Source organism: Chryseobacterium sp. BIGb0232, assembly GCF_024810195.1.
Lineage (GTDB): Bacteria > Bacteroidota > Bacteroidia > Flavobacteriales > Weeksellaceae > Chryseobacterium > Chryseobacterium pennae.
Genome location: NZ_JANUEH010000019.1, coordinates 1 through 41,342 on the forward strand (window position 1 = coordinate 1; position 41,342 = coordinate 41,342).

Below are 41,342 nucleotides of genomic sequence, written 5' to 3' on the forward strand. Positions count from 1 at the left end.
TTTTTCAAGATTTTAAGGGTGCGTAGCTCAGCTGGATAGAGCATCTGCCTTCTAAGCAGACGGTCAAAGGTTCGAATCCTTTCGCGCTCACAAAACCTCATCATTTTTATGGTGAGGTTTTTTGTTTTTAATCTAATTATTCTATGTGAGAAATACCTGAAAACTTCCATTACTTATTCAGATATTTTCCAAACCAAGACCTTTTACAAAATACCAATCCACATGGAAAATAGTTGTGATACCAATCAAATTGTTTTAATTTTGTATTCTCTATTCAAATTCAATGAAAAATTTCAAGTTCATTATCGCAAGCAGTATTTTTGCTTTGACTCTATCGTGTAAAACAGCAGCTCCGGTTTCACAGGCTTCTGTTCAGAATGTTTCTTATCAGAATCTTGGGCGTGACGGAAAAATATATGCTGCGTTTTATCAGCAACGGTCTGCAGAATATGAAGCACTTTGCCTGCAGGCATACAATATTGCAAAACTCCGTTTGGATGAAGCTTTAGCACAAAAATCAGGGAAACCTTTAGCTATTGTTTCGGATATTGATGAGACGTTTTTAGATAATTCCTATTATGCCGTTGAGCGTGCAAAAATGGGAAAAGATTATGATCAGAAAACATGGGAAGAATGGACTGCCAAAGGGATAGCAACACCCCTTACGGGTTCTCAGGAATTCTATCAGTATGCTGCCGGTAAAGGTGTACAGGTGTTTTATGTTACCAATCGTATAGAGCAGGAACGTGCCGGAACATTAAAAAACCTTAAGAAATACAATTTTCCTGTTCAAAGTGACAACAATCTTATTCTCCGGTCTAAGGAAAGCAGTAAGGAAAACAGACGGTTGGATATTGCTAAAAATTATAATATTGTTTTGCTACTGGGTGATAATCTTGCCGATTTCTCCAGTCTATTTGATAAAAAGTCTGAAACGGAGCGATCTGCTGCTGTAAAAAATTCAGCCAATGATTTTGGAAAAAAATTTATTATTATTCCTAACGTGGGATATGGAGACTGGGAGTCTTCATTTTATAATTACAAATACGACAATACCAATCAGAAAAAGGATTCAATGATGTATAATGCTGTAAAGGCTAATCCTTAATAATGAATATAAATAGACTGATAAAATATTTATAGTATCCGATTTTAAAAATCCTCACATTTTTTATATTGTGAGGATTTTTATTTACAGAAAGTATCTTACATTAAATACATCTATATTTACAACAAAATCCACGTATCTGAAGATTAAGGCAACCCCATTTTATTGAAATGAGCAAATTAAATCCACATAAGACTGCTTTTGTATTTGGCATTACTTCTATCCTCAGCTTGGGGATATTTATTATATCCTATTTTGGAATTTTTAAAAGTATTGATTTTCTGGTGGGAATACTCTGCTTTCTGATATCCTTTGTTTCGTCTATAATAGCCGTTATTCTACACAGACGTAACCCGCTCTGGTGGATTACTCTTTTTATGAGCTTAAGCATTTCCATTATTCTTCTCTGGCAATTATGCAATATTGATCTTCCTCTTTAGCTGATCCTTCTCTAAGAATTAAGGTTACGCTTCACAACATGAAAATTCCGTTTCACTGGCTGATTTCGCAGGATCAGTTTAACTTTTCTACTGACAGATCACAATTCCTACTATTTTTACATAGGTAAGCTTTTACCAGGAAGCCGTTATAAAGTTAGTTTCAATTATTATTTAAAGAAACATTGATTAAGCATCAATAAAAATCTTTTTTGTGCAAATATTCCTTGTAGCCATTTATGGCTCAACTATACACTTAATCATGTTTGGGTAGGGCTGGTAGTTTCCAGCCCTATTTTGTTTTTTACCACTATAGCAAAACAAAGTCTTTACATGGGCGTAAAGACTCTTTATCTTTAAAACTTAAATTCATCTATCCCAGGATCATTCAGCAAGGCCTTTGTACAGACTTCATGATTTCTTTTTGCTCCCTGTACCCTCCATATCGCTGTGTACTTTTCTCCACTCCTTACCTGCTTTCCTCTGATTGATTTTAAACCGTTTTCCTTAAAAATATTTTCATATTTCTCCATGATTCCGTCTTCGTAGGTAAGCGTAATCTGATAAATATACCGGGTGCTAATCCTATCAATAACATCCTGAACATATTTAAACATGATAAGTAATAAAAATACAACCAGAGAACCAATGGTAGCCTCCTGGTAATATCCTGCTCCAATGGTCATTCCCAGAGCAGCACAGATCCATATCGTAACAGCCGTGGTAAGACCGGAAACGCGGTTATCTTCTTTAAAGATCACACCAGCTCCTACAAAACCTATTCCGGTGATAATATTAGCTGCAATACGGTCCGGACTGCCTGATCCTCCTAAGTTCTGAGAAAGCATAGTAAAAATACAGGACCCGAGAGTTACTAATATCATGGTCCGAAGCCCTGCTGACTTCAATTGATATTCTCTTTCAATACCGATTATACCTCCTACAATTACAGAGAACAGAATGGGTAGGATATCATCAAGTAAATTCATTGCTCAGTTTTTTCTATGGTTAAATGTATTTGATTTTTTTCAAATGGGAAAGTTCTGTTTTTAAACAAAAAAAAACCGCTGTACAATACAACGGTTTCATTTATTTTAAACAAAAGATTATTTAAGCCTGTAAGAACTTCCGTTCCAAAGATAAGTTTTGGAAGATCGTTTTTTATGCTCTCTATCCTTTTCATCTACCTCCATATCTTCTGCTTTAAGGATAAATGCATTAGGAATTCCTCCTTTATCATTAGGGAAAACATATTCTTCACTATGATAATAGGCCCCTGCATCCCCTACATTCATCAACTGTGGAAGCGCTATTAATTTTTTATCTTTTAAAAGAACATATTGATCATAAGTTGCTATTCCACATGCTTCACCAGAAACCATTGCTTTTAAAGTAAACTCTACCTCCTGCAGCTTGTGATTGCTTTCAATACTAAAGGACGCCGTACTCAGTTCCTCTCCTTTTCCGGTATCAAAATATACTTCATCAATCAGAGTATTTCCTTCCATCATTTTGATTCCTGCTATATTCTGCTTATCAATTTCGTTAAATGGCCTGGTTTTCTTATCTATTGTTTTAGACAACCCGAAAAGAAAGTCATATCCATTTTTATTACGATAACCCACGCAAAGATTGCCTCCCCAAACATACCCCTCGGAAGTGGTATCTCCTTTCTGATATGAAACTTTATACCAATTAGCTCTTCTTTCTCCCAACTGTAAAACCGGAACAGCCTCTTCTTTTTTAAGGATCATTACCTGTTGATTAGTCTGCAGCGAATCTATTATCTGAGCAGTAGTTCCAGGCTCTTTCCTTACTCTGGTCCAGTCTGTAAAGACCTTCTGGCTTTTATTTTCTGTAAAGTTAAAAACACCATCCGCATATACTTCATTTTCCTGTGCTGTAAAAAACTGCAGCAGCAGTAAAAATAAAGCTGTCAATAAGGTTTTCATATTTGTATTTCGTTTTTTTAATTATTTTTCAAGCAGTAGGCTAACCCATTCTTCTCTCTGCAACTGCTTCTTCAGGGTAAGACCACTTTCTCTGCATACTTCCAGAATATCATCTACATCAAAGAAGCAAAGTCCTGAAAGCAATAATTTTCCACCTTCATTCAGGACAGAAACATATGTTGGAATATCTGAGATCAGAATATTTCTGTTGATATTGGCTAAAATGATATCGAAATTTTCATTTCCTAAGTTATCTGCTGTTCCCTGCTCAATGTCTAGTTCAACACTATTTCTTGCTGCATTTTCTTTTGAGTTTTCTACAGACCATTCATCGATATCAATTGCTTTGGTATCTCCTGCTCCTTGTTGCTTGGCATAGATTGCTAATACAGACGTTCCACATCCCATATCCAGGACTTTCTTACCCTTAAAATCTATATCCATCATCTGCTGAATCATCAGGTGTGTGGTAGGGTGATGGCCTGTTCCGAATGACATCTTAGGCTGAATGATAATTTCATGCATTCCCGGTACAGATTCATGGAATTCTGCTCTGATCAATACTTTATCATCAATGTTGATGGGTGAAAAGTTCTTTTCCCACTCTTCATTCCAGTTGATGTTCGGCATTTCTTCAAAAGAATATTCGATTTTTACATTTTCATTGTCAAAGATCGGAAGTGCTTTAAGCTGATCTTCATTAAACAAATCAGTCTGGATATATCCTAAGATTCCGTGAATTTCTTCTGTAAAGCTGTCAAAACCTATTTCAATAAGCTCTGCCATTAATATCTCATTCCAGGGCTGCAGTGGAGAAATCCTGAAGTTGAATTCTAAATAATTTTGCATGTGAATAATTTGCTGCAAAAATACTAATGTTATTACGGTTAAAAAAATGGAAAGGGTAAGTTTTAAATAAAGCTGACAGATTTTGGGTTTTATTCTCTGCCATAAAGCTTTCTTCTATTGAATTTTTATCTCTCACAGATTGTACGGATCATGCAGATCACAATGAACATATTGTATTTTAAGTTTTGGCTAAAGCCGTTGGAATTTGATATTATGAAGAAAGCGGGCTAAAGCCCGCTTCTATTGAATTTCTTTGTGTAAAATTTAAAATTAATTGGATCTAGTTCTTCTATGACAATTTCAAACTTTAAATCCTGAACTTTAAACTTCTTATGGATTTGTAGAGAAAATAGAACCATTAGCGATTAACGCTCTTCTGTTCATTTTCAGGATATCTCTTACCCATTCTGCGAAATCTTCAGGCTGTAATACTTTGTCCGGATTTCCGTCTGTAAGTCCACCCTGGATACTCATATCAGAAGCAATAGTGCTTGGTGTAAGAGTAATCACACGAATATTTTGTTTTCTCCATTCTGCCATCATCGACTGAGATAAAGAAACTACTGCTGCTTTTGAAGCGGCATATGCTGACATGTTCGGACCACCTTTTAATCCTGCAGTAGAAGCAACGTTTACAATATCTCCTTCTCCTTTAGCTTTCATAAATGGATGAACGGCTTTAGCTGCATAGTACACTCCAAATAAATTGGTTTTAATCACCTGCTCCCAAGTTTCAGATGGCATATCTTCAATCGTTCCGAAGTCTCCGATTCCTGCATTGTTTACAAGGATATCTACTCCGTCCAGTTTTTCAGCCAAAGCTTCAATTCCTGTTTTTACTGCCGCTTCATCGTCAATAGAGAATATTGCATATGCAGAATTTACTCCTAGTTTCTGGATTTCATCAACTGTATTTTTAAGATTTTCTTCATTTCTTCCTGTAATGGCAACGTTCACTCCTTCATTTGCCAAAGCTAATGCTACAGCTTTCCCTAATCCTCTTCCACCACCTGTTACGATGGCATTTTTTCCGTTTATATTCATAGTAGTAATACTTTTATGACACAAAGTTACAAAAGAACATTTTTATGGAATGGAAAGAAAGGATATTTAATAGTTTTTTAATGGTTTTTAAATAATCACCAAAGGCACAAAAGATTTAACCACTTAAGCACATAGAAGTTATTGTGCATGCTGTTGATAAGAATACTTAAGTTTTATAAAATCATAGATTTTATCTTATTTGAACTTTTACCCAAACTTAGATAAATCTTTATTATTCTAAAACAGCAAAATAATCTTTTGTGACTTTTGTGGTTTAAACTCTTCAATTTCAGCAAAAAATAAAACCGGCTCATAAAGAACCGGCCTCAAAATCTAAAAAAGTATAGTAAAAAATGAAAAGCTTAAGGAATCTGGATGGCGTTCTGAACTTCAAATTCTTCTGAAGCGGAGAACTCATTTCCATACATATCTACAGCTCTAACCTCAACTTTATGTTTTCCTAAGGATAGTTTTTTAGGAAAATCTGCTTCCCAGATATGTTTTGACATTTCAGGGTTGGAAGGTCTTCTTCCTGGCAAAATTTTCTCGGCAGTATCCCATTTGAAAACGGAAAGAGCAAAGTTTGGGTCTATGGTTTCATCATACTCCATTTCTTCCCATTTGCTGTTGTCTATCCTATACTCTACTTTGTCTTTTTTGCTTCCCATAAAGAAGTTGGCTAACACTTTTGCAGAGGTTTTTGATGGAAATGGAATTACTTTCGGCACATATAATTTGATCTGATAATCATCCGGTTTTCCGGCGGTCTTATATTTTACTTTGTATTGATTATCAGTAAAGCTGATAAATGAATATCCTTTTGCAGTTCCGTCTCTCATGGTAGAGGTCGGAAGTCCGGCATCATCTGCCGTTCCGGAATACCAGTCTCCACAAGTAGTTCCTACGTTATACTCATGCAGTTCTTTTGTTCCGTTCCAGCCTGCTTTTTTACCATAGAAAATCTGCTGCTGGATGTGAGTATGTGCTGATAAAAGCAATACATTCTGGAAAGGGCTCAGGAAATCAAATAATTTCTGACGGTCTGCATTTCTGAAACTGTCCTCATTGTGATGCTCCAAAGGAATATGAAAAGAAACTACAATAAGTTTGTTTTTGTCAACCAGTTTCAGGTCATTTTCAATAAATTGAAGCTGATCTTCACGAAATCCACCCCAATATCCTTTTCCGTCTCTTGGATCCGGATACAGAATATCATCCAGGATAATGAAGTGTACATTTCCGAAATTGAAAGAATAGTTTGCAGGTCCGAAATTGGATTCAAAGGTTTCGTCTGAAAGTTTATCTTCTTTGGCATCATAGTTCATGTCATGATTTCCCATTACATTATACCAGGGTAATCCCACTTCCTTCATCACATCAGCATAAGGTTTCTGAAGGCTTAGGTTATCGCCTACCAAATCACCCAAACTGATTCCTAAAACTGCATTTTTTTTGGTATTTTTCACTTCGTTTACAATTCCTCTTTTAAAGTAATCCAATTCTTTTTCTGTATAAGGCTGAGGATCACCAAAAACCAGAATATCAAAATTTTTGTTTTCATTCTGTTTATAAAGTGGGAAATTTAATTCTTTGGGAAGTTCTCCGGTTGGGGCAACTCCTTTATATTTAAAATCTTCCGGAGATCCTTTCATTTTATGGTGGTAGTAAAACTGAGGAAGGTTATTGCTATTTAAAGCAGTTTGATATCCTGACGGTTTGATCACAAAAATAGTATGGTCATCCTGGATCGGAAGACTGTAGCGTCCGTTTTTATCGGTTAATACTACCTGTACCCCATTGGAAACGGCTACTCCTTCTACTCCTTTTTCGCGGTTTTCTTTCTTCTGGTTTTTATTAAGGTCTTCAAATACATATCCTGAAACAGAAGACTGAGAAAATACCATTGCTGAAACCAGCATACATGGCATTAAAAGTTTTTTATTGATATTCATTTTTTCTTTATTTAAATTATTTACTCCACCATACTTTTACATTGATATTATCACCACCCATCTGCTGCACTGCGGCCTGATAATTTTCTGAATTTAAAACTCTTGAGTTTGGCGGATACATCAATCTTTGAGGAAGCTTTCCTTCATTCAAAAGCCCACCGTTATCAGGAAGTGTCGGAAAACCTGTTCTTCTTTTTTCAAACCATTGCTGCTGGTCTACAAAAAAGAGTGCTATGTATTTCTGAAGCATTATTTTTTCCATTCCCCCTGTTCCATATGCGACCACCGGATTATCGAAATAGTTTGCAGGAACTACAGCTCCCCACTGTTCAACAGAAGCTTTTACACCATTTTCATAATAGGTCTTTGCATTCCCCTGGATAATCCCTTTAAAAGCAAGCTCTGCAAGGGTAAACTGAAGTTCTGCATACGGATATACAAAGATTTTCAGAGGGGCTTTTGCAAGGTTCTGGTTAAAATTGGACGGCTGAACATTAAACACTGTTCCGAAAGCATATCCTGAAGGGGCTCCAAAGTATCCGATATTATTCCCTTTTAAGTCTTTTGCCTGAGTAAAAAACATAGGACCACGGGGATCATTGTTAGCCTTCAGGGCATCTAAAAAGAATTCTGAAACAGCTCTTCCCGTTGTAAAATCCTGATATCTTGCAATAGGTGGCATCAAAGGATTAATTCCTGTAATATCTACCTTTACTCCATCAGCATTGCTTTGAAAAACAGGATAGACAGTAGGATTATTTATAATTTCCTGTATCCTTTCTTTAACGTTTATTTCTCCATCTTTGTTCAGTATTCTTATCAGAAGTCTGAGAGAAAGTGAATTACAGAATTTTTTCCAACTGACAATTCCGTTGACATCTGTATCTGCTTTGAAAAATAAATCTCCTCCGGTAAGGGTTTTGCTAGTGAAGAGAGAGTTTGCAGCTTTTAAGTCATTCAATAACTGGATGTAAATATCTTTCTGTTTATCAAATTTTGGTTTTGAGATGGCATCATCCAGTCGTGAAGCTTCAGAAAAAGGAACATCGCCGTAGGTATCGGTAAGGTTGGAATAGATCCATGCATTTAATACCATTGAGATTGCCATATAGTTTTTATCGCCTTCAGCAGTTGCTGCTTTTTTAAGATCATCAACCTGTTTCAGCCATCTGTAAGAATTATTCCAGAAACCATTTCCTGTATTTTCTGTCACGTAATAACGACTCAATGAGTTTCCTTCGTTTGGAAAATCCAGAGAAACCTGCATAATATCAAAGGTAAAGTCATTGGCTCTGTTGTATCCCACTGCAGCCATATTGTACTGGATAGGAACCAACAAAGCACTGGTCACAGGTTCATTAATTCTGCTTGCATCTTTATTGATCTCATCAAGACTTCTGTCACATGAAACGGTACTGCTTATGAGAGCAAGAAATGAAGATATATAGATTAACTTTTTCATTTTTTTAATTTTAAAATTTAACATTTAACTGAATCCCTACAGTTCTTGCCTGAGGTAACTGTCCCATTTCAACTCCAGGCACGATGGTAGAATCATCCAATGTAGCTGCTTCCGGATCGAATAGTGGGAACTTGGTCCACATCCAAAGGTTTCTCCCGTATAATGCTAGCGTAATATCTGTAACTTTTAAAGGTTCAATGATTGATTTCGGAAAAGAGTAAGAGATTCTGGCATCTCTCAGCTTAATGAATGAGGTATCAAATGAATTGGTTTCCACATTCGCTCTTCTGTAATAATCTCCATAATAACTGGAAACAGAAATTCCCTTTGTATTAGGTGAAAAAGTACCATCAGGATTCTGAACCACTCCCTGTCCTACGATCAAGCCACCTGGATTGTCTCTTCCTGCGAGAGTATGGGTGAGTTTTCCCTGCTCAGACATTTTATGATGAGAATGTGAGTAGGCCATTCCTTTATATTGCCCGTCAAAAGAGAAACTTAGAGTAATGTTCTTATATCTGAATTCATTCTGAAGACCTGCTCTCCATTTTGGATATGCATTTCCAATTTTATTGATGTCAGTTGATTTCATGGTCAGCCCGTCTTTATCATAGATGACCTGCCCATCTGGTGAGTACACTAATCCTGCTCCATACATATCTCCAAGCGAACCTCCCACTACAGCATTATAAAACACTACACTTCCTACGCTTGCCATGGTATAAGGTTTCCCCTGGAATTCTTCGGGAAGGGAAAGAATTTCATTTCTGTTCATAGACCAGTTAGCACTCACGTTCCATGAGAAATTTTTATTCTTGACCGGATAGGCATTCAATGTCATTTCAAGTCCTCTGTTTCTCAGCTCACCGGAGTTGATGATCCTTTTATTATATCCAGTTTCATACAGCATCGGAATAATAATAGACTGATCTTTTGAATTGTTCTGGTATGCCGTAAAATTGAATGTCAATCTGTTTTTCAGGACTGTAAAATCCATCCCGGCTTCAATATTGGTGATCATTTCCGGTTTAAGATTTGGATTCTGGAATAATAAAGGAGATTCTACTGATCCTACAAATGAACTGTTTTCATAGTACTTATCAAGCATATAAGTGTAGGTATCATTTCCTACTTTGGACCATGACAACCTCAGCTTCCAGAAGTTCAGATTATCTGATTTTATTTTGAAGATATCTGATAATACAAAAGATGATGATACGGATGGGTAGAAATAAGACCTGTTTTGACTGGGCAAAGTACTGCTCCAGTCATTTCTTGCTGTCACATCCAGAAATATTAGATCCTTATAGTTAAAGTTAGCCAATGCATATACACTGTTTACCTGCTTGTCATTAGGTCTTGGCAGTTTATATTCTACCTGTATACCGTTAGAAAGCTGATAAAGTCCTACTTTATTCAGTCCGTTGGCTCTGTAATCGTTCATGGTATATTCATGATATCTGATGTTTCCTCCTGCAGAAGCAGTCATTCCAATGTTTCCGAATTTATTTTTATAGGTGAACAAGACATCGTTATTCAGGTCCATGTATCTTATATATTGCTCTCTATAGAAGCCTTTCAGGTAATTGGCGGAACTCCAGGGTCTTCTTTGGGTACGCAGTTCATTGTTCCATTCCAAACCGGTTTTATAAACCACATCAAGGTTCTTGGCCAGCTGGTAACTGATATTAATATTTCCTGTAATTGTTTTCTTATTGGTTCCGTTAAGGTTTTCATAAGCAATCAGATAAGGGTTATCGATATAGGAACTAAAAGGATGAACCTGTTCAATCTGTTCCTGACCTTTTTTCCAGATAGGTCTGTACCATGCAAGATCTACGTTCGGATTCTGGAAGATCATGAAGTAAGAGATAGACTGGTTGTTGTACCCTGTTGCCGGGAGATTGTCACTTTTTGTCTGGCTGAAGTTAATCTTAGTTCCTATTTTCAGCCTGCTGCTAAGCTTATGATCTAAAGATAATGCCGCACTGAACCTGTCGAAGCCTGTATTGGGCATCATCCATTCATTTTTAAGATAGGTAAGTGAGGTTCTGAAAGCTGTGGTTTCGTTGGAATGCTCTACAGCCAAGCTGTTGGAATAATTGGAACCTACCTGCCAGAAATCCTTGATATTATTGGTATAAGGTTTCCAAAGCTGTCTTTCCTTACCTTGTGTTTCTATATCCGGATCATACTGAAAATAGTATTGGCCGGCAAACTTTGGTCCGAATGCACTGCTGGTAGAGCCGGTATTGATCCCATCAACGGAATTTCCGTAAGAATAGTAATAATTTCCGTTTTTATCTTTCTGTTGGGTTCCCTGCCCATATTCATACTGATAATCCGGCCATTTCAGAACGGTATCATAATTTGTATAGGAGTTAAAGCTTATCTGAACTTTTCCTTTTTTACTCTTCCCGGATTTTGTAGTGATCATGATGGCTCCCCTGGAACCTCTGGAACCATATAATGCCGCTGCACTAGGACCTTTCAGGATAGAGATGGATTCAATATCATCCGGGTTGATACTATTGAAACTGTCTCCGTAATCGATAGGTAAATCACCACCTGAACCTGCTCCATACGCGGATGTTCCGGTTCCGGTTTTATTACCACTCAAAGGAACCCCGTCTACAACAATCAGAGCATCGTTGTTTCCCATATTCATTGAAATATCGCCGCGAAGTGTGATACGGGTTGTACCTAATGGTCCAGCTCCGGCAGTCTGAATCTTTAATCCGGCTACTTTACCTTCCAAAGCCTGTGCCCAGTTATTGTTATGGGTTCTTAAAATTTCTTCAGATTTAACAGTCTGGGTAGAATATCCCAAAGACTTGTCATGTCTTTTGATTCCCAAAGCAGTCACTACTACTTCATCAAGTCCTTTAACAGTATCTTTTTTTGCTTTCTGCTGAGCTGTCAGACTGGCACTGAATAACCCTAACAGCGACAAAACCAACACTTTTTGTACCTCTTTACGCATATCCTTTTTGTTTGCGCAAAATTAAAACGACATTATGAGTATGGTTTTAATAGTATTTTAACGTTTATTAAATGTTTACTGAATACAACATTAAGTATTCCTTAACAAAAACAGCTATTTTACTGATTAACAATTGCTTAAAAAATTAATATTTTTTAACACTCTTTTGAAGTTCTGTTTATTTGTGTATCTTCATTGTCTTGCCTTGAGATAATAGTGAAATCCAAAGAAGGATTTCTTCAATCAGATTTTTGTAAGTGCGGAACCTTTATGGGCGGCAATATGATCTGATTTATCACTTTTGATCTCATATTGCGGGCTCTCTTCTGTGGCATGATGGGTATATCCTTTGTAATCAAAATCTTTGGTATGAACTTTAATAATGGTTCCGGATACTCTGCCCGCCTCTGAATTCCAGCTTACTTTATCTCCTATTTTGAACTTTGTTTCCATACTGTTTATGTTTAAAACGGCCAGAATAAAGTTACAGTATATATTAATATAATGTCCTATTTTTTGGTTACAAAAAACTGCACCTGATTTTATTTTCGGCTGAATTCCCCTTTGCAAAAGCAATTTAACATAATAAATTAATCACACATTATTAGAGTTATTTAATTTAAATTCTATACATTTAAAACTTTAAACAAAATAATTATGAAAAAGCAAAAATCAATCAAGAATCTTGAAGCAAAAGGACTAGGGAATTTTACTAAAACGTTTGGTAAAAAAGTATTCGGAGGAGAAGGAGCTCCTACAAGATCAATTAAAGAGATTGTAATTACAGTACATCATTTACAGGAAGACGATGATGCTCCAATTGACCAAACAAATGATGGTCCTTACTAAGAAATTTAAATACATTTTTTAATTGGCTACCTCAGATTAATCTGAGGTAGTTATATTTTTACTCTATTTTGTTTTTCAAATCTAATTCTGAATGATATGTATAAATTAATAATAGGTATCTGTATCCTTTTTTTATACAGCTGTGGCACTAATAAATTCAACCGATTATCTAAGTATAATTCATTTGAAAGAGAAGGGGATTATTACCGGTTTAAAAACGATTCTCTGGATGTAACCATGCTCATATTTGGAGGGTTTGAAATGGCTGAAAATAAAAAAGAATTCGATTCTATTAATAAAGTCTTGCATCAGCCTACCCATAAATACAAAGGTGACAAATTGTTCTATCTTCAAAATTCCACATATAAAACATATGATTGCGCTCTGCTGGTTGAGAATAAAAAACTCCCGGAACAGATGAAAGAATCAAAACAATTCATTACTAAAACTATACAGTGTGGTAATTCTGCACTATCATTTAAAATATCCAGAACTACATTTGACGAAACAATGCAATTTTATTTTAAAAATTTCAAATGCTTGAAAGAGTAATTTTACTATGGTTTTAATTATATCAAAATCTGATGATACCCCAACCGAGCAGGTTTCCAATTGGCTGAATACATATAAAGTACCTTTTTTTGTTCTCAATGAGAATATTTATGATGTTTTAGAAATTAATTTCAACAGCGGAGAAATATTTATTGGGGGGTATTCTATTGATATGTTTAAAGTGGTCTGGTTTCGAAAATTTCCTTATGCTCTGCAGGAAAGCCAAAAAAAAGATATCAGAAACAACTTATACTTTTCACTCGTAGAATACAATTTAATTGAAGCCAGAGCCCTGCGTGAATACCTATTCTTTGAATTAAAAAAAAGAGATGTGGTATGGTTGACGAATCCCTTTTTTATGACCGAAAACAAACTTATTCAAATGCAGACAGCAAAAGCCTGCGGACTTTCGGTTCCTGAAACTTTCATTGTCAATAATAAGAAAAAAGTCAAAACACTTGTAAACTCAGGGAAAGAACTTATTACGAAACCATTTGAAAACTGTGTCAATTTCAGGTCGGAAAACCGGTTTATTACGATGCAGACTACTGCGGTAAATGATAAGCTGGATGCCATTCCTGATTATTTTAGACCGGCACTTATTCAATCAAAAATTGAAAGGCAGTTCGAAATCCGGGTATTTTATCTGCTGGGAGTATTTTTTTCTACGAAAATAATTACCAACGATAATACGATGGTAGATCACCGTATTTCTGTTGCGAATGACGACTGTCGTTTTGAAATCTACCAGCTTCCAAAAGATGTGGAAGAAAAGCTCCGTCATCTGTTAGATACCTTTCAGTTAAACTGCGCTTCCGTAGATCTGATTGTAAACACCCGGAATGAACACTATTTTTTAGAAATAAATCCTGTGGGTCAGTTTACTTACCACTCCGTATTTAACAATACTTATTTAGAAATTGAAATTGCCCTTGCCTTAAAAAAATTATTAAAAGAATGCAGCATAAAAAATACATAAACCTCATCCATCCCCTATTGGACGATCAATTTGCAGAAACCCTTAAAAAATTCACTTCGGAAAAGGAAAGGTACAGGGTTATTTCTCATAAATACAATTCTATAAACTATAAAGTGAAAGTATATGATAAAGTATGTACCCCATTTATAGATTTAAAATCTTTTGAAAAATGAGACAGTATTTTGAATTGTATCAGGACTGCTCTATCGTGAAAGGAGCAAAGAATATTCTCCTATTTGATGTTCATTTTAATAAAATTCTTGATATCACAGATTTTTATGACATTTTTTTTGAGGATTATTATTTCCCTGTAGATGAGGATCTTTCAGAGGTTATAACATTTTTAATTGAAGAAAAATTTGGCACATTAACAGAAAATGTTACTTCAGAAAAATTTCGGAAGAAATTTAAGTGGAGAACGCCGAACAAGATTACTGAAGTTATAATTGAACACAAAATTAAAGATGATTTTGATACAGCCGGAGCATACAAGATAATAGAAGAACTTTCTACAAGTTTTCTCCAGATAAGATTTCTGGAGTTTTCTTTGGTTAGGCTGAATGAAATTTTATCCTTAATTGAGTTCTCCAGTATAAGAACAGCTGAAATTCTGCTTCCCTATACGGATCAGTCAGAGAACATTGCGGTTATAGAAATATTAGAAAAAAATCCCAGGGTAAAAACGGTTTATTTTTATAATGCTCCGGAAAATAGATCAGTTGTTGATGATGATAATTTATTCACTGTTATCTACTATGAAAAAAATATTATAAATCCCAAATACTGTGGTATTATTCAGGAAGATTATTTTCTGAATGATATAAATAATATCTCAAAAAGCAAAGCTGTAAATAACTGTCTTTATGGGAAGTTATTTATTTCTGGAAACGGAGATTTGAAAAACTGCCCGTCCTCTCAAAGAATCATTAATAATATAGATAAAGCTTCAGTTTCTTCTTTAACTCAGGAAATAAGTAAAGAAAAAGAAAGATTTATTACCAAAGATCAGATCGAGGTCTGTAAAGACTGTGAGTACAGATATTTCTGTACAGATTGCCGAATGTACAGGGAAAATCCAGAAAATATCTTCTCCAAACCCTTAAAGTGTGGATATGATCCTTATAAAGGGATCTGGGAAGACTGGAGTACTAATCCTTTAAAATTGAAAGCTATTAAATATTATGAACTTGACAACCTTAACTAATATTGTATTTTTAATTTTTGCCACTCAATTGCTCTCAGCTCAAAAGATAAGAGTAACATATCATCTGAAATATAAAACAGATTCACTACAATCATCACATAAAGAAAATGACATGCTACTGGATATTTATAGTTCTGATGCTTCAAGATTTTATCCCGAGAAATTGTATAAAAGTGATTCTATCCGCAAAAATGGAACCGCAGGCCAATATTATTCTTTGGATTTCAATCATGCTACAATCAGAAATAAGGCTTATTTAAAAAAATATTACCGGGTATTAACTGATGTATACGAGATTACAGAAGAAATACCTTCCCTGGAATGGAAGATCAGTTCCGGTAAAAAGAAAATCGGTGAGTATGAATGTCAAAGTGCGACATTAAAATATAAAAACAGACAATGGACTGCATGGTTTACGCAAGAAATTCCTATTTCTGAAGGTCCTTCGTTTTTTAAAGGATTACCAGGGCTGGTTATCTGGGTTCATGATGATAAAAACAATTATGATTTTTCCCTGAAAAAACTTACTAAAGATTTTTATGACCCTTATAACGGTATAGATTTCAATTCTGAAAATATCGTTAAAATAAATAAGGACCAACTTAACAAAATTTACATTAATTATTATTTAGATCCCTACAAAGAAGCTAAAATGGGGAAAATAAAAATGAATTTTGTTGACGAAAAGGGTAATGAAGTTAAGAATATCAATTGGAACGAATTAACAAAAAACAAGCAAGAAGTAATAAAACGGAATAATAATCCTATTGAGTTATCAGATGTGGTAAAATACCCTTAATCTACTTTGGAGTTAAGCTTTTTGGAAAAAACCAAGATTTAAAACTTTAATAGTCGGAAAACAGCTTTTGTTTATTCTTTTTTAAATTGCCGGATCCTATGAATTGGATTTTCCCGGGCTTCTAAAATTCCGTTAATTTTCTGAAGAATTCTGCTCTTGATCTCGTATGCTCTTTTTATACATACGAGAGTATGCCCCAAACAGAGCCAATCCCCAGCCCAACAATATAATAAACAGTGAAGTTTACAACACAGGTTTACTTGTAGGGCTCAGTTTTGTAAAATTCAGGGCAATATCCTGTTCTGTGTTTGCAATAACATACTGGAACATTATCACATATCTGATGATCCTGAGCTCAGTCTATATTATTTATTTTTAAGCTGTTCAGGAATATTTGTGGTTACAAAACCGATTCCCTGCTTTTTCAATTCGTCGTATACAGCAACCTCATTTACTGTCCATGAATTGGTAATAAGTCCCAATGCTTTTGCTTCGGCAATCCATGTCGGGTTTTTCTGGAAAACGCTGTAGTGGTAATCCATTCCGTCAAGACCTTCTTTTTTGATCTGCTCCGGTGACAATTCTCCGTTCAGATACTGCACTTTAAATGATGGTGCCAGTTTTTTGATTTCTTTACAGATATTCAGACTGAAGGAAATAAATTCACTTTGAGATTCAAGTTTCATATCCCTGATCATTTTGATCGTCTTCTGGGTAATCTCATTTTCGATTTCAGGCGTTTTATCCGGTTTGATCTCCACGATTAATTTCACAGATGTATCCTTCTTTCCCTGCTTTAAATAATCTTTCAAAGTAGGAAATTTTTCACCATTCGACAATTTCAGAGCTTCCAATTCTTTGAATGAGGTTTCAGAGATTTCCATTTTACCATGGTGCTCATCATGATTGATTACCAAAACGCCATCCTTGGTCATCCTTACATCAAACTCAGAACCATAAACTTTTAATTTCTGAGCGTTTTCCAATGATTTAATTGAATTTTCCGTTGTAGGAGGCTGTGCCTGGAAATATCCTCTATGGGCAATAATCTGTGTTTGTGCTTTCATCAAAACTGTACTTAAAACTGCTAACCCTAAGATAAAATTTTTCATAATATAATTTAGATAATTAAAACAAAGTTCTGTAACTTTTGATAAAGGTAGGTATTACAGGACTTATTGAGAAATATAAAACCACAAAAGAAAGACCTTAACAGTGTATTTTAGAATACTGTTTCTTAAAAATCTATCTTTTGTGGTTACTAGTATTATTATTGATTAAAAACTGTATTTTGCTCCAATCTGAATCTGATACGGATTTCCGGATAGAGGAGCAAGACCGCTACCGCTCACATTCTTGGTATAGTCAAACTGCTTGGTCACAGGATCAAACTTTTTAATCTTGTACATAGAAGTATTTCCATACGATTCATTTACACCCCACTCTTTATTAAGAAGATTGGCTACGTTGAAGATATCTACAGAAAGTTCAAATGCACCGATTTTATCAAATTTTATTTTCTTGGCTAAACGTAAATCCCAAACACCATAGAATCCATTCTTACCTCCGTTACGCTCTGCAATTTTACCGTTGTACGCGTCTACATAATCTTTCAATGCTTTCCCTACATTAGGATCATCCAGAATCGACTGGGCAATATTAGGGAAGATATAAGCCAGGTCATTACTATCAACAAAATCTCCATTTATATTTCCTCCTGCGGTCATAGAGAAACGTGTACCTCCAATTCCTGAATATCTGATTCCTAACGTAAAGCCTGCAATCGTAGGCGAATTACCATAAATCACGACTTTATTACGGAACTGGTTGTCAGAATATGTCATTCTCAAATCTCTCGGATCCCCCTGAACCATGGTGGACAATGTTGCAGAATTTGCTACGTTTCCGTTGTATGAAGTATTATCCTTAATATCAGACCAGGTATAACTTGCTGTGATTTCACCATCCTTCCAGTAACGGTAGCTGGTATCCACTACAAACGAAAATTGGTTTACTTTACCATCACTTACCAATTCCAATACCCTTCCGAAATTATCATTGATTCTTCCTTTTTTCCAGTCAATTTTTGATCCATCTATCGCTGTAGTAGGAACGAATACTCCTCTTCCTCCTTCATTATCCAATGTGAAGAATGGGTTAGCCACCATATTCCTGTCATAATAGTAGTAATTATTTCTTCCTAAAGCCATATATGCTGCCAATCCTGCTCTGAATCTATCATTAAAGAAGTGTGTATATGAGATGTTCGCTTTGTAAACAATCGGAATTTTAGCATCTTTACCAGTATAGTTAATGGTTGGGACCTGCTCATTAGCCAGCGTAGGAACTGTACCATAGTTATTTCTATAGCTGTTAAAATCCGGTGTCAGTCCAACCGTTGCGGGATCTACATCTACTGTAGCAAGATGTTTTCCATCAAATACCAGATTATTGATAATCATATAATTGTTGATATCTGAGGAAAATATTCCTGCTCCGAATTTTAAGAAATCTTTATTCTGCTCATTGATATTCCATTCAAACTGGAATCTAGGCTGAATTACGAAAGATTTGATCTTATTATCCGTTCTGATTCCCATTTCATCATACAGTTTCTGATTGAATTCTGCTTTTGGATACCCACCATAATCTAATCTCAGACCGGCCATCAAATCCAGTCCTTTTGCAATCTTAGTCTGGAATTGTCCATAAACACCGATATTCCAGATATTGGATCTTACTGATGGATCATCCATTAAAGGTACCTCTCTGTAAAATCTGTAAGGCTTAAGGTTCTCAAAATTATCAAGACTGCTTATTTTTTTATCCGGATCTTCTTTGAAGTGAAATCTTCCGTTTACCTCGCTTCCGTAAACAGATTTTGAAGTCGTATACATCAAATCTGCACCGAAAGTATATTTTACTTTGTCTGTATTGTAATATAGATTATCTACAATCTGGAATACATTATTTCTAAAGCTTTCCTGAGCGAAACGATGTCCTCCGATCTGGATATTCGTAGACCCGGCAGTTGATGCTACCCCTTCAACAATCGCTCTTGGTACAGGTCTTCCTAATTCATCATTCTGATAGCTATTCTGGAAAGTATACAGGTACTGAGCTTTCAGTTCATTAGTTAAATTAGGTTTTAAATTGGATCTTAAAGTCAATAGCAAGCTATTGTCAAGGTTTTTATCATTTCCATAAGATTCAAAAAAGTTGATATTGGTATTATCGCCCAGTCCGTTTTTATTAAGATCATATGTAAAATTGTTTCTTAACGTCAGCAAATGCTTCTCATTGATCTGCCAGTCTAAACGTAAAAATGCAGCATCAGAATTTCTCACTTTATCAAAGCTTCCGAACTGTGGAGTGTTTCCTACTCCATATTTTGATCTTGCAATATCTAAAAACTTATTAAGTGTTTCTGTGGTAGTATTGAATCTCTTTTCATCCTCCTTGGACCTGATATCAGCAATAATCAAAGGTCTTGAATCCAGCTGGTGATCCCAGGCTGCAAAGAAGTGTAATTTATTTTTGATGATCGGCCCTCCCAAAGAGAATCCGAACTGAGAAGTAGAGAAATCATTCTGTCTTTTGTTTCCTCTGATGTCGTAAGGGCTGGAAAGCCAGTTGGCTCTCAGATATTCCCAGGCACTTCCTGAAAATTTATTAGTACCGGATTTGGTTACAGCACTTACTGTTCCACCACCACTTCTTCCTAAAGTCACATCATATTGGTTGGTCGTAATTTTAAATTCACGTACCGCTTCAATAGAGATTGAGAAAGGGGCACCACTTCGGCTGGTAGTAGCTCCTGCAGAAGTTGGGTTTTTAGCTGTCATCCCATCAATAGTAAAGTTTGTGGAAGATCCTAACTGCCCGGAGAGGTTTCCTCCTTTTCCACTTAAAGGTGACAGTTCTGTAAGATTGTTAAAGTTTCTTCCGTTCACCGGAAGTATACCAATATTCTTAGCAGAGATTGCGGTAGCTGCTCCCAGGTTTCCGATCTTGTTTTTCAGGTTTCCGGTAATCTTTACTTCTTCAATATGCTTCTCTCCACCAAGATCCATGTTTACGGTAACCTGATCTCCGAAGTTCACATTGTAGCCTTCTCTTTTATCATCATTTACAATCACCGTGTAAGGCCCTCCCAAAGGAATTTCTTTAAAGATATACTCTCCTTTTGAGTTCGTTTCTGTTTCCGTTCTGAACCCTGTAGATTCATTGATGATGATCACCTTCACTTTTTCCTGAGCGGAACTTCCCGGCCCGGTAACTTTTCCTACGATGGAAGCCTGCGTAGTCTGTGCATACGCCATAGTTCCCCATCCTAAAAACAACAACCCCAGTACAATCTTTACTTTTCTCATGTCTTTAAATTAGATGTGCAAAGGTATTTTTACTTTAAGAGGCTTCTGTTTAAGGGAGCTTTAACATTCCTTTAATTAAATTGAAACGAAATGTTAAATTACTTTAAACATTTGCTTTATTTTCTAGAGAGTCAGTTGATTGAAGCATGTTACAGATTATTAATTTTTCTGTACTATTTAATTCTCTTATTTTTTAAATGAAATTACTTTAGCTATTTTTGCTCAAAAGATATAAATCCGATGTCTGAAAACATTCAACAAAAAATAGAACAGCTTCGCAAAGAGCTGCATCAGCATAACGAAAACTATTACCTACTGGATACTCCTACCATTACAGATTATGAATTTGATATGTTATTGGAAGAGTTACAGGACCTGGAAGCCAAACATCCTGAGTTTTACGATCAAAACTCTCCTTCAATGCGTGTAGGTGGTGGTATCACCAAGGTATTCCCTACCATTCAGCATAAATTCAGAATGTATTCTCTGGATAACTCTTATGATTTTGATGATCTTGAGGACTGGGAGAAAAGAATTATCAAAACTATCGATGATCCTGTAGAATTTGTTGCCGAATTAAAGTATGATGGAGCTTCTATTTCCATTCTTTATGAAAACGGAAAACTTACACAGGCTGTAACCCGTGGTGATGGTTTTCAAGGGGATGAAATTACTCCGAACGTCCGTACGATTTCTGATATTCCATTGACACTGAAAGGTGATTTTCCCCCGCAATTTTTTATGCGTGGTGAAATTTATTTAACGAGAAAGAACTTTGATAAACTCAATAAACTGCGCGAAGAGGAAGGATTAGATCCATTCATGAACCCAAGAAATACAGCGAGTGGAAGTTTAAAGATGCAGGACAGTGCAGAAGTAAGAAAACGTTCACTTTCTTCTGTATTGTATCAGTTTATTTCTGATGAGATTCCTGCCGAAACTCACTGGGAGCTGCTTCAGAAAGCGCAGGGATGGGGATTCAAGACTTCCCAGCAGGCAAAGCTTTGCAAAACGATGGATGAGGTAAAGGAGTTTATCACTTTCTGGGATACAGAGCGTCACAATCTTCCATTTGAAATTGATGGAATTGTTTTAAAAGTGAATTCTTTGCAACAGCAAAGACAACTTGGATATACAGCTAAATCTCCACGTTGGGCTATGGCTTACAAATTCAAGGCTGAAAAAGTGGAAACTGAACTTCAAAGTGTTTCATATCAGGTAGGAAGAACCGGAGCCATTACTCCTGTGGCCAACTTAAAGCCTGTTTTATTGGCTGGAACGATTGTAAAAAGAGCATCCCTGCACAATGAAGATATCATCAAAAAGCTTGATCTTCATGAAAATGACTTTGTCTATGTAGAAAAAGGGGGTGAGATCATTCCAAAGATCGTTGGGGTAAATACAGATAAAAGAACTGACGAAAGCAGAGAAATAGAATACATCAAACACTGTCCGGAATGTGGAACCGAGCTGGTGAAAATCGAAGATCAGGCGATTCATTTCTGCCCGAATGAGCTTCACTGCCCACCACAGGTTGTGGGAAGAATGATTCACTATGTTTCAAGAAAGGCTTTGAATATTGACAATCTGGGAAGTGAAACTATTGAACAGCTTTACAGAGAAAAACTGATTGAAAATCCTGCTGATTTCTATGTTTTAACAAAAGAACAGCTTCTTCCACTGGAAAGAATGGCCGAAAAATCTGCCCAGAATATCATTACCGGCGTTGAAAAATCTAAGGAAATTCCATTTGAAAAAGTACTATATGGAATCGGGATCAAGCATGTAGGAGAAACGGTTGCTAAAAAACTGGTGAAAAACTTCCCTACTATTGAAGAATTAAAAAGTGCTACTGTTGAAGAACTTTGTCAGGTAGAAGATATCGGGGCCAAAATTGCAGTAAGTATTGTAGATTTCTTCCAGAATTCTGAAAACTTATTAATGATTGAGCGTTTAAAATCTTACGGGGTACAGCTTGAAAAAGGAGAAAGTACCAATGAAGTTTTGTCTAACGTTCTTGAAGCAAAAACATTCCTTTTTACCGGAAAATTATCACTATTTACCAGAGAAGCTGCCGAGGAAATGGTAGAGAAGCACGGAGGAAAGAATATTTCTGCGGTTTCGAAAAATCTGAATTATCTCGTAGTTGGAGAAAAAGCAGGAAGTAAACTTAAAAAAGCTCAGGACATCGGAACGATTGAAATTCTGGATGAGCAACAGTTTCTGGATTTGATTGAGAAACAATAATAAAATTCAATAATTATTAAATAAACCATTAAGATATTCACTTAATGGTTTATTTTTGCAATCTATTCAATAAAAAGAATAAAAAACGAATAACCAAAACTAAACCATGAAAAAAATTTATCTAGTCCTTCTCATGACTATGCTTTCTGTTGTACAGGCACAGATTGTTACTATTCCTGATGTTAAATTAAAAAACAAACTTTTATCTTCAACGGCAACCAACAATATTGCAGTTAATTCCGCCGGAAACAGTATTAAAATAGATGCCGATAATGATGGTGAAATTCAGATTACCGAAGCTCTTACTGTTTCTAAACTGGACATGGATAATTCTTCAATTACTAATTTAAATGGACTTGAAGCATTTTCAAATCTGAAAGAATTAAACCTAGGGAGTAATAATTTAACTTCATTTAATTCAAGTTTTCCAGCGCTTACCTCTCTGAACCTATCTAATAACTATATAAGTTCCATAAATGTCAATAATTGTCCACTTCTTCAATCCATTGATATCACAGGCAACAACCTTGCGACACAGGCCCTTAATAATAATTCTATAGTTAATTTAACGACCGGTGGTCTTCAGTTGCAAAATTTAGATCTACAGGGAATTCCAGCTGTTAAAAAAGTATCGATAAGTTTTTCCAATCTTCAGACAGTTAACGGGGGTAATATGCCATTTTTGGAGGAACTTTCAATAAGTAACGCTCCAATGCTCTCACAGTTCAATTTGAGCGGGTCCTTAAAACTTGAGAGTTTAACGATGAATTACACAGGTTTGACTCACCTGGATCTGAGCAATCTTACAGGCCTTAAAACACTGGAATGTACCAATAATAAGTTTCAGACAGCAACTCTTGACGGCTGTACTGCTCTTTCTTTGGTAAGAATGGAAAACAATCTTCTCACAAGCATCAGTCTTAATAATCTTCCTTCGCTCAGTACCATGTATCTTTCGAATAATAATCTTACTTCTGTAGTGTTAAACAATGTTTATAATCTGCAGCATTTAGAATGTTATCATAACCAACTGACCAATCTTACCATCAATAACGCACCTAAACTTATCACTCTGTATGCCAACGGCAATAAGCTTCCTGCCCTTAATTTATCTACAGCTACCAATATCGAAACGTTATGGTGTCACTCTAATAATCTTCTAAGTCTGGATGTCAGCATGCTGACCAGCCTTACTTCACTGCTGTGTTTTGAAAATTTATTTACAGAACTTGATTTTTCAAAAAATAAAGCACTGGTGGATGTAGCTTGTAGTTATAATCACAAACTGAAAAAAATATCTTTAAAGAACGGAACCTCTCAGACTTCTATTCTTACTAACTTATTTCCTAATCCAAGCCTTGTTTATATTTGTTGTGATGAAAATGAGATTAGTTATTTCGATGCTCAAAATATTTCTATCAATAATGGTATGACACAAATCAATTCATACTGTTCTTTTACCCCTGGGGGTACATTTTATATAATTCAGGGAAATACAAAGGTAGATGCTAATAATAATGGCTGTGATGCCAATGATGTCAACAAAGCTTTCCAAAAGTTCAGCATAACAGGAAATGGAATTACAGGAACTACAATTGCCAATACATCCGGAGATTTTTCTATTTCAGTACAGCCAGGCAGCCATACAGTGACTCCGGTTCTTGAAAATCCTGCGTACTTTACTATTTCCCCGCCTAGCATTACTGCCACTTTTCCTCAACAGACAAGTCCATTTATTCAAAATTTCTGTATAACTCCGAATGGTGTTCATCATGATTTAGAAACTGTAATTGTACCTATTACAGACGCTTCACCAGGCTTTGAATCAAAATATAACATCATTTATAAAAACAAAGGGAATACGATACAATCAGGTACTCTGACATTTAATTACAATGAGAATATTATCGATTATATGAGCGCTACCCTTTCCCCATCCTCTCAATCTTCCGGAACACTAAATTGGAATTTCACCAATCTTCTTCCTTTTGAAACAAAAGAAATCACAGTGACTGTAAAATTAAATACTCCCATGCAAATTCCGGCAGTGAACGGTGGTGATATTCTGCATTATACAGCACAAATTAACGGAGCAAACGATGAGACCCCAGCCGATAACCATTTTGTTCTGAATCAAACCGTTGTCAATTCTTTTGATCCTAATGATAAAACCTGTCTTGAAGGAACCTCTATTGCAAAAGCCCAGGTTGGGGACTATGTTCATTATCTGATCCGGTTTGAAAATACAGGAACAGCCAATGCCAGAAACATTGTAGTAAAAGATGAAATCGACACTTCAAAGTTTGATATTTCTTCTTTGGTTTCGTTGAATGGAAGCCACAGTTATGTCACAAGAATAACCAATCCCAATACTGTAGAATTTATTTTTGAAAACATTCAGCTGCCTTTTGATGATGCCAATAATGATGGATATGTAGCTTTCAAAATAAAGACAAAATCCACTTTGGGTACTGGGGATACTTTCAGTAATACTGCCAAAATATACTTCGATTATAATTTTCCTATTATTACCAATACCTATACAACATCTGTTCTAGGTATACTGGCTAATTCGGAGATCCAAAATGATAAAAATAGTATGAGTATTTACCCTAATCCGGTAAAAGATATAATGTACATTCACACAGCAACTGAAGTAAATAAGGCTGTAATTTATGACACAACCGGAAGAGTAATTCATTCTATTGGCGTAAAAGGAAACACAGTAAATGTTTCGGATCTGCCTAAAGGAAATTATCTTATTAAACTGTTCTTAAAGGATAAGGTTTCTGTACGGAAGTTCATTAAGGATTAAATTCATCAAACAACTATAAAATAAAAGTAAAAAAGCTGCGAAATTTTCGCAGCTTTTCTGTTTTCAAAACAAGTGTAAAGATCTTACAATCGAACAGAAAAATATGATTAAAAAAAATTATCAAAGTAATTCTTTAAAAGGTTACATTTGTTCAGAACTAAACTAAACCATGAAAAAAATCTATTTAATCATTTCGATGATTCTGTTTGCACTGTTTCAAGCTCAGACGCTGAATGTCGATACCTATTTGAAAACAAAATTGTTTACTTACGGAGCAACAAGTGATTCTAACGGAAACTTTATTACTCTGGATACAAATAATGATGGACAGATTCAACTATCGGAAGCTTCGCTGGTTTATAAAATAAATCTATCTGATCTTTCAAATGCTATTACAAGTTTATCAGTACTTACTGAATTTCCAAATTTAACTGAGCTAAAACTAATAAATCCTGATATATCCTCTAATCTGGTTTTCAGTAATTATACCAAGCTTCAAAAATTAATTTTTTTAGGCGGAGAAGTAGGTAACGTAACGATTGAAAACTGCAATGCTCTAAATATCGCACAACTTGGTAGCTGGGGAAACGTTATAAATATTCAGAATAATTCGGTACAAGAAATTTCTGTTTCCAACATTAATGGGTTTAATATTTCCGGACTTCCTAATCTTAAAAAATTATCATTGGGGAATTCAACGATGACTTCTTTAAATTTAAGTAATCTCCCTGCGCTGGAAGAAGTAAATGTTAATCAAAACCAATTTCTAACAAGTATTAATTTTGCCGGAGATACAGCTTTGCAAAAACTAGAATTATTTCGTAATAAACTAAGCAGTCTTTCGATTCCTAATCCTTCTTTAGTAAACTATTTAAGTATAAGCTCCAATCTTTTCCAGACTTTTGATGTAACTCCTTATACTGGATTGAGAATGTTTCTTGCTCACGAAAACCAAATCACAAGTTTAGACTTTAGTTCAAGCCCTCTGATTGGAATGCTTTATATTTACAATAATCAACTTACTACATTAACACTTAATAATAATCCAATTTTAGGTTATTTGTATGCCAATAATAATCATATAACTCATATTGCATTTGATCAGGCAAGAGGCTTAAAAGGTATTCACGTATTGAATAATTCGCTTACGAATATTGATTTATCAAAGCAGACTATTCTGGATATTGCTGAGCTTGATAATAATCTTAATTTACAGACTTTAAATCTTAAAAACGGAAAGCATAATTATCTTGGCATTGGCTTTTCAAATACACCACAATTGCAATATGTATGCACTGACCCTATAGAAACTGACTATATAATATCGCAATTAGCATACTATAATCAACCCAATACTGTTGCAAATTCTTATTGTTCTTTCACACCAGGAGGTTCTTCTTATTTTGTCCTTCAGGGTAAAACAAGATATGACATGAACACAAATGGATGCGACATTAATGACATGATAAAACCTTTTCAAAAATTCAATATTTTAGGGCAAAGCATGGCCATTTCAGATGCGTTCGGATCTTATTCTTTCCCACTGATATACGGAACTAACACGATCACCCCGATGTTGGAAAATCCTTCTTATTTTAACATTACGCCACCCTCATTCACTACCAATTTTCCAACACAGCCAAGTCCTTATACGCAGAACTTTTGTTTAACGGCCAATGGTACACATAATGATCTGGAAGTTGTTATTATTCCTATACAGGCAGCCATTTCAGGATTTGATGCTCAATATAAAATCATTTATAAAAACAAAGGAACAGGAACACAATCCGGAAATATAGCTTTTAATTTTGATCATAGCCGAATGACTTACCAGACTGCTACAACAGCGCCTGCATCTCAGTCCATGGGAGTACTCAACTGGAATTTCACCAATCTTCTTCCTTTTCAAACAGAGGAAATCACAGTTACTGTAAAATTAAACACTCCAACACAGAACCCACCTCTCAATAGTGGTGATATTCTGCATTATACAGCACAAATCAACGGAGCAACAGATGAAACACCAACTGACAACAATTTCACCCTAAACCAAACCGTTGGAAATTCTTTTGATCCAAACGATAAAACCTGTCTTGAAGGAACTTCTATTGCAAAAACTCAGGTTGGAGATTATGTTCATTACTTAATCCGATTTGAAAATACCGGAACAGCCAATGCCAGAAATATTGTAGTAATGGATGAAATTGATGCATCAAAATTTGATCTGTCTTCTGTAGTTGCACTCAATGGAAGTCATAACTTTATAACAGAAATTAAATCCCCGAATATTTTGGAATTTATTTTTGAAAACATTCAACTTCCATTTGATAATGATCATAATGATGGATATGTTGCCTTTAAAATAAAGACAAAATCCACCTTGAATACTGGAGATTCTTTCAGCAATACGGCTAAAATCTATTTTGATTACAATGCTCCTATTGTTACCAATACCTATACAACAACTATTGCAGGTACACTGGCTACTTCGGAGATTCAAAATGATAAAAATGGAATGAGTATTTATCCTAATCCGGTAAAAGACATCCTATATATCAGATCTCCAAATGAAGTAAGCAAAGTGGAAATCTACGACCTGGCAGGAAGAATAATTAATTCTATAGGAACGAAAGGAAATTCTGTAAATGTTTCGGATCTGTCTAAAGGAAATTATCTGATTAAGCTATTCATAAAAGATAAAGTTTCTGTTCAGAAATTCATTAAAGATTAAACTTATAAAAACTACTCTATAATAAAAGGCTGCAAATAATTTCTGCAGCCTTTTATATTTTAGTAATGTCTAATCCATAATTCATACAAAATAAAAATTATTAAGGGAATGGAAACTCCTATTTATGATCTCTATTTAAGGTTTTCACAGTTCTTTTCGACAGTAAATAATACATTTGAAACAGTCTCTGCAAATTCTACATCTTTATTTTCAAAATAAAAAAAGCCTTCTTCTAGATTGGTTTTATTTTTCACAATCCAGGAGTTGATTTTTTTAATATCTTCACTTTTGAAATCCTTAAAATTTTTACCATCGTAAATCAGATCAGAATAATAATTATCAATACAATCAACAAGAATTTTAAACCCGTTTTCCCGGATATTTGTATTCCAACACTCAAGTATCTTATCAAGATCTCCGCTTATCTTATAAATACCGGTGAAGGTTTCATGATCAAAATAAGATTGGGTTGCAATGCGATACTGCCACCATTGCCAAATAAAAGCTTCAACGGCTGCTCTTTCATTTTCCGGCCACATTTTAAAGTTTCCATATTCTAATTTACGTAAAAGTATGTCTGTATCAACCTTAGAGCTTCCTCTAGCACAAATATCAAATAGTCTGGGAAGAAAATGTTTAAAATCTTCAATATTGCCCCAGGTTGTCAAAGCTTTAAACGCATACCTTGAAAGATCATTTTCTTCTAAATCTCTCAAAGGTATAATATGAAGTTTTTCTTTGTCTGTTTCAGAAACACAGCATGGGCACCCGTTTATCTTTTCTACAAGAGGATAAACGGAGAAAGTTTCATAAAGATGTTCTACAGATAATTCTAATGCATTCATATATTATTTGAAAACAATGATTGTGTATGGATTTGTTTCACCTGCTTTCGGCAAGATCAACCTTATATGTTCTTTCTTATTATAATAATCAACATAAGGTTCTCTGGTAATGATTTTCCCTTTTCCGGTTTCCTTATATCCTGCTTCTTTTATGATTTTGAGATATTGTTCGTATTCTTTTTTACTTTTAAATTCAAACTCAATCCTGTCCTCAGATTTGTCCTCGTATTCAAACTTTCCGATTTTAGATTGGTAATCAGCTGATTCATATTCAGCCAACACAAATCCTAGGCCTTCTGTTTTGTCATAAAATTTATAATTAAGACTTTTCATTTCCTTTTTAAAATCAGCCATTCCCAATTTGTTGAATACTGCGAACTTTTCTAAGGTAAAAGTCTGAGCAGAAAGGGTTATACAGAATAATATAGCTAATAAACTTACAATTTTTTTCATTCTGTTAATTTGCTCACAAATATAAAATAATAATCTTTGTTTAAAATTTGTTTTCCATATCCAGCAAGCTATAAGGTCTGATTCTACTATTCAAAAGCTCCAGCAAAACCTTTGCTTTCACATTTAAAATATCGGTCTGAATACTGTACCGGATGCCTTTTAGCTGGGGAAATACTGTGGTAGACACCTTGTCTAGGACATTAGGATTTTTTTTGGGCTGATTCATAATCACACAGATATAGGATGAGGTCTTAATTCCATAATGCCGCATATCTACTATAAAAAATAAAGTAACTTCGTCAAACTTGATGAATGTGGGCTTTCTTAATACGTTGTAAACAATGATCTGCTTATCAGTCACTGTCAGTAGTGGCTCTGTTCGTACCAGCAGCAGTATAGAATAGAGTATTCCAAATGAAAAAAGCGCAATTCCAAGAGAAAGAATTCCTATTATAAAAATATTTTCATCCTTGAAATCAGTATAAGAAAGGCCAAAAGTAAAAACACATGAAATGATAAGCAATATCAGGCTTTTAATCTTGCTGGAATAAAAATGACGCTCTTTCATATGTTCTTTGGTCTCAATTTGATAGGACTCAAAGATATAAAACTTTAAGCAACAGGAAGTCTGAAGTAAAATGTACTGCCATTATTTGGCGAACTGTTTACCCCAATTTCTCCGTTTTGTTTTTCTATAAAGTTTTTAGAAATGGCTAACCCAAGTCCTGTCCCATTCTGGTGTTCTCCAGGAACCTGAAAATAGCGGTCAAAAATCTGACGGTGATATTTTTCATCAATCCCGCTTCCGGTATCAATAATATTAAACTGGATAAAATCTTCTACCCTTTCCACAGAAACCTTAATTTCCTCATCCTGAAAGGAATGTTTCACCGCATTGGTCAGGAAATTATTCATCACCCAAACGGTTTTGTCAAAATCAGCCGCCACAGAATCTGTATCCTCCAACTGATATTCTGTCTGGATTGAAATATTTTTCTGCTCTGCCAGTTTTTCAACATTTTTCACGGCAGCCTGTACAATTTCCTTAGGTGAACATTTCTCAACCGTTAACCGGATATTTCCGGATTCCACTTGCGAAAGATTAAGGAGTTCCCCGGTAATATCAAGCAAACGTTGCCCATCTTCATTGATGCTTTTCAGTAATTCCTGCTGCTGCTCGTTTAAAGCTCCGAACTTTTGATTTCCGAGCAGCTGAACACCCATTTTTATGGCAGAAATAGGCGTTTTCAGTTCATGGGAAATGGTCGCAATAAAATTAGTCTTGGCAAAATCCAGTTCTTTGAAAGGGGTAATATTTCGCAGTAAAATTACCTTTCCAATATATTTTTTCTCCTTCTCCCCTGTTTTCACAATATTGATGGGAACAATATCCTGTTCAAAATAATTCTCTTTATTTTCCCGGACAATCTTAATCGGTTCTTTTACCGGATGATCAATATTTTTAAGCAGTTCCCTCATCAAATCATTATTAACAGCAACTTCATGGGCCGTTTTTCCTATAATATCTTCTTTGCGGAGATTGGTAATTTTTAAAGCTTCATCATTAATCATATAGATAAAGTGATTTTCATCCAGCCCGATTACTGCATCATGCATATTATTTACCAGGGTTTCAATCCTTTTCTTCTCCATCAGTTGCTTGGAAAGATTACTGCTTTCGTATTCCTGAAGCTTCTCTGCCATCACGTTGAAAGAATCTGCAAGACTGTTAAATTCTTCACTTCCTTTAAAATGTACTCTTTCATTATAATTTTTATCTGCAATCTGTCTGATACTGAAGGTCAGCTGATTGATGGGTTCTGCAATGGTCTGAGGCAGGTTGAACAGTAAAATAAAAGCAATCAGAAAGCAAACCGTTCCCAGGCTGACAATCCAGAAAGTGGCATTTCCAGCTGTAATAATGGCGATATCGCTTTTTCGTTCAATCCCTTTCATATTTAAAGACATGATTCTGGCCAGGTCTTCACGGATCAGTTTCTCTTTATTGGTTGTAGGTTCTTTTAAATAACTCTTAAAATGCAGATTAAGATTTTGAGTAGCTTCCTTTTCCCCAAATTCTGTAAGGTTTTTTTCCTGCAGCTTATTATTTTTTTGAAAATCTGCAATGGCCACTACACTGTCTGTACTGATATGATCCAATGCCAGAAGCATATTTTTAGAGAATTCAAGGCTGTTGTAATTGGCTGTAAGAATCTTTTCTGTATCAGATTTAAGCTTATTGATATATACTGAGCCTATTACTGAAAGCAGAACAATCAGTAAAAATAAAAGGCCAACGCCTAAGGTAAGTTTTGTTTTAAGTTTCATATGAAGACTTATTGTTTTTTAAAAGACATATGCAATCGCGTCATCTTTATCGGTGTTTGAGTTTCCAAATCATTGCAATTTCATTACTTTTAAGATAAAATAATAATATCTACCTGTCTTTCATTCAGCCTGTTCATCAAAGTATAGATCCAGCTGTAACCGAACAGACGCTGCCAGAGCTTTGCATGAGGTTTTCCAATACAGACTGTGGTAATGTTATGGGCAATCACATACTCAAGGATTCCATTATGAACACTGCTTTCCTTGATTCTGACAACTTTGGCTCCCAATTCCTGTGCTAAATTAAAATTATTAATCAAATACCGCTGCTTGTCCAGTGCTATTTTTTCAGGGTTTTCAGAAGGTTTCTGAATATAGAGAACCGTCCATGGACTATTGTAGTAACTCGCCAGCCTGGCGGTTTTTCTAATGATGGTTTTAGCAATCTTCTCATTACTGCTGATACAGGCCAGGAATTTTATGGGTTTAAAATTCTCTGTCTTGATTTCTGCCTCTACTTTTCTTTCTACGTGGGTAGCCACTTCTTTTAGCGAAAGTTCACGAAGCTGAAGAATGTGTCCACTCTGGAAAAAATTACTGAGAGCCGTCTGAATTTTCTCTTTTTTATATATTTTCCCTTCTTTCAATCGGGTAAGCAACTCATCTGCGGTAAGGTCAATATTCACTACTTCATCAGCTAAGGCTAAGATTTTATCCGGAACCCTTTCAGCTACTTCTACCCCTGTAATTTTTTTAACTTCCTCATTCAGACTTTCAATATGCTGAATATTCATGGCACTGATAACATTGATTCCGTTATCCAGAATTTCCAGCACATCCTGCCATCTTTTTTTATTTTTAGAACCTTCCACATTGGTGTGGGCTAGCTCATCCACCAGCACTACTTCCGGATGCTCATTGATAATAGCCTGAAGGTCCATTTCCTCCAGATTTTTACCTTTATAAAAGACTGATTTTCTTTCAATTGCCGGAATTCCTTCCACCAGAGCTACGGTTTCCTCACGGTCATGGGTTTCTATGTAGCCGATCTTTACATCAATGCCGTTTCGTAAGAGAGCATGAGCCTCCTGCAGCATCCGGAAAGTCTTCCCAACGCCTGCACTCATCCCGATATAGATTTTAAATTTTCCTTTCCGGGATTTCTGGATCAGTTCTAAAAAATGTTTTGCTGATGACATTGATTTTATTCTTTTTAGTTTTATTTTTTTAAACATTCTGTTAGCCTTCGATTAGCACTTTTCAAGGAAAAATTTTCACTTTCAATCCAAAGGCTCAATATTATAACACATTATTTTTTAACACTTAAGTTATTATAAGTTACCACTAACTGTTTTATAGGAGATCACTTAAGTTATTGAAAATCTTCGATTTTCATCTTATGTGTACTTTTATCAATAACATTATCAGCTTACTTAAGTGTTCTAAAGTGTTTTAAATAAAATCTTTTGTGACTTTTGTGGTTATTGAATTTTAATTTTCAAACAGGTTTTAGATTAAAACCACACTGCTAAACTTGTTGTAACAAAGAAATTCCCTTTTCTGAAATCATCATTTTTTGCAAAAATGACATCCTTGGAAGTAAATCCTCTCGCTTCAGTACGGAAAACAACATTTTTAAATACCGCATAATCTACATTCAGTGAATACCCAAAAGTTTGAAAACCGTTAGGAGTTCCCGTACTGATGATCACTGCGTTTTTATCGTTATAATATTCCAGTCTTCCAGCCAGCGCCCATTTATTGTTAACCTGATATTTTGCCTGTACGTTAGGGCTATACCAGATATTATACTGCTCACTTCCTTTGGTCTTCTGCTCTGCTCCGATATCAAACCCTAACAAAGCTGAAAACTGATCTGTCAGCTGAAAGCTTCCATACAAATCATGGAAATAACGCATCCTTTTCTCATCCTTAGCTTTATCATTTCCTATAAATGAACTGCTATTCAAAGTTACTTTATCATTTGGTTTGTAGGTTACCTGATGTCCAAAAGAAATACTTTGGTTCCCTTTTACTTTTGCAATACGCTGCCAGCCATTCAGTACCAACCCGCTTAAAAACCATTTTCCATTGTCTGAAGTATAAGAAATCTTGGCTCCGGTTTCAAAATAAGGCGAATTTTCAGCAGCAAAACTTCTGGTCAGATTGATATTATCTTTTCCTATGGCACTTTCCCAGCCGATATGGGAGGGCATGATTCCCGCATCAATCCATAGGTTTTTATTTTTTGATATTTTGATTCCTACATTTGCTTCGTTGATATATCGTAAAGCATTCTGTTCTGCAGCCATATTGTCCTGTGCGTAAGTTCCACCCATTAATGCAAGATTTGCACGGACATTTTCACTCTGATAATTAGCTTTTATAAGCCCCAAGTTGAGGTTTAACTCATTATGTCTGTTGTATGAGTATAAAAAGTTTTGACGGAGATGATCTCCCGGCTCATTAAAATCGTAGGTATAAAAGAGTTCTGCATAGGCAGAAAATGTAACTTTTGATTCTGTTTTTAATGAGTCTGACGATTGTGCTTTGGAAAGAAATGTTCCAAAAATTGCACCTATAAATAGATATTTTTTCACGTTAGTCGTAAATTATTAACCATGTCAAGGTTTGGAACCTTGACATGGTTAGTTCAAGATTATTAGATTATTTTAATTGGTCCAAAGCAATATTAAGCTTTAAAACATTGATTTTTGAAGGCCCAAAAAGTCCTAAAAATGGCTTTTCAGTTTGATTTTTAATTAAATTATTGATCTGTTCAACAGAAAGACTTCTCATATTGGCAATTCTCTTTGCCTGATATAAAGCTCCTTCTTCTGAAATATCAGGATCCAATCCACTTCCACTCGCTGTAACGAGTTCTACAGGAACTTTTGTGTTTTCCATTTCCGGATTCTGCAGCTTGAGAGTGTCTATTCTTTTCTGAACAGTTTCCAGATATTCTTCATTGCTTGGGCCTTTATTACTTCCCCCACTTCCTGCTGCATTATAGTTTACTGAGGATGGGCGGCCATGGAAATATTTTTCAGATTTAAATTCCTGTCCGATATTGGCATAGAACTTTTGTCCTTTGTAATTAATGATCTCTGCATTTCCCTGGTTAGGTAATACTTTTGATCCGCCATATACAACGATCAGATAAATTCCTACAACTGCCAGCATTACAAGTGTTAATCTGAATGCTGAAACGATATGATTTTTCATTTTTTTAATTTTAATAGAATAAACTAATCAGTAAGTCGATGATCTTGATTCCAATAAACGGTACAATGACACCGCCCAACCCATAGATCAAAAGATTTCTTCTTAATAATGCACTGGCACCAATCGGCTTGTAAGCCACTCCTTTTAATGCTAATGGAATCAGGAAAGGAATAATCACCGCATTGAAAATAACCGCTGATAAAATGGCTGTTTCCGGACTATGAAGATTCATGATATTCAATTTCTGAAGCGATGGAATAAAGGTGATAAACAGCGCCGGGATGATGGCAAAATACTTCGCCACATCATTGGCAATACTGAAAGTTGTCAAAGTACCACGGGTCATCAGTAACTGTTTTCCAATCTCTACGATCTCAATCAGTTTGGTAGGGTCATTATCAAGGTCTACCATGTTTCCTGCTTCTTTTGCAGCCTGGGTTCCGCTATTCATCGCTACGCCCACATCAGCCTGAGCAAGTGCCGGAGCATCATTCGTTCCGTCTCCCATCATCGCTACCAGTTTTCCTTCCTGCTGTTCCTTCTTGATGTAGTTCATCTTATCTTCCGGTTTGGCTTCAGCAATAAAATCATCTACCCCTGCTTTTTCAGCAATAAACTTTGCCGTTAAAGGATTATCTCCGGTTACCATTACCGTTTTCACTCCCATTTTTCTCAACCGCTGGAAACGTTCCTGGATCCCCGTTTTAATAATATCCTGAAGTTCAATAACTCCCCATACTTTTTCATTAACGGATACTACTAAAGGAGTTCCTCCGTTTTCAGAAATTTTGGTTACTGCATCCTGGGTTTCCTGCGGGAAAAGATTCCCGGTTTTTTCAGTCAGTTTTTTTATCGTATCATAAGCTCCTTTTCTGATTCTGGTTTCTTCAAAATCAATTCCTGAAGTTCTGGTTTCAGCAGTAAAATCAATGTAAACTGGATTGGGAACTAACAGATCTTCAGATTTAAGAGCACTCAGTTCAATAATAGATTTTCCTTCCGGTGTTTCATCCGCAACAGAACTCAAAGCAGAGGCTTTAATAAAGTCTTCAAGCCTAATTCCATTGGCTGGATGAAATTGAGTGGCTTTACGGTTTCCAATGGTAATTGTTCCGGTTTTATCAAGTAACAAAACATCAATATCACCTGCTGTTTCTACTGCTTTTCCACTTTTTGTGATAACATTTGCTCTTAAAGCTCTATCCATTCCCGCAATTCCAATTGCAGAAAGCAGACCTCCAATTGTTGTCGGAATGAGACAAACGAAAAGTGAAATAAATGCCGCAATGGTAATTGGAGTCTGCGCATAATCTGCAAAAGGCTTTAAGGTTAGGGTTACAATAATAAAAGTAAGGGTAAACCCGGCTAATAATATGGTTAATGCGATTTCGTTAGGTGTTTTTTGTCTTGAGGCTCCTTCTACAAGAGCAATCATTTTATCTAAGAAAGATTCTCCAGGTTTAGTAGTTACTTTTACCTTAATTCTATCAGATAATACTTTTGTACCACCGGTTACTGAACTTTTATCCCCCCCTGATTCACGAATAACAGGTGCACTTTCTCCGGTAATAGCAGATTCATCAATGGTAGCCAACCCTTCAATAATTTCTCCATCCATCGGAATCTGATCTCCGGCTTCACAAAGAAAGATATCACCTAATTTCATTTCTGCTGACATTTTTAAGACCGTTTCTACCTGAAATCCAGGTTTATTATCTATGACAAGTTTAGCAGGAGTTTCTTCACGGGTTTTTCTCAAGGTATCAGCCTGTGCTTTTCCTCTGGCTTCGGCGATAGCTTCAGCAAAATTGGCAAATAATACTGTAAAAAACAGGATGATGAATACCAGGAAATTATAAGAGAAGCTTCCCTGGGTTTTATCACCAGCCAAGCTGAACATGCTTACGATAAACATGACCACTGTTCCGATCTCCACCAGGAACATGACTGGATTTTTAAACATAATTTTCGGATTCAGCTTTACGAATGACTGTTTTATCGCTTCGTTTACCAAATCTCTTTGAAACAATGTTTGTGATTGATTTTTCATTTTTTTGAAAGAGTTTATATCATTATAAATCAATAATAACCATCAAGAGAAACCAAATTATAAGGGTTTAGAAATGGATAATATTATGAGTGAACGTTTCGGTAAGTTTTAGACTAGTTCCTTAAACAATTCAGCTTTCTTAATGGTTGAATATTGATTTTAATTTTTAATGTTCACAATTTATTTAGAGAAATACTGTATCTGTTCTGCAATAGGCCCAAGGGTTAATGCAGGGAAGAAAGAGAGTGCTGCAATAAGCAGAATGACTGCAAGCGTCATAAAGCCAAATGTTGCCGTATCTGTTTTCAATGTTCCTGAACTTTCCGGGATAAATTTCTTCTGAGCCAGTAAACCTGCAATGGCTACCGGACCTATGATTGGGATAAACCTTGATAAAAGCAGTACTATTGCTGTTGAAATATTCCACCATGGGGTGTTATCTCCCAACCCTTCAAATCCTGATCCGTTATTCGCTGAAGAAGAGGTAAACTCATACAGCATTTCACTGAAACCATGGAATCCAGGATTATTTAATGTTTTAGCTCCAAATTCTGGCAGATAAGCCGTTAAAGCCGTTCCTACAAGAATTAAAAACGGATGAAACAGAGCAACAATCATCGCAATCTTCATTTCTTTAGCCTCAATCTTTTTCCCCATAAATTCAGGAGTTCGCCCTACCATCAAGCCGCTGATAAACACAGCAAGAATTATGAAAATAAAATAGTTCAGAATTCCTACTCCACAACCTCCATAGAAGCAATTGATCATCATCGCAAGAAGTTCATTCATCCCTGAAAGAGGCATTGTACTGTCATGCATTGAGTTTACCGAACCGGTAGAAATTACTGTAGTTGCAATGCTCCAATATCCTGATGCTGCACTTCCGAAACGGATTTCCTTTCCTTCCATGGCTCCAAGGCTGCTGTCGGCTCCCATTTTTGTAATCAGAGGGTTGCCTCCTGTCTCATTGACAATATTGGGAATGGTAAGCGCCAGAAATCCAACGGTCATTACAGTAAAAATAACCCACGACAGCTTTCTTTTCTTTAAATAGAACCCTAACGCGAAAACCAATGCAAAAGGAATAATCATTTGGGTGACCATCTCCGTCATATTCGTTGTATAATTAGGATTTTCAAGAGGATGGGCAGAATTAGCTCCGAAAAAACCACCTCCATTGGTTCCCAAATGCTTAATGGCAACAAAAGCTGCAACCGGGCCTCTGGAAACTTCTATTTTCTGCCCTTCTAAAGTTGTAATATGATCCTTTCCTTCGAAAGTCATCGGACTTCCGTTAAACGAAAGAATTAAAGCTACCACTACACTGATCGGAAGTAAAATTCTAATCATTGACTTGGTAAAATAATCATAGAAATTACCCAGTTCTGTAGCTGTTTTTTCTTTAAAAGCTTTAAAAAGAACAGCCATAGCGGCCATCCCTGTTGCAGCTGTTACAAACTGTAAAAACATAAGATAAAGCTGGCTCAAATAGCTTACTCCTGTTTCTCCCGAATAGTGCTGTAAATTACAGTTCACTAAAAATGAAATAGCTGTATTAAAAGCCAGATCAGGTGACATATTCGGGTTTCCATCTGGGTTTAAAGGTAACCAGGTCTGAGTCATCAGAAGAATAAATCCTATTATAAACCAAACCAGGTTAATCGTCAGCATGGCATACATGTTCTGTTTCCAGTTCATCTGACGATTAGGATTAATTCCCGATATTTTATAAATTAACTTTTCAATGGGTTCAAAAACCGGATCAAGAAAAGTTTTTTTGTGTCCATAGACATTAGCAATATATTTACCTAAAAATATTCCGATAACTAATGTGATAGCAAACATGGCTATGATGCCTAAAATTTCTGTATTCATGATCTCTAAAATTTTTCAGGTTTCATTAAAACGTAACAGATATACACAAAGGCAAGTATTGAAAGGAAAAATAAACTCCACATAATTTTATATTCTATCAAAAAATTCAACTGATTTATACAAAAGCCAAAACAATACTGCAAACAGCAGGATCAAACTTATAAGCATCATATCTTTATTATTAAGGTTAAGAGAGTAAACAATACATACGATACAATCAGCAAACTAAAAGTGGAATGCTCCCGTTTTTTCAACGTTTTTCTTGAAATTGTCATTTTTAAATATTTTATTCAGAGACTATATGCCAAAAGAAAGTCCAATCCTTAAACAAACAATATAAAACATTGTAATACAATACATTAAATCAATACAATTATCTGCATAAAAACAAAAAAGCCTATCAAAATGATAGGCTCTTTATTAAAATGATAAAAGGTTTATTTCAGTCCGTATTCTTCGAGTTTACGATATAGCGTAGCAATTCCAATTTCGAGGAGTCTGGCCGCTTCTGCCTTATTACCTTTTGTGTATTGCAAAACTTTTTGGATATGAATTTTTTCAAGAGATCTCATGCTCAAAGAATCACTTTCCTGAGCAGGCTTTTCTGAATAGTGTGGAAGACTTTCTGCGTCCAGGATATTATCATTCATCAGAATCAGGCTTCGTTCTACCGCATTCCTTAATTCCCTGATATTTCCTTTCCAGTTATTTTTTTCCAGCATTTTGTAATAATCCGGGCTTACCTGAATGGATGACAAATGTAACTTATGTGAAAATATATCGATGAAGTTCTTCGCAAGCATTTTCAGATCCTCTTTTCTTTCTCTTAAAGCAGGCAGTGTAATTTCAAAAACATTCAGTCTGAAATACAGATCTTCTCTGAAATTTCCCTGTCTTATTTCCTCTTCAAGATTTCTATTGGTAGCGGCAATCAGCCTGAAATCAGATTTAGAGACTTTGGTTTCCCCCATTTTGATAAACTCTCCGGTTTCCAGAACCCTAAGCAGCTTTGCCTGAAGTTCTATTGGCATTTCACCCATTTCATCCAGAAATAGGGTTCCTCCATGGGCTTCTTCAATCAGTCCTTTTTTATCTTTCAGGGCACCTGTAAAAGAACCTTGTTTATGACCGAACAGTTCGCTTTCTAAGATTTCCTTGCTAAAAGCAGAGCAATTGATCGCCACAAAGTTATTTTTCTTTCGTTCACTTCCTTCATGGATTGCATTTGCAAACACCTCTTTTCCAGTTCCTGTTTCGCCTGTTAAAAGCACTGCAGCATCTGTTAGTGCTACTTTTTCTGCTAGTTTCTTAGCCTGCAAAATCAAAGGAGAAATACCTATGATTTGTCCAAAACCTTTGGACACTCCGGTTGGCTGAATCGTTTTTATTCTATTGTCCTTTACCTTTTCCAGAGCCTTATATACCAGAGGAATAATCTTCTCATTATCATCTCCTTTTACCAGATAATCATAGGCACCATTTTTCATAGCCTGCACTGCATCGGTAATATTTCCGAATGCAGTCATCAGGATAATTTCAAGCTGTGGATATTTAGTCTTAATAGATCTTACCAGTTCTACCCCAAAAGCATCAGGGAGCCGGACATCGCTTAACACCACATCAAAATCATACTGCTCCAGCATCGTCATTGCAGAACGTGCTGTAGAAGCTTCTTTTACGTTAAAATTCTCTTGGGAAAGGATCATTCCTAATAGCTTAAGGAGCTTGATCTCGTCATCAATGATCAGAATGTTTCCGGACATTATAATTCTTTTTGGAAAACTGATACAAACTTATTGATTTTATTTGAGGAAAACCCCTTTATAAAGGAAATTAATTTTATCATGATCCCTATTTTCAGGAGCTTTATCCCGCTATTCATTCATACTCCTCGAGTCAATGCTTTAATTATGATGAGTAATAGGTAATGAGTGATTGTGTAACAAATAATATCATTGTTATCAGGATCCTTATGGAATAACAATAGAAGACGAAAGTAAGAACAGCAAAATATCAATATGTTGATTGTTATATAAGTTACTATTTTATACAACCAATATTCAATAGAAACGGGATAAAGCCAAAACATAGATAATAGATAATACTTATTGTTTATCCCCTATTGATTGGGTTCTCTGAGTATAGAGCAAAAAAAAATCCTTTATCTTTCGATAAAGGATTTTTAAAAATAAAATAAAAACTGGCGGCGGCCTACTCTCCCGCGTTAGCA

General features: G+C 35.5%; 30 protein-coding genes and 1 tRNA gene. 11 read left to right on the forward strand and 20 right to left on the reverse strand.

Annotated features, from left to right (window positions below):
- The first annotated feature begins 16 nt into the window (after window positions 1–16).
- Window positions 17–90 (forward strand) — tRNA-Arg (locus M2372_RS25265).
- 193 nt (window positions 91–283) lie between these two features.
- Window positions 284–1,108: a 5'-nucleotidase, lipoprotein e(P4) family gene (locus M2372_RS25270; protein WP_115970929.1), complete on the forward strand. Its 825-nt coding sequence runs from the start codon at window positions 284–286 to the stop codon at window positions 1,106–1,108.
- A gap of 793 nt (window positions 1,109–1,901) precedes the next feature.
- On the opposite strand, the gene M2372_RS25275 is transcribed toward M2372_RS25270, so the two are convergent.
- The 8 genes from M2372_RS25275 to M2372_RS25310 form a co-directional block, all read right to left on the reverse strand.
- Window positions 1,902–2,534: an MgtC/SapB family protein gene (locus M2372_RS25275; protein ID WP_123321190.1), complete on the reverse strand. Its 633-nt coding sequence runs from the start codon at window positions 2,532–2,534 to the stop codon at window positions 1,902–1,904.
- Window positions 2,535–2,651: 117 nt separating this feature from the next.
- Window positions 2,652–3,497 (reverse strand): SH3 domain-containing protein, encoded by an 846-nt coding sequence (locus M2372_RS25280; protein ID WP_123321189.1) that lies wholly within the window; start codon window positions 3,495–3,497, stop codon window positions 2,652–2,654.
- 21 nt (window positions 3,498–3,518) lie between these two features.
- Window positions 3,519–4,346, reverse strand: a complete 828-nt coding sequence (gene prmA / locus M2372_RS25285) for a 50S ribosomal protein L11 methyltransferase (RefSeq protein ID WP_115970933.1) — start codon at window positions 4,344–4,346, stop codon at window positions 3,519–3,521.
- Between the two features lie 330 nt (window positions 4,347–4,676).
- The gene (locus tag M2372_RS25290) at window positions 4,677–5,390 is read right to left on the reverse strand and encodes a 3-ketoacyl-ACP reductase (RefSeq protein WP_123321188.1); all 714 of its coding nucleotides are present in this window, start codon (window positions 5,388–5,390) and stop codon (window positions 4,677–4,679) included.
- A 362-nt stretch (window positions 5,391–5,752) separates the two neighbouring features.
- Complete coding sequence (locus tag M2372_RS25295; protein ID WP_123321287.1) at window positions 5,753–7,318, reverse strand: calcineurin-like phosphoesterase C-terminal domain-containing protein; 1,566 nt, start codon at window positions 7,316–7,318, stop codon at window positions 5,753–5,755.
- Between the two features lie 40 nt (window positions 7,319–7,358).
- A complete protein-coding gene (locus tag M2372_RS25300) occupies window positions 7,359–8,804 on the reverse strand; it encodes a SusD/RagB family nutrient-binding outer membrane lipoprotein (RefSeq protein WP_123321286.1) in 1,446 nt (481 codons plus the stop codon).
- A gap of 10 nt (window positions 8,805–8,814) precedes the next feature.
- On the reverse strand, window positions 8,815–11,787 hold the full coding sequence (locus M2372_RS25305) for a SusC/RagA family TonB-linked outer membrane protein (RefSeq protein WP_123321187.1): 2,973 nt from the start codon (window positions 11,785–11,787) through the stop codon (window positions 8,815–8,817).
- A 243-nt stretch (window positions 11,788–12,030) separates the two neighbouring features.
- Entirely contained in the window at window positions 12,031–12,240 is a 210-nt protein-coding gene (locus M2372_RS25310; protein WP_123321186.1) for a DUF2945 domain-containing protein, read from the reverse strand.
- Between the two features lie 204 nt (window positions 12,241–12,444).
- Here M2372_RS25310 and M2372_RS25315 point away from each other — a divergent pair, with 204 nt between their 5' ends.
- The 5 genes from M2372_RS25315 to M2372_RS25335 all read left to right on the forward strand — a co-directional run bounded on the left by M2372_RS25315 (window position 12,445) and on the right by M2372_RS25335 (window position 16,170).
- Window positions 12,445–12,636, forward strand: coding sequence for a hypothetical protein (locus M2372_RS25315; protein WP_115970937.1), 192 nt, complete (start codon window positions 12,445–12,447; stop codon window positions 12,634–12,636).
- Between the two features lie 96 nt (window positions 12,637–12,732).
- Window positions 12,733–13,188, forward strand: a complete 456-nt coding sequence (locus M2372_RS25320; protein WP_115970938.1) for a hypothetical protein — start codon at window positions 12,733–12,735, stop codon at window positions 13,186–13,188.
- Between the two features lie 7 nt (window positions 13,189–13,195).
- The gene (locus M2372_RS25325; protein WP_123321185.1) at window positions 13,196–14,167 is read left to right on the forward strand and encodes a hypothetical protein; all 972 of its coding nucleotides are present in this window, start codon (window positions 13,196–13,198) and stop codon (window positions 14,165–14,167) included.
- 169 nt (window positions 14,168–14,336) lie between these two features.
- Window positions 14,337–15,371, forward strand: coding sequence for a grasp-with-spasm system SPASM domain peptide maturase (gene gwsS, locus M2372_RS25330; RefSeq protein ID WP_115970941.1), 1,035 nt, complete (start codon window positions 14,337–14,339; stop codon window positions 15,369–15,371).
- Window positions 15,349–16,170 (forward strand): GLPGLI family protein, encoded by an 822-nt coding sequence (locus M2372_RS25335; protein ID WP_123321184.1) that lies wholly within the window; start codon window positions 15,349–15,351, stop codon window positions 16,168–16,170. The genes gwsS and M2372_RS25335 overlap by 23 nt, the downstream gene beginning before the upstream one ends.
- Before the next feature lie 365 nt (window positions 16,171–16,535).
- Here the strand turns inward: M2372_RS25335 and M2372_RS25340 are convergent, their stop codons facing one another.
- Complete coding sequence (locus tag M2372_RS25340; RefSeq protein ID WP_123321181.1) at window positions 16,536–17,282, reverse strand: glycerophosphodiester phosphodiesterase family protein; 747 nt, start codon at window positions 17,280–17,282, stop codon at window positions 16,536–16,538.
- Between the two features lie 165 nt (window positions 17,283–17,447).
- On the reverse strand, window positions 17,448–20,543 hold the full coding sequence (locus M2372_RS25345; RefSeq protein WP_123321180.1) for a carboxypeptidase-like regulatory domain-containing protein: 3,096 nt from the start codon (window positions 20,541–20,543) through the stop codon (window positions 17,448–17,450).
- A 240-nt stretch (window positions 20,544–20,783) separates the two neighbouring features.
- On the opposite strand from M2372_RS25345, the gene ligA reads away from it, so the two are divergent.
- The 3 genes from ligA to M2372_RS25360 all read left to right on the forward strand — a co-directional run bounded on the left by ligA (window position 20,784) and on the right by M2372_RS25360 (window position 28,336).
- The gene (gene ligA, locus M2372_RS25350; RefSeq protein WP_123321179.1) at window positions 20,784–22,790 is read left to right on the forward strand and encodes an NAD-dependent DNA ligase LigA; all 2,007 of its coding nucleotides are present in this window, start codon (window positions 20,784–20,786) and stop codon (window positions 22,788–22,790) included.
- A gap of 106 nt (window positions 22,791–22,896) precedes the next feature.
- Window positions 22,897–25,605: a T9SS type A sorting domain-containing protein gene (locus M2372_RS25355; protein WP_123321178.1), complete on the forward strand. Its 2,709-nt coding sequence runs from the start codon at window positions 22,897–22,899 to the stop codon at window positions 25,603–25,605.
- A gap of 169 nt (window positions 25,606–25,774) precedes the next feature.
- Window positions 25,775–28,336: a T9SS type A sorting domain-containing protein gene (locus M2372_RS25360; RefSeq protein WP_123321177.1), complete on the forward strand. Its 2,562-nt coding sequence runs from the start codon at window positions 25,775–25,777 to the stop codon at window positions 28,334–28,336.
- A 131-nt stretch (window positions 28,337–28,467) separates the two neighbouring features.
- Here the strand turns inward: M2372_RS25360 and M2372_RS25365 are convergent, their stop codons facing one another.
- The gene (locus M2372_RS25365; RefSeq protein WP_123321176.1) at window positions 28,468–29,052 is read right to left on the reverse strand and encodes a hypothetical protein; all 585 of its coding nucleotides are present in this window, start codon (window positions 29,050–29,052) and stop codon (window positions 28,468–28,470) included.
- Window positions 29,053–29,096: 44 nt separating this feature from the next.
- On the opposite strand from M2372_RS25365, the gene M2372_RS25690 reads away from it, so the two are divergent.
- Window positions 29,097–29,192, forward strand: coding sequence for a hypothetical protein (locus M2372_RS25690; RefSeq protein ID WP_123321175.1), 96 nt, complete (start codon window positions 29,097–29,099; stop codon window positions 29,190–29,192).
- Here M2372_RS25690 and M2372_RS25370 read toward each other — a convergent pair.
- From M2372_RS25370 to M2372_RS25410, 9 genes are all read right to left on the reverse strand, one after another.
- Entirely contained in the window at window positions 29,185–29,634 is a 450-nt protein-coding gene (locus M2372_RS25370; protein ID WP_123321174.1) for a hypothetical protein, read from the reverse strand. The two genes, M2372_RS25690 and M2372_RS25370, sit on opposite strands and share 8 nt — an antisense overlap.
- A 40-nt stretch (window positions 29,635–29,674) precedes the next feature.
- The gene (locus M2372_RS25375; RefSeq protein ID WP_123321173.1) at window positions 29,675–30,202 is read right to left on the reverse strand and encodes an STM3941 family protein; all 528 of its coding nucleotides are present in this window, start codon (window positions 30,200–30,202) and stop codon (window positions 29,675–29,677) included.
- 44 nt (window positions 30,203–30,246) lie between these two features.
- A complete protein-coding gene (locus M2372_RS25380; RefSeq protein WP_123321171.1) occupies window positions 30,247–31,962 on the reverse strand; it encodes an ATP-binding protein in 1,716 nt (571 codons plus the stop codon).
- Window positions 31,963–32,051: 89 nt separating this feature from the next.
- Window positions 32,052–33,161, reverse strand: coding sequence for a sensor protein KdpD (locus tag M2372_RS25385; protein ID WP_123321285.1), 1,110 nt, complete (start codon window positions 33,159–33,161; stop codon window positions 32,052–32,054).
- A 315-nt stretch (window positions 33,162–33,476) separates the two neighbouring features.
- Window positions 33,477–34,562 carry a porin gene (locus M2372_RS25390; protein ID WP_123321170.1) on the reverse strand — a complete coding sequence of 362 codons (1,086 nt, stop codon included), beginning with the start codon at window positions 34,560–34,562 and terminating at the stop codon, window positions 33,477–33,479.
- A gap of 67 nt (window positions 34,563–34,629) precedes the next feature.
- Entirely contained in the window at window positions 34,630–35,187 is a 558-nt protein-coding gene (kdpC, locus tag M2372_RS25395) for a potassium-transporting ATPase subunit KdpC (protein ID WP_123321169.1), read from the reverse strand.
- 10 nt (window positions 35,188–35,197) lie between these two features.
- The gene (gene kdpB, locus M2372_RS25400) at window positions 35,198–37,237 is read right to left on the reverse strand and encodes a potassium-transporting ATPase subunit KdpB (RefSeq protein ID WP_123321168.1); all 2,040 of its coding nucleotides are present in this window, start codon (window positions 37,235–37,237) and stop codon (window positions 35,198–35,200) included.
- Window positions 37,238–37,417: 180 nt separating this feature from the next.
- Window positions 37,418–39,112, reverse strand: a complete 1,695-nt coding sequence (kdpA, locus tag M2372_RS25405; RefSeq protein ID WP_123321167.1) for a potassium-transporting ATPase subunit KdpA — start codon at window positions 39,110–39,112, stop codon at window positions 37,418–37,420.
- 437 nt (window positions 39,113–39,549) lie between these two features.
- Window positions 39,550–40,875, reverse strand: a complete 1,326-nt coding sequence (locus M2372_RS25410) for a sigma-54 dependent transcriptional regulator (RefSeq protein WP_123321166.1) — start codon at window positions 40,873–40,875, stop codon at window positions 39,550–39,552.
- Between the last annotated feature and the right edge of the window lie 467 nt (window positions 40,876–41,342).

Coding starts and splice junctions, on each gene's coding strand:
- M2372_RS25690 (WP_123321175.1), top strand. CDS start 29,097: ATGGGCACCCGTTTATCTTTTCTACAAGAGGATAAACGGAGAAAGTTT.
- M2372_RS25360 (WP_123321177.1), top strand. CDS start 25,775: ATGAAAAAAATCTATTTAATCATTTCGATGATTCTGTTTGCACTGTTT.
- kdpA (WP_123321167.1), bottom strand. CDS start 39,112: ATGAATACAGAAATTTTAGGCATCATAGCCATGTTTGCTATCACATTA.
- M2372_RS25315 (WP_115970937.1), top strand. CDS start 12,445: ATGAAAAAGCAAAAATCAATCAAGAATCTTGAAGCAAAAGGACTAGGG.
- M2372_RS25310 (WP_123321186.1), bottom strand. CDS start 12,240: ATGGAAACAAAGTTCAAAATAGGAGATAAAGTAAGCTGGAATTCAGAG.
- M2372_RS25270 (WP_115970929.1), top strand. CDS start 284: ATGAAAAATTTCAAGTTCATTATCGCAAGCAGTATTTTTGCTTTGACT.
- ligA (WP_123321179.1), top strand. CDS start 20,784: ATGTCTGAAAACATTCAACAAAAAATAGAACAGCTTCGCAAAGAGCTG.
- kdpC (WP_123321169.1), bottom strand. CDS start 35,187: ATGAAAAATCATATCGTTTCAGCATTCAGATTAACACTTGTAATGCTG.
- M2372_RS25385 (WP_123321285.1), bottom strand. CDS start 33,161: ATGTCATCAGCAAAACATTTTTTAGAACTGATCCAGAAATCCCGGAAA.
- M2372_RS25340 (WP_123321181.1), bottom strand. CDS start 17,282: ATGAAAAATTTTATCTTAGGGTTAGCAGTTTTAAGTACAGTTTTGATG.
- M2372_RS25375 (WP_123321173.1), bottom strand. CDS start 30,202: ATGAAAGAGCGTCATTTTTATTCCAGCAAGATTAAAAGCCTGATATTG.
- M2372_RS25355 (WP_123321178.1), top strand. CDS start 22,897: ATGAAAAAAATTTATCTAGTCCTTCTCATGACTATGCTTTCTGTTGTA.
- M2372_RS25410 (WP_123321166.1), bottom strand. CDS start 40,875: ATGTCCGGAAACATTCTGATCATTGATGACGAGATCAAGCTCCTTAAG.
- gwsS (WP_115970941.1), top strand. CDS start 14,337: ATGAGACAGTATTTTGAATTGTATCAGGACTGCTCTATCGTGAAAGGA.
- M2372_RS25380 (WP_123321171.1), bottom strand. CDS start 31,962: ATGAAACTTAAAACAAAACTTACCTTAGGCGTTGGCCTTTTATTTTTA.
- M2372_RS25300 (WP_123321286.1), bottom strand. CDS start 8,804: ATGAAAAAGTTAATCTATATATCTTCATTTCTTGCTCTCATAAGCAGT.
- M2372_RS25345 (WP_123321180.1), bottom strand. CDS start 20,543: ATGAGAAAAGTAAAGATTGTACTGGGGTTGTTGTTTTTAGGATGGGGA.
- M2372_RS25295 (WP_123321287.1), bottom strand. CDS start 7,318: ATGCCATGTATGCTGGTTTCAGCAATGGTATTTTCTCAGTCTTCTGTT.
- M2372_RS25320 (WP_115970938.1), top strand. CDS start 12,733: ATGTATAAATTAATAATAGGTATCTGTATCCTTTTTTTATACAGCTGT.
- M2372_RS25280 (WP_123321189.1), bottom strand. CDS start 3,497: ATGAAAACCTTATTGACAGCTTTATTTTTACTGCTGCTGCAGTTTTTT.
- kdpB (WP_123321168.1), bottom strand. CDS start 37,237: ATGAAAAATCAATCACAAACATTGTTTCAAAGAGATTTGGTAAACGAA.
- M2372_RS25325 (WP_123321185.1), top strand. CDS start 13,196: ATGGTTTTAATTATATCAAAATCTGATGATACCCCAACCGAGCAGGTT.
- M2372_RS25275 (WP_123321190.1), bottom strand. CDS start 2,534: ATGAATTTACTTGATGATATCCTACCCATTCTGTTCTCTGTAATTGTA.
- prmA (WP_115970933.1), bottom strand. CDS start 4,346: ATGCAAAATTATTTAGAATTCAACTTCAGGATTTCTCCACTGCAGCCC.
- M2372_RS25290 (WP_123321188.1), bottom strand. CDS start 5,390: ATGAATATAAACGGAAAAAATGCCATCGTAACAGGTGGTGGAAGAGGA.
- M2372_RS25305 (WP_123321187.1), bottom strand. CDS start 11,787: ATGCGTAAAGAGGTACAAAAAGTGTTGGTTTTGTCGCTGTTAGGGTTA.
- M2372_RS25335 (WP_123321184.1), top strand. CDS start 15,349: ATGAACTTGACAACCTTAACTAATATTGTATTTTTAATTTTTGCCACT.
- M2372_RS25370 (WP_123321174.1), bottom strand. CDS start 29,634: ATGAAAAAAATTGTAAGTTTATTAGCTATATTATTCTGTATAACCCTT.